The following is a 47,302-nucleotide window of genomic DNA, read 5'->3' on the forward strand; positions in this document are numbered from 1 at the left end:
AACCAGTATATTAGGTTTCACAAGAAGGAACCCCTATAACCGGTTACACTGATCGAGGAGGCGAATCGTGCAGATGCGGCACATCAATCCGGAGGGACTTCAGCGCAGCCCGGCGTTCAGCCAGGCCGTCGTGGTCGAAGAACCGACGAAGACGATCTACATCGGCGGGCAGAACGGCGTCGACGCCGACGGCAAGGTCGTCGGTCCCACGGTCGGGGAGCAGAGTAGGCAGGCGTTCCGCAACCTCGCGACGATCCTCGAAAGCGAGGGAGCGAGCCTGGCGAATATCGTGCACTGGAGAATTGCCACGGTCGAGGGCGAGTCGTTCGACGAGGGCGTGGCCGCCTTCCAGGAGGTGTGGAATCGGGCCGACCCACCGCCGGCGATCACGGTCCACGTCGTCTCGGCCCTGGCTCCCGGAGCCCTGGTCGAGATCGACGCGGTGGCCGTGGTCTGAGCACGCGGAGGTCAGAACGGCAGGAAATCGTCCGGCAAGACATGCCACCGCTCGGCTGCAGAGTCGGTCGCCTTGGGGCCGTACGGGAGGTCGCCTTAGCCGGCGGCGTTGATCAGGGCGGCGAAGTCGTCGGCGGAGAGGTCGAAGACGGGGGAAGCTGAGTCCAGCTTCGAGTCGCGCAGGTGGAAGCCGTCGTCGGAGCACGGGGCGACCTCGACGCAGTTGGTGTCGTTCCCGCCGCCGCTGCGGGTGCTCTTGCGCCAGGCCCGACGGATCTCGACGCAGCTCGTGTCGTTGCCACCCCCGCTGCGGGTGCTCTTGCGCCACGCGGTCACGTCAGTAGTCATTGCGGTACTCCTCATATCGGATCGCTCTGGGCCACCTCTTCTGGCGGAACTCATCGTACTTCGCGATCCTGGAGGGGTTCGGAATGAGCCAACTCGAATCGTGGATCTCGGTGTAGACGAACGGCGGACCTGCGGAGCTGCTGGAGCCCTCCCCGTAGATCTCAAAGTTCCCCTGCCTGCTTGCCCAGGGATCGGTCAGCACCTTGATCTCCCAGCCGGGTCGACGGTCGCAGACGTCGAGGAAGTCCAGTTGCTCGTGCTGGATCTCCTCGGGCTCCCTCTTGAGAAGCTGGAAGGCCGCCTCTCCGATGAGGAACTGGATCTTCAGTTGGTCCTGCCGGTCCTCCAGCACTCGACGCCGCTCTGTTTTGAAGCGCCACCCGCCTTCGAAGTAGTCATCCGAGGAGATGAGCTCGGACTTGCGGACGACCGAGAAGTGGAAGCCCTGCGTCTGGAGCGGACCGGGGATCAGGACCGAGTCCCACTTGAAGATGTCGCCGTAGTGCGCCTCTCCCAGCGAGAGGTACATGGCGTTGAACCGCATGTCGGCCTCGATCGGGATCGGCTCGCCCTTGTGCCGCGCCCTGGCGACCTTCTTCATGTAGCCCCTGAGTTCGGAGCTCATGCCGGTCGCCTCGGCGAGGGCGTCGATGCAGGAGTGCGGGACGTCGGTCTTGCCCAGCTCCCAGCCGCGGATGGTGTCGTCGGAGCGTCCGATGGCGTCGCCCAAGTCCCTCTGGGAGAGTCCGGCGCTATTCCGAGCCTTCCTCAGCATCCTCCGGAGAAAGAACCGACCCATGTCCGGTCTCCGCATGATCGCCTCCCGCATCGTTGCGCGTTGGATTTCGGTCTCTCACTATGACACAGTCCAATTGCCTGGTAATCAACTGGAAAGTCGGTGGGGGAGAAAGCGACCGTGAATATTTCGAGGTGGAATCCTCCTGGTTCGAAGTTGGGGTAGCGGCCTTGCGTTTCCATTTCTCTTGTTGCCGTGCAACGGAAGATGCGTCTATGTTGAAGTCAGTCGCGAGCACGCCAGAGGTTCGCGACCGGTGGGGATGCGCCCGGGAGCCAGCGACCTCCCGATCCACAAGCGGCTCCCGGGCGCTCTGACGATCGGATATCAGACATTCCGAAATGGATTCACGAATGTGCGGTCTGAGTGCGTCGACTCCCCCCATCGGAAGGGATGAACACTCGGGCGCGGCGGTCGGTCGTTGCTAGCCGTCCCCTGGCCTCACAATGGCCGCCGCGCCCGACCACCGGGTGAGGAATCGGCGGGGTCGATCGGTCCACGGGACCGACCGGCCCCGCCGACTCGGATCAGGAAATCGGTGCGGCGGCGGAGGACTGGGCCGAATGGACGGCCCCGGCGACGTCGGTGGCGAGGCTGTCGCGCCCGGCGGGGCCGAACAGGTCGTCTTCCAGGAAGACGACCTCGCTCAGGCGGCCGTTCCGGTCGACGCCGACTCGGCAGGCACCCGAGTCGGACTTGACCTGGATCTCGGTGCGCTCCAGCACCGCCGGCGCTTGCGGATCGGTGATGCCGAAGCGCCGGTTGGTCGCCTCGCGGCCCGCGGCCCGCTCCCGCTCGGCCACGTTCCAGGCGCACATGATCGCCTCAGCCACGCCACGGCCGTCCTTCCGCTCGATTCCCGCGTGGAGCTCGAGGCCCCGCAGATCGCCTGCGAAGTCGAGCGCGACCGACGCATGGCGGTCGGGGTCGGAGCCGGTGAACTCGCTTTCGGCGATCTCGGAGCGCATCTCGAGGTACCGGCGGTCCAGCTCCGCCAGTTCGTCGCTGAGGACCTCTTCACCGGTGGCGGCCTCGCCTTCGAACTCGGGGATGGTCTCCGGTTCCGGCTCGGCCTCGGGTTCGGGTTCGGCTGGGGCGCTTGGGCGCTGCGGAGCCTCGGGCCGGGGCGGCTCGATGAGGCCGATGATCGTGGCCGACTCCGCCACGATCTGCTCCGCATTGGCCTTGGCCTGCGGGTACAGCTTGGCGAGTTCGCGGATCACCAGGTGCTGCGCCGTCCGGAGCTGCTGCTGGTTCATCCCCGACCGCCGGTCCGCGTTCTCCAGGACCGTCCGCAGGACCCGCTTGACCCCGCCGCCGTAATCCGGATGGCGGGCGGCGATGCGCCTGATGAGCCGGTCGACGTCGTCCTTGATGAACTCGCCGCCGAAATGATGGGAGACCATCACCGAGAACACCGTGTTCACCAGCCCGTAGTAGGCGGCATGCTGCTCGGCCGGAAGATCCCGGTAGGCGGTGCGGTCGGCTCGGCTGCCGGTCCGGATGTACGAGGCGAGCGAGCTGGCACCGGGAACTGCGTCGGTCATGTGCATCCACCTGGTCTCGACTTCTGTGCGGCACGGTCAACCCGGAGGCGGGTCCGGCCATGCTACTCAGCGGCGTCCACCGGGAGCGCCGATGACCTCGGCCGCGACCGGCTCGCCTCGACACCCCCAGCGCCCCGTCCGGGATCGGTCACCCCCGGTGAAGGACCGGGCGACTCCGTCCACCGCCACCGCGCCGTCTCCGATAGGCTTCGCCGGAGGCGGGATCGGGCGGCAGGCCATCCGCCCGGCCTCAGACCTCGGAAGGAGCGCCATGTTCACCGCCACCGTCGTGCTCACCGTGATCCTCGCGCTGCTGATGGGCAACTCCGGCATCGGCAAGTTCCGCCGGCAGGCCCTGATGATGGACACCCTCGAAGAGGTCGGCGCCGCCCGGATAGCCGACCCGCTCGGGATACTCGAGATCGCGGGCGCGATCGGCCTGCTCGCGGGCCTGTTCTGGTGGCCGATCGGCGTAGCCGCCGCCATCGGCAGCGCGCTCTACTTCATCGGGGCGGTCATTGCCCACCTGCGAGTCGGCCACCGCCAGGGCACCCCGCTGCCGACGCTCCTGGCGCTGGCCGCGATCGCGATCCTCGTGCTGCGGCTCCTCACCGCCTGAGTTAAATGCTGTTCATGTACTGCTCGGCGGTGGTGTTGCCGGCCTGGAACGTCGTCATCGCCTCGGTGAGCCGCTCGATGGCCTCCTGCCACTGGCCGACCGCCTCCCCGGGCATGGAGCTGGACGTGTCCTGAGTCGTCGAACTCATCGACTCGATGGCGCTCTCGCCCTGGGTCTGCGCGTTCGTCACCGAGGCGATCGCCTCGTTCGCCTGCTCCATCGCCGCCTGAATCTGGGCCTTGATCTCCGCTGTAGTCGCCATCGCCACCGGTCTCCTTCTCGCTCGCGGGTTCGTGTTCACCACCGGCACGGGCCGCCGCAGAATCGTGCCGCCTCATACGCCGACTCTCACGGTACCGGACCACGGCGATTCGCAGCGTCCGCGACCCGGACGAATTCCCTTGCCCGGCAGCAAGATCAACCCCATAGAGAAGCAGGGGCGCCGGGCTCGGAACCAGTGGGAAATCCCGAGCCCGGCGCGTCTATGAGGCGATACGCCGAATGTCCGCGACGATGCCCGGCAGCACGTCCAGGAAGCGTTCGACCTCGTCCTCGGTGGTCTCGCGGTGCAGGGAGATCCGCACGTTGCCGTGGCTGAGCACGCCCATCGCCTGCAGCACGTGCGAGGGCCGCAGCCTGGTGGAGGCGCACGCCGAACCCGAGGAGACCGCGAAACCGGCCTTGTTCAGCTCGCCGAGCAGGACCTCGCCGTCGACGCCCAGGCAGGAGAAGGTGACGATGTGGGGGAGCCGGTCGTCCGGGTCGCCGGGCAGCTCGACCTCGGGGATCGAGGCGGCGATCTCCCGCCGCAGGTGGTCGGTCAGGTCCCGCATCCGCTTGGACAGCTCGTCGCGCTCGGCCGCCACCGCCCGCAGCGCCGCCGCCGCCGCGACCGCGGCCGGCACGTCGACCTCCCCGATCGCCTCCTGCAGCGAGGAGTCCTCACCGGGGAACGGGTTCCGCCAGCGCGTGCCCTTCCGGACCACCAGGACCCCGCAGCCCGACAGCCCGCCCCACTTCTTGGCGCTGGCGGCCAGGACCGACCATCCGGCCGGGGCCGGTTCCCACGGCAGGCTCGCGGCCGCGTCGCACACCAGCGGCACGCCCTCGGCGTTCGCGGCGATCTCGGTGATCGGCTGTCGGGTTCCGACCTCGTGGTTGGCGCTCTGCACGGCCAGCACGGCCGCGTCCTCGACGCCGGCGAGCGGGTCGGGATCGACCCGTCCGAGCCGGTCCACCGGGAGCTCGACCGAGGTGCCGCCGGAGCGTTCATGCCATTGGGCCGCGTGCAGGACCGACGAGTGCTCGACGGCGCCGTGGGCCAGTGCGCCCGGTTCGCTCCGGGCGGTGATCACGCCGAGTATCCCCGCGTGCACGGCCTGCGTCCCACTGGATGTGAAAGTGACCTCATCCGGCGCCGCGCCGAGGGCGTCGGCGACCGACCGGCGGGCGGCCTCCAGGAGCATATGCGAGCGTCGGCCCAATGTGTACAGTCGTCCCGGTCCGGCCCATCCCTCCGACAAAGCCGCAGCATAGGCGTCCTGGGCGGCGGGGTGCGGCGGCTGAGCGGTCGCACCGTCGAAGTACGTCTGCGTCACCTGTCAAATGTAGAAGACGCCGGGCACCGGTCCCAACCCCTTGCGACCGGCAATCCGGGCCGGGCAGTAGGCTCTGAGCCGTTAGATCTGCGTGCCGCCGCCTGCCCAGGCGGCGACTCGGCAGCCAAGCAGTGAGAAAGGCATGAGACAGGTGGTCGGAAAACCGTCCCGGGAATCTCGCGGCCGAACCCGCCGCGCCATAGGTCTCACCGGCATCGCCGCGCTGCTCCCCGTGGTACTCGCAGGGTGCAGTTATGAGGACGCCTTCTACTTCGGGTGGCCTCGTCTGCGGCCCACCGACCAGTCCGAACTGATGTTCGACCTCTGGATCGGCGCCACGATCGCCGCGCTCGCGGTCGGCGTCATCGTCTGGGGCCTCACTTTCTGGTGCGTCGCCGCCTACAAGAAGCGCGACCAGAAGCTGCCCGAGCAGGAGCGCATGGAGGAGGAAGACCTCCCGCGCCAGACGAAGTACAACCTGCCCGCCGAGCTCACCTTCACCGGCCTCCCGGTCATCATGGTCCTCGTCCTCTTCTACTTCACGGTGATCGTGCAGGACGAGGTCACGGCGATGAGCGACGAGCCGACCTCCTGCACCAACGTGACCGCCTTCAAGTGGAACTGGCAGTTCACCTACGCCGACGAGGAGTGCGAGCCGATCACCGACGCCTCCGGCGAGCCGGTGACCGAGACCGGCAGCTCCGACTACGTCCCGATCGTCGTCGTGCCGAACCAGGAGGACGTCCGGTTCGAGGCCACCTCCGAGGACGTCATCCACTCCTTCTGGGTCCCGGACCTGCTGTTCAAGCGGGACGTGATCCCCGGCAGCGAGGCACAGACGCAGCGGTTCGAGGTCGACTTCAACTCCGAGGGGACCTTCGTCGGCCGCTGCGCCGAGCTGTGCGGCGCCTACCACGCGTTCATGAACTTCGAGATGCGCGTGGTCTCCCCGGACGACTACGAGACGTTCATCGACGCCCGCGCGGGCGGCTCGACCACCCCCGAGGCGCTCGAGGCGATCGGCCAGGACGGGTACGCGCAGACGACCGAGGTCTTCGACACCGACCCCAACTCGGGCGAAGCGAGCTAAGGAGAGCGCAGCATGAAGACCGAGAACCGCCTCTTCCTGATCGTCATGGTGGCGATGTTCGCCTTCGCCGCCGGCTACGGCTACTGGACCTACATCGACGAGAACCCGGCGCACGGCCACGTCGGGCAGATCGAATGGGTCGGCACCATCGCGCTGCTGATGTCCGGGCTGCTGACCGGGATGATCTGGGCGTTCTTCTGGATGATCTCGCGGCGCATCGACCCGCGGCCCGAGGACCGCCCGAACGGGGAGATCGCCGACGTCTCCGGTGAGGTCGGCTTCTTCAGCCCCGGCTCCTACTGGCCGCTGGGACTGGCCGCCACCGCGGTGCTCGCGGGCATCGGCGTGGTGTTCTGGCTGCCGTGGCTGATGGTCGCCGGCGGGATCACGGTGCTGCTGGCCACCGGCGGGCTGACCTTCGAGTACTACACCGGCACCCGCAAACTCGGGCCGGAGTAGCGGCAAGCTTGAGCGAAGGCCCGGCGCTCCTGCGCCGGGCCTTTCGTCATTCGGCCAGTGGTCCCATGCCGTAGTTGGACAGGAGCCGGGCGGTCGCGCGGGTCGTCTCGGGCAGCTCGGCGGCCGGATGCCAGGCGGCGTCCCACACCTCGTGGCCGTCGACGCTGATCTGCGTGGTCTGCGGGTCGCGGACCAGGTGGAAGACGTTGTCGACCCACCGGCCCTTGGTGTGCACCACCGCGCAGGGGTCGGCCGGGGCCAGCTCCTCGAGGTCGGCCTCGATGCCGGTCTCTTCGGCCAGTTCGCGCCGCGCTCCTTCGATAGGCTGCTCGCGCCGGTTCAGCAGTCCGGCCGGGAGCGTCCAGCGCCTTCCGGGCGGCTGGCGCAGCATCAGCAGGTGCTCCCGGGCCTGGTCCATGACCAGGACTACCGAGCCGAGGGTGTAGGTGGGGGTGACGATGCGGACGATGCGCCGCCGCATCGGGTGGGGGAGGCTGTAGAAGACCAGCCCGGCCGCTCTGCGGATCAGTGGGGCCCGGCGTCGCTGCACAGAGGGAGTCACCGGCACACCCTATCGGTCCACCGGGCCGCGTTTCCGGTCGTCCTCGACCGGTGCGTCGCCGGTGCTGCGGGTCCCAGATCGCGGCCTGCGGAAGCTGAGGGCGGTGAAGACCCCCGCCAGTTCTCGCAGGATCGCGGGGCGCTCGCTGGGCTCGCTGCCGCGGAGCGCAAGGACGGCGACGAGCGCCGCGACGACGGCCGGTATCGCCGTCGCCGCGAGGATCCAGAACCCGAGACTCAACGCGGCCATACTTCAGGGTAAAGCTCCGGCGCGTCGTGCAAGCTACCGTGCTAATGCACGTGCATATGCACGGATTGATTCACGGGCGCTCGGCCGGTAAGATGTTTCGCCGCCCATTCGCCTGCGCCGGAACGACTGTGGCTCCGGGGCCAGGGGTTCCGGCAGTGAAGCAAGCGTCCAAGGCGCCACTGCATTCGGTGAAGTCCCAGCGCGACCCTCACGGCCGCGTCCAAACGTCGCGACGACGTGTCGGATATCCGACGCTCTGGGTCCGCGCCCGAGGGCGGCAGTGCGCTGGTCGCATCCCACAGCGGTGCCGTCGAACCCGCGCCGGTGAGCTGGAGGAACCGCGGCCGTTGCCGGCAGGGCTCGTTCAGGTTCCCGATCGGTCGAGGTCGGGGCGTTCTGCGGTCATGAGCACATAGCCGGTCTCCGGCTGCGCACCGAACGCTTCGACGGTGTCGGCGGCGGCCGCCAGGCGGTCGGTCGCCTCCGCCGGGAAACCCTCGACGTTTCGCAGCGCTGCGGCGAGAACGTCGTAGGTGGGCCGAACGCCGCGGCCGATGTCGTCGCTCCCGATCACGCTCATGCCCGCGTCCTCTAGGTATCCGCGGAAGCACTGCATGTCGGGCACGCGCGAGAGCCCGAACGTCCGCTCAAGTGCCGTCGCCGTTGCGAGGACCCGGTCATGAAGTGGTCCACGCATGCAGATATCGGCGATGACGAGTCGGCCCCCCGGCCGCAGGACTCTGGCGATCTCGGCGACGGTCCCGGCGCGGTCGGCTTCGTAGAGGAGTGTGTCGACGGCGTATGCCCCGTCGAAGGTCCCATCGGGGAAGCAGAGCTGATCGACCGGACCGTGATGGAAGGTGACCTGTCCCTCCCGAGCGGCCGGCGTCCGGGCCGCCGTGAATTGGGCGAGGCTGGCCGTGACTCCGGCGACGCGGGCGCCGCCGGCCGCGGAGATGCGCCTCGCCGGTCTGCCGCTGCCGCACCCGATGTCGACTATCCGCGCTCCCCGAGTGGCGGCCAGGCGCCCGGCGACGAGGTCGGTCAGGCGGTCCGTGGCCGCACCTATGGGCTCGGAGCCGGCCGGTTCGATCCAGTAACCGAAGTGGGTGTTGCCTCCCAGCGCGCGCGTGACCAGCTCGGTGATCGGATCCCACAGGTCGCCCAGCTCGCTTCGGCGCGTCATGTCCGAGCCACCTCGGCCGACGGCGGTAGCACCGAACGGGCCTTGTTCAGAATGCCGTGGCAGAAGTCGCGGCCGGGGCAGTGCCGGGGAAGCGAGTCCACGAACCGCTCTCCCAGCGATAGCTGCCGCTGAGCGTACCGGCGCATGTCGGCTTCGGTCCACCCGTCCGGCCACAGATCCACGCCTCGCGCGAGGTCCTCCTCCCGGTCGCCGTAGACATTGAGCGCTTGGAGCGCACGGGCGTAACCGATACCGAGACTGCGATCCACCGGCGTGCCGTCGAACCACGTCCACAGATCGCACAGCAGCAGTACCACCGTCCCGATGACGGCGTAGGCATAGCGTTCGAAGTCGGCCTGGGTTCGGACCGGCCATCCGTCCGCCGCCCACGAGGCCATCCGCTCGGCCATCGTCGCGGCCGTCTCCTGGATCCGCGGCGCGATGTCCACCGGCGACAGCTCCATCCAGTCGCCGATCCTCAGACTGACATCAGGCAGTCGCCCCTCGCAACCGTGCAGGGGAACGGAAAAGTCGGGCTCTCGCCGCTGCTCCTGCAGTACCCCGCTGATGCCCCGCAGCAGTCGTACCCGCGTTTCGACGGACAGCCGCGGATGGTCTTCGACCTCGTCGATCGCTCGGAGCAGCAGGTAGGTCGAGGACACCGCGCGGTCTAGCCCCGGAGGCAACTGCAGGATCGATTCGTACCAGGTGCTGCTGAACCGACCGATGACCTCGTACGCGTCGGCCAGCTCGGGCGGTGAGTCGCGAGTGGTCATGTGACCGGCGCCGACGCTGAGACGGCGCTTCGGGCGCCGAATCCGAGCTCGAGCCGTGGAGTCGGATGGACGCCTTCCATCGAGTGCCGCAACTCGACCACCGCCTGCCATGAACACCAAAGATTGAATATCTGACATATACATCATAACGCAAATTCGCCGCATATCAGACCATCGATTCGATCGCGAAGCGGAGCACGTCCGGGGATGTGCGGAGGCTCGGCTCGCTCCTTCTTCGATTCGCGGCCCATGCTGGTGATGCGGAGCCCCGGGCACTGCGATACCATCGGTGACCTGTCGATCACGGGAGGATTCGTGGGCGATGCGGCCGAAGCGGTCGTGCTGCTCGGCGACGACGGCACGCCGATCGGTCGCGAGCGCAAGGACCGTGTGCACGGGCCGGAGACGCCGCTGCATCTCGCGTTCTCCTGCTACGGATTCGACGCCGAGGGACGTCTCCTGGTCACCCGGCGGTCGTCCGCCAAGCGAGCCTTCCCCGGAGTCTGGACGAACACCTGCTGCGGGCACCCCGGCCCCGGCGAGTTCATGGAATCGGCCATCGCACGGCGCCTGCGCTCGGAACTGGACGTCGAGGCCCGGACGCTGGTGTGCGCGCTGCCCACATTCCGGTACCGGGCGGAGTCGAACGGAGTGGTCGAGAACGAGATCTGCCCGGTCTACCTGTGCCGCATCGACGGCGACCCCGCACCGGCCCCCGAGGAGGTCTCCCGGTTCGCCTGGATCGACTGGTCCGAGTACGTCGCCCGTGCGAGGCGCGCCGACTCGGACCTGTCGCCGTGGACCCGGCTCCAGGTCGAGCAGCTTCGACGCTGGGGTCTGGCCGAGCGCTACCTGACCGGTTGACGCAGGGCTTGCTCAAGTTCCTTGACCGCGCGAAGGGCCGGGGCGCCTGACGAAGTAGGCAGCAGGGGCCGCCCGGATCATCGTGGTGCTGAAGCCGGACCATCGAGAAGGCATCCCGCGCCCGCCCGATCGGACCCTCTTGTTCGGACCGGCAGGACGCCCAGGCGGTCGAGCAACGGAGGGCCGAACCCGTTCCCCCGATCGCAAGCGGTCCCCGCTCGGTGCGCTGCGCCGGCTCCAGAACCTCCCCGCGACGGTCGAACGCTTCCTCGGCCACCCCGAACTCGCTTACATCCGTGCGGCTCAGCCAGAATGGAACCCGGACACCCGACCTGGGCGTTCCGGACCAACGGCGCCCCGGCGCGCCCCGAAAGGCAAGCTCATATCCGAATCGGAGGAATGCTGCCGGTGTGTGCGGGCAACCGCCCCTGCGGCGTTCGAACATGGGGGACGAGTCGGCCGGTACGCCGGATAGGTTCGCGGAACTTCTCCGACTCCAGCTCATCGAGGGCGGATGGCAGTTGACCTGGTAATTCGAACAGTCGTTGTCAGTCGTTGTTGGTCAGCATAAGTCGCTCTGGAGCGCCCCCAGCGCGCCCCTGCGCCCCGAACGCGCCCCCATGGGGTGTGCTGGTGCCAGGCGGGGCTGTCTCAGAAAGTGCTGCCAAGACAGCCCGCGCACAATGCCAAGGTGAGAACTCTACTCTTGCTTGGGAACGACCGTTATGAAGGTATTCTCTCCGTTATGCCCCACATACCGGATATCCACCAGTCCAGGGACCTCGATTCGCACGCAGTCCTCCTTAGCGTGCATTCGCTGGTCCTTGGGATGGTTAATCCGGGGGTCGTCCTTCATCTCCGCGATAATCTGGCGTGCCTTGGCAACCTGATCTGATCTCTCCACAAGGGTCTCCTCTCGATCGGTTTGGCCATTGTCGCGCACCGCTCGTCAGGGGGATCCATGTAGGGGGGGTCCTCCAGAGCCTCGATATGGGTGAAGTCAACGGCGGTGTCACCTTGTCTGAGTCCGACGACGGAGTCGGCGGCGGTTACCTGGATCCGCTCGGGCGCTGGTGAAGGTGCCCGCCGGTCTGCTGGCTCACCGGGGTCCCGGACGCCGTTCGTGTCGGTCTCGGGCTCGACGCTGCCCGGAGTCCCCCGCCGGCCTCCACGTCGCCGGACGGATCGACGTGTGCCGGCCGCTGCGGTCTCCTCGTTGTCGCTGCCTTGGCGCCCCTGCGCCCACCTGTAGTGGTGTCGGTCGTCGTGCTCGGCTTCGGTTCAGCGCGCACTGCTCCCGCTGGCGCCGCCGCCGGACGGGACCGGCGCCAGCCGCACGCCCGGCCGAGCGGCGCGCGCCAGGCGCGCGAAGCGCGCCCTTGATGATGTATAGAAAGTTTGAACACGAGCTATGCCGAAGCCGGACGGCTGCAAGGGGATACGGGCTATGGGTTGGTACTGAGACGGGTCCTGAGTCTTGCAGGCGGGGCGATGGGATTCAGACTGTGACGAGTTTGAGGCTGGCGTCAATGAGGTATCACGGCTAGAATCACAGGTATGAGTACAGGAAACGTCACAGTCTCGCTGGAATCAGCGATAATCGATATGGCGAAGCAACAGGCGGCTGCCGCGGGTATGAGCATGTCAGCCTGGGTTGCTCGCACGATCCGGAGTGCCACCTTCGAGGAGGCGGCCCGGCGGTATGCCGAGTTTGATGCAGATGATTCGGACATGTCGGCTTGGGATGCCGAGCATGTGTCTTCGGATCGTCTGGCTGGTGCTGAGTGGTAAGGCAGGGCGAGTTCTACGACCATGAGCTGAGGGGACACCGGTACCGGGTGCTTGTAGTGAGCTCGGATGCTCATAACGCGGTGGGAATGCCGTGGGTGGTTCCACTGCGGCGTAAGACTATGGACGCTCCGCCGTACCTGGTGGCCCTATCTGAGGCTGATCCGCTCGGTGGTACGGCTGATATAGGACGACTGGCACAGGTCAATGTGAGTGGCGATCCTATCGGGTTGGTCGCGGGTGCGACTATGGATCGCGTGCGTAACGCAATTAATGACATCTTCGCCGGATAGTGTATTAACCTTTCCCCAAGGATGTATCGAAGGTCTGTCATGTGGCCGATCACAGATGAAGCCCCAGCCGCTGTCAGAGCCTTTCGCTTACCTGGCCTATTTGCATATCCGATGGTCCTGATGTTCGCTGCTTTTCCAGCACTCACGTCTGACGGGGAATCACCCACGAATAGAGCGGCTGTTGCCTTGATTCCAAGGCTTTCTAGCGCTGTATTGACGACTTGTGGATTCGGCTTCATAAGATCGGGACGGCGATAAGGACGGCCAACAGTTGTGGAAACGAACTGGGATATTCCTTGAATTTCTAGATAGTATTCGATCGCCTCGGCCGAATTGTTGCTCGCGATCGCGATACGTGTACCACTCTGAGTGAGATCAGCAAGTAGGCTATTGGTTCCTGGCGTGGAAGTCGCGGTAGAGATCGCCTTTAGCTCTGCTTGGCAGAGTTGGTCTTCGATTGTCTGTGAGGTGTCCTCTGGAAGCCTGGAGTAGGCCACACGCAGCACTTCCATCGGGTCGGTCAGATCGCCAATCTCTTGCGATACAGCGACGTCGCTAAGGCGAATCGTCGCTGTGAGTTCACGTGCCACGAGGTCGGCGTTATAGCCAGAGAAGACACTGCAGACCGGTCCATCGAAGTCGAGAATGACGGCTGATAGGTCCGTATAGATCATAAGTCGATTCTACGTTCCGTTGCAATGGTTGTCCATGCGGAGTCAAACCAAGCTCTGGCCGAATCAAGAAACTGAATGCCTTGTTGAGTCGAACTGTCTCGGCTTGAGAAGTGCGAAAGATGCGCATCTTTGCCCATAGGGTCAAAAATCTCAGCAGATTCGCCATTGATTTTAACTGAATGTTGAACGATCGGATAGAACCCAAAGAACACTTCTGTTTCGTTCAGTACGAACATCTTAAAAGTGGGTGCAATTCCGAGCATTCGAGCCTCAAGAGTTCCAGACTTGATGAAGTCCATTTCTTGAAGTTCGTGGACCTCGTTGGCTATCTGGTCTAGAGCCTGGTCGGTGATTCGGGTCATTCTACGGCGAACAGTTTCGGAATCGGTTTCATCATTGATCGGTCTTGGAAGGGCAAGGGGCTTTGTCATGTCCGACACGATTGCACGAATTGTGATGGTCTCTGGCGAGAGTTCTCCGAGACGGATACGGTCGAACGCTTCCGCTGTCGCGCCTTGGAGCGTTTCGCCAGAGAACCCCGCAAAATCAATGCTGACGTTGACCTCTTCGAAGGCGGCGGAAACGTGGGGGCGAAGCTCGATCGCTCGGTGAACCTTGGAGCGAACCCGCGGCTTCTTTCCCTGCTGCGTTACTAGGAGGCCGTCTTGCGAGAGCTTCGTGACCGCTCGCTTGACGGTCTCGCGAACTACTCCGTAGTGATCTTGAAGTTGCTGGTTGGACGGTAGCTCCTGGCCAGGAGTGAGCTTCCCTGTCTTGATGGCTGCGCGAATGTGATTCGCGATCTGTACGGATGCGCTGTAGCTGCTCTCAGCGTTGAGTTTGGGCAGGTAGTCGAGGCTGTTCATGCCCCTACTCTACTACATGGCTAGCCAGGACAGAAAATCTCTGCCAGGGCCTTGCATGGCTAGCCAGGTGTGTGTACCATCGAGATATCGAGCATGGCTAGCCAGGCAAGCCAGCTTGCTTCACCAGGAAGGTCTTGGTGGGGGACTCGGAAAGAGGTGTTCTCGATGCTGCAGAAGCTGCCGATCGATCTGAGCGGCTACACGCTGATGATCTCTGAGGCTCCGGAGCTGAAGTCGTTCACCGACAAGAACGGTCAGACCCAGGTGGCGACCGAGTACGGCACGGATAAGCCGGTGTACGTGGTGAGCGTGTTCGCGAAGTCGCGGCAGACGTTCGCCAACGGCAAGCGGCCCAAAGGCGAGGAGATCAAGGTGGAGTTCACTCGCGAGCCTGCCGAGCAGGAGTTCGACGAGGGTATGTACATCCAGCTCGATCGCCCGACCGTGTCGGTTTCGGACTTCACGAACCCCGAGGGCAACCGGTTCATCAATCAGAAGTTTCACGCTGAGGGGCTGGTGCCGGCGCCGAAGGGCTAGCGGCTGGCGCTGCTGGGTGGCCCTGCTTCCGGTGTTTGACGGGACGGCCGGTTTGAGTCCGGCCGGGGTGCTGGGCCGGTGATTCGGCACGGGTGGATTGCATAAGTCTGCGCGTTGCGTTCGCTGGTGTGTTGTTCGACGAATTGCACAGGGTGTTTGAGATTGCCTTTTTCCGGGCTGACCTGCCGACCATAAGCGACACTGGCTGTCGTGGTCGATGGGTTCATTCCTCTACGGGCACAACAGGAAGGAGCTGGACTCCCCGTGGGGGTTTGTGCGCATCGAGAGTCGATGTGCGGGTCACCGGAAAGAGAGAAGAGTTGCGCGAGGACTACAACGCCAAGATTGCTGATGAGCTGGAGGCGCGGAAGCTGCGGGAGTTCGTGGACGACCTGAGTCGTCTGTACATGGACGCGGGCGACCTCGAGAAGCTCGTGAACCGCGTCCGGCGCGAGGCGAAGGACCTGGGATTCCGACTCATCGAGTCGACGGATGCCGGCCAGTAGCGGTGCCGTCGTGGGTCGGTCGGGGAGTGTGATCTCTCCGGCCGGCCCTGACCGGCTTAGTGGTCAGGCAGTTTGCGTTGCATCTCGGCGATGTCGTCGCGAAGGTGACCGATCGCCTCGTGCAGTTGCTGGATGTCGCTTCTGGCTCGTGCGAGTTCGTCGGCGTGGGCAGCAAGTGCGCTAGCGAGTTCGTCGCTGCGGTCGTCTACTTGGTCGGTCGGATGTTGCGTTTCGTCTGTCATGTGTTGGGAGCCTAAGCGATCGGGCGTCGCTGTGGTGTCGCTCGCCTGACAGTTCCGGTTCCCTTGTGCCGCTCGATGGGTTCATTTCTGCGCTGCTGCGTTGCTGTGGCGGTGGGGGTTTGTGCGCATCGAGGTCCGGTGCGTGGGTCTCCGGAAAGGAAAGTGCATGGACTATTCGAAGTCGCTGACATTGTCAGAGTATTTGGCAGGATCGATCAGCGCTGAGGAGCTGCCTGGGCGGATCGCCGCTGGGTTGGCTGTGCGGCTGCCTGACGGGGTCACTGTCGACGAGGTTTGGGAGCGGCGCCCCGGGTTCTGGATGGCCGACTGCGAGGGCATCGCGACGGTTTTGGACCTGATCGATGTCGCTGCGGCGCTCGATTGCGGGGTGATGCTCTCGGCTGAGGGTGACCGGCAAGTCGGAGTCGTGAAGTGCTGGCTGCCGGATGGCTGGGTCGAGATCGTTGAGTCGTTCCCGTTCACCGCGACCGAGGAGGCCGAGCATGGCTAGGTCTCGAACCCGGTTCTGTCCCAAGGGCAGCGAGTGCGGCGCCTGTGGCCGCCGGCGGCATCTGGTGGTCGTTGAGGTCGGCACGGACTTCGGGACCGCCTGCGAAACGGTCTGCGGCGGTTGCGCCGAGCGTGGGGACCTCCCACCGATCGGGGTGTTCGCTGCTGCGGCGTGTGTCAACGCGCATCGGACGCACCTTGGGCAGGTGGCGTGATGATCGATCACGGGATCGACCGGTGCCCGGGCGAAGAGGAATGCGAGTCCTGCGAGGACGACGGGTATCTCCTGATCGTCGAATTCGAGTCACCGGTGGGGCTGTTGTGCCTGACGCTGTGTGAATCGTGCCGCGAACTGGGGGAGCTGCCGTCGCTCGGCTGGGGCACGGCGGTGCGGAAAGTCATGGCGCACTGCGAGCATCGCGGCGTCGACGGTGACTTCGATCTGCGGCAACGCGAGGCCGAAGCATCGTGATCACCGCCGAACAGGTCGCAGCAGTCGCCGCCGATGGCGACATCGATGCGGTGGACGGGTTGTTCCGGCAGGCGCTGACACCGGTAGTGCCTGCCGGGCTGGTCCAGCCTCGCTGGGTCGCTGGGAGCCGGTTGCGGGGCGTGTTCGAGGGCTATGGGGCGGTGCGGGCCTTCGCCGAGTGGTGCGAGGTCTTCGAGGTCGAGGCCGAGGTGGAGTTCGCCCGGCCGCCGGAGGTGGTCCTGTTCTGCGAGGTCGCTCTTGCCGGCTACCGCGTGGGGCTCTCGTGCTGGGCCGATGAGCACGAGGCCGGGGCGTTCTTCTGCCTCAACCCTGGTTGGGGCGTTGATTGATCGAAAGGAGGTGTAGCGGTGGGCGCCACCGTGACCGATACCGGCACCGCGGCGGTGAGTCTGGAGGCGCGGCTTGCCGGGCTGATCGAGCGGGAGTCTGACCGGCCCGACCGGGACGGCCCGTTCGCTACCTACCAGTTGAACGCGTTCTTCGCCGAGGCGTGCCCCGGCTTGGAACTGCCGTGGGAGTGGCGTTGGCACTACGGGTGCCCGCGAGGCCGGTTGACCTCGATGGTCCGGCCGGGGGTGACCGGGTGGGCCGATGCCTGCGGCGATGGGTCGGTGGAGGCCGAGGCGGTTGGCGGCTCGGAGGTGATGGTGCAGGCCGACTGCTGGGCCTTCGGCCAGCGGTTCACCGTCTGGGGCTACCTCGACCGGTCCGAGGCCGACGACATACCCAATCTGGCCTGGGGCCGCTCGATGTGATCGCCCTGGGAGACAAGGAAGGAGGTGTACCGGATGGGGGACTACTGGTGGGTGTGGCTGGTGCTGGGCTGCTCGCTGCTGCTGAACCTGGCGCTGATCCGTCGTGAGTGCCGGCGGCTGTTCCGGTACTGGAATCTCTAGCAATGCCTGATTGCTTCTTGCCCTTGCCGCGTGACGGGGATCGGTAGGGGTGAGTGGTCACCAGGCATGGCGGCCACGTCGAACATACCGAATCAAGAAGGGAGCATTGTGGACAAGATCGATTGGTTCAAGGCCAATGAGCGGTCGCGGCGGAAGTATGAGCACTTCATGAGCTCGCTCGACGGCCTGGGTCTCGCGATCGAGGAGGCCGAGGTGGTCGTGGGCATGTACACCGCCGCGGCCTCGACCCGGCCGGTCGGGCGGGGCTTCATGCACGTCGAGCCCGAGGAGCTCAAGGGCGCCTTGAACGATCTGTATGAGTCGCTGAATGCGCTGGTCGCGAAGGCGCGGAGGAACGAAGCGAAGCTCAAGTCCTGGGAGTGGCAGGTTTAGCCGCTCCCCGACAGGAAGGAGATATTCCGTGGCGATGCCCACTGCTCGCCTGGTTGATGACGTGATCGACTCGGTCAACATCGCGATGAAGGAAGTGCGCAAGGCGATGAAGGGGATCCCGGACCGGGAGTTCGGGTTCAATCGGGCGCACAATGCCGCCGCTCAGGAGGTGGCGCACCTGACGGTGCTGCTCGAAGAGGTCAAGTACCAACTGTGAGGCCGGTCCGGCTGGTCTGATCCTCCTCAAACCCGTTGCCGGGGTTGGGGAGCGGTCATGTCTGCCGGGAAGCAGGCACATCTTACTGATCATCATCTATTCGTATCCGTCAATGACGGGAGGTATTCGTCATGCCCGAAAACCAGGGCCATTCGAAACGGAAAGTCGGTCTGGAATGGAAGGCGGCCGGTTGGGCGGCGCGGCATCCGGGCCTGTCGCTGGGGACTCCGGCCGTTGGGGTTGCGGCGGCCTCGGCGCCCGAAGTCGCCGCGGTCGTGGCCGGTGGCGGTATCGCCGGGGCTCTGGCGTGGGCGCGGGCGCACCCCAACAGCTTCGACCGGTACGTGCTGCCGCCGCTGCGGACGGTGCGCCGCCGCTGGTCGTGGACCTATGCGGGCCTGGGTTGGCGTCGGAACATGCGCGAGGTCGGGCTGGCTCGCCAGCATCCGGATACCGGTGAGCTGCTGGTGCCGCGGGTGCTGCGGGTGCGGGCCCACAACCGGCATGTGGAAACGGTGTGGGTCAAGCTCCTCAAGGGCCAGACCCACCGGCAGTGGAGCGACACGTTGGAGGCTCTGGCGGTGGCGTTCAATGCCGAGCGGGTCTCCATTGAGAAGGTCAAGCCGCGGGTGGTGGCGCTGATCGTGCAGCGCACCGAGCCGTTCACCGATCCGATCCCGGCCCCGGAGCTGGTCGATGACCTGGAGTCGGTGGACTTGGCCTCGGTGTATCTGGGGAGGGACGAGTTCGGGCGCCAGTGGCGCGAATCGGTCCTCGACAACCACTTCTTGGTTGCCGGGGCCTCCCGGTCGGGCAAGAACTCGGTCACCTGGGCGCTGCTGGGGTCGCTGGCTCCGGCGATCCGGGCCGGTCTGGTCCGGGTGTGGCTGCTGGATCCCAAGCAGACCGAGCTGTCGGTCGGGCGGGGGCTGGCTCACCGGTACGGGGCGGGGCTGGCCGAATGCGCCGACGTCTGCCGCGAGTTCCTCAACGACCAGCAACGCGTGCAGGCGCTCTTGCAGGACCAGGGGTTGCGGAAGTTCACTCCGAGCGTCCAGACGCCGCTGAACCTGCTGATCGCTGACGAGCTGGGGGCGCTGCTGGCCTACGGGTCCGGTAGCGACGACGACCGCAAGCACATCCGGACCGTCCGGACCACGCTCGATCTGATCGGCTCCCAGGGGCTGGCGACCGGGCACGCGATGCACGGGTATGTGCAGGAGCCGACCAAGGATGTCGTCTCCTGCCGTGAGCTGTTCACCCTGCGGGTCTGCCTGCGGGTCACCAGTGCCGCTCACCCCGAAATGGTGCTGGGCGACGGGATGCGCACCCGTGGCGCGATTGCTGATGAAATCCCGGCTGTCCCCGAGTCGGCCGGTATCGGGTTCAAGGTCGTCGAACGCACCCGCGTTCCAGTCCGCGTCCGCGCTGCTTACTCCTCGGACGCCGACATCAAGCGCCTGGTCGACTTCGTCAACACCGGCCCCGGTCCCGACTCTGAGCAGTCGCCGGGCCTGCGCCTGGTCGCCTGACCATCAACGAATCGAAAGGAGGTGATCGCCGTGGGCGCCAACACTGAAGCTGAGGAGAAGGGCGGTGGTCGGGAGGCGCGGAAGGTGGTCAAGCTCCGGCGGAAGGTCGGGCAGGCGCGCCAGGTCCAGGCCATCGCCGATGACCCGTATCTGAAGGTCGTGGAGCTGGACCGGATGCGCGGCTCGATCACGCGGGCGATGTGGCTGCTGCTGGCGGTCGGGCTGGCGTTCACGACCACCGGCGTCCATGACTACATCGCCGCCGGGCTGACCGTGGCTGATCCGATGTGGTGGGGCGGCTGGGCCGTGGAGCCGACCTTCGCCGGGCTGCTGATCACGCTGCTGCGGTGGGAGACGATCATGGCCACCCGCGGGGTAGCGGTCGGGTCGGGCTGGGTGCGGGCCACTAAGTACCTGCTGCTCGGCTCCACGCTGGTGATGAACCTCCTTGCCGGGCTCGCCAAGGGCGGGGTGTTCGTCGCGCTGCACCTGATCATCCCGGCCCTGGTGTTCTGCCTGGCCGAAGTCATGCCGGTCATTCAGGAGCGGTTCACCACCGCCCGTGACCGGCTCCTAGCCGAGATCAAGCAGGCAGACGCCACACCGGACCGGCCGGAGTCGTCGGTGCCCGACACGGTGGCGGGCTTGGCAACCGAGCCGGGCCAGGAAGCGGGACCGGCGCCGGTCTCACCGACCCTGCCGCCGGTCGCCTCCGAAGCGACTGCCAGCGAGCCGACTCCGCCGGCCGACGTCCGGCCGCCGAAACTCCCGCCGCAACTGATGCGGTCGATCGAGACCAAGGCCGCCGAAGTCGCCGAGACCGGTCGGGCTATCACCGCCGGCGAAATCCAGCAGGTGGTCAAGCTGCCGACCGGCATGGCCGAACAAGCCGCTCGCTACTTCGCCGCCGCTCACGCTCGCGCCTGACCGGCCCCAGCACACACCACATACCGCGCACTACTGGCCCGGATCGGACACGAACCGTTCGATCCGGGCCTCTTGTCTCTACCGAACCATCAAGCGAGGGGAAACCAATGCGCCACAAGATGTACGGGCTCATGACCGGTCTCAACTGGTACCTGTTCATGGACCGCGTCGAACAAGCCACCGGCGACGCCGTCGACTGGACCACCGTCAAGGGCAACACCGGCGACCCGTGGCCGCCCGATCTGTGGATCGAGGGCAACAACGGCCGCGGCTCGATGCGGCTGAACTACAAAGGCCACCGCACCGAGTTCACCTACAGCGACTACATCTCCGGCGAGGAGTTCGACTCCGAACAGTTCATGTCCGATGTCGGGGACTGGCTTGACCGCCAGATGCGCGACGACCCCTACCCGTGGGCCGAAGGGAGCCGGACATGATCCCCATCTACATGACCGGGGACTCCCTGTTCGTCCGCATCGTCGGCGACTGGCTCCAAATCAAAGGCGCCCGACTGATCCTCGACGACGAATGCGCCGAGAACTGGGAGGAAGACGGCACACGGTTCACCAAGGTGCACTTCGACCACGGCCGAGCGGTCATGGTCACCCTGATGCCCGAACGCGATGAGGTCGCTATCGACCTCCCGCTCAACGACCTCGGCCAGCCTGAATGGCCGTTGGACTGGCCGACCGTTGCCGATCAGATCATCGCTGTCAACGACAACCGCGGCTGCTAACGAGCGGCGCCGACGATCACCGATCGATTCGGCCGCCTTGATCCTGAAAGGACTTCCGCTCGGACCGGCTTCATCGCTGGCCCGAGCGCTTGTCGTCGCCACATGCTGGAAGGAATCATCATGCCGTACATCGTCTTGCAAGGCGAGATGTACAACCTGCTCGCCGACGCCGTCGAAGCCAACGGCGGCAAAGCCTACAGGCACATCGAATGCATTGAGGAAGCCGGATCGGACGCGCCCATCACCTCCGTCACCATCCGGTTTGCACACCTGATCCTGAACTACGAGCACCCTGACCCCGCTCGGAACCGAACGATCCGAGTCCCTTACCCGGCCGGTCCCGACGCCGTCGACCAGGCCGCGTCCCTGATCGTGGAGATCGCTGAGCACCCCGGCTAAACCGACACGACACAACCGAATCACGACTGTCTGCGCCCGGACCGGCTGTATCTGCTGGTCCGGGCTTGCTGTGTCTCCACCACGAAAGGAAGGTGACCGATGCCGACTACTGCCGATCTCGACCGGGCGTTGAGCGAGTTCGCCTCCAGACCCGGCTTCGCTCTCTGGCGGGAAAAGGTCAAGTCCACGCACGGCTGTGCGGCGCCGGTCAAGCTGCGCGGCTCCTCGACCATCCGCCGCAAGCACACCGGCGAGGTCCTGCGGGCCACCGGCGGCTCGGTCTGGGTCCCCTGCGGAACCCGTCGCGAACAACTCTGCGCCTCCTGTTCGGCCTGGTATGCCGATGATGCCTTCCACCTCATCCGCGCCGGTCTCTCCGGCGACGACACCAAGGACGTTGACGCCGCCGTCGCCGACCGGCCGCGGTGGTTCGTCACCCTCACCCCGCCGAGCTTCGGCCCGGTCCACTCCCGCATCGTCGGCCCCACTGGGCGGCTGCGGCGGCCGTGCGCCTGCGGGTCCTGGCACTCCGAGCACGACTCCCGGCTCGGGCAGGCGGTCGAGCCCGACGCCTACGACTATGAGGCGGCGGTGCTGTGGCAGGCTCACGCCGGGGAACTATGGCACCGGTTCACCATCGCCTTGCGCCGCGAGCTGGCGCGGCTGGGCGGGGTGAAGGTCGCCGAGCTGAACCGGGCGGTTCGGCTGTCGTATGCCAAGGTCGCCGAGTACCAGCGGCGCGGTCTGGTCCACTTCCACGCCGCGATCCGCCTCGACGGCGCCGACGGCCCGGCCACCGCTCCGCCGGGGTGGGCCAGCAAGGACACGCTTGCGGCTGCTATCCGGGCCGCCGCCGATGCGGTCACCGTCGCTACCGTCCGCCCGGACGGGTCGGTTCTCGAGCTCGGGTTCGGGGCGCAACTCGATGTGCGCGATATCGCCGGTCGAGCCGACCAGGCCGACCAGGAGCACGAGTCGGAACGGGTCGCCTCCGACCGGGTGGCCTCCTACGTCGCCAAGTACGCCACCAAGTCCACCGGCGCCCATGACGGTCCCGACCGCCGCGTCTGCTCGCTCGAGCAGATCGACCTGCTACCGGTGTCGGACCATCACCGGGCGATGATGCGCACCGCCTGGCACCTGGGCGGCCTGGACCGATACGAGGGCCTGAACCTCCGCCGGTGGGCGCACATGCTCGGCTTCCGCGGCCACTTCCTCACCAAATCCCGCCGCTGGTCGACCACTCTCGGCGAGCTGCGCTCGATCCGCGCCCGCTACCGCCTGGCCGAAATCCTCGCCGAGCTCGAAGTCGCCGAGTCCGACGTGGTCGTGGTCAACGACTGGGAAGCGGTCGGCTTCGGGCACGCCTCCGCCGCCGAACGTGAGCTCGCGGCCGGTATCGCCGAAACCATGCTTCAACAAAAACTGACCAAAAAGGATACAAAGAAGGGGATGCACCATGCGCGCACGCAATCCTGACCGTCCGGCCGTGCAGATCCGACTCACCGGCACTAGGGCCGACGTCGTCGACGCCCTCGCAGCACTCGACGAAGCCGCCCTCGAGTCCTGGCGCCTCGAAGTCCAGGCCACCAAACACCGGGACACCGGGCAGGTACAGGCATACGGCCGCCTCCTGCGACGGGTGGAGGTGCGCTGATGGAACGACTCTGGACCATCGAAGAGACCGCCGCATACCTCGGTTTTCCAGTGGAGACCCTCCGAACCTGGCGAAAGCGCAAGGTCGGGCCGAAGGCGGCGAAGATGGGACGTCACCTCCGCTACCACCCGGGACACGTCAAACGGTGGGTTGAGCAATGCGGGGGAGAGGTCGCCTGATGCGTGCCTATATCGAGGATCGCTGGTGGAAGGTCGTCTACGAGGACGGGAAGCGGAAGCGGATCAAGACCCGACGCTACGGCGCGGGGAATCGGTACCGAGCTCGTTGGACCGACCCGACCGGGAAGTGGCGCTCAGCGTCGTTCGAAAAGAAGGGCGACGCCGTCGACAAGATCGACCAGGTCAAGCAGGACCTGAAAACCGGCAGCTACATCGACCCGGACGCCGGCAAGACTGATGTCGGCGCCTTCGCCGAGCAGTGGCTTGTGGGGCTCGGCGGTGACCCCTCCACCAAGGAGAAGGTCAAGCAGTCGATGAATAAGCACGTGATCCCGTACTTCACCGGTCGGCCCGTGGAGACGGTCGCGCCGAGCACGATCCGCACATGGCTCGGTGAGTTGGGATTGGGTGAGGCGGCCAAGTCGGTGCTCTTCGTCTATGTGAACTCGATGTTCGAGGCGGCCGTGGACGATCGGCTGATCCGCACCAACCCGTGTCAGGCGAAAAGTCTTCAAAAGCCGCGGCCGGTACAGCGCAGGATCAAGCCGTGGACGCGAGCTCAACTCGACTCCGTCCATGCCAACCTTGCGCCCCGCTATCGGGCGATGGTTCCGGTCGGAGCCGGGTGCGGGCACCGGATCGGCGAAGTCTTCGGCATCGGCGTCGATGACATCGACTGGGCTAACGAAGAGATCGACATTCGACGCCAGGTGAAGCTGGTCGGCAGTAAGCGGGTATTCGCACCACCGAAACGCAACTCGGTACGGACGGTACCGCTTCCCAGGTTCACCGCCAGGGCCCTTCGCGACCACATGGAGCGGTTCCCGCCCGTGTCGGTGACGCTGCCGTGGCTGGAACCGGACGGGGAACCGGTCTCGGTGAAGCTGGTCTTCACCAACATACGTCGAAACCCGATCCACCGAAGCACGTTCATGAGCGAACCGGGCGGGTGGAAGCGAGGGATCTCGAATACGGCCTTCGAGCCGGAGCAGGACACCGGTACGCACTCGTGGCGGCACTACTTCGCAGCCGCGTATCTGGAGCACAGCGGGAACGTCCGCGCCCTGGCCGACTTCCTTGGGCACAAGGACCCGGGTTTCACACTGCGCGTCTACGGCCATTTGATGCCCAACAGTCGGCCCCGTGCCCGTCAGATTCTCGATGAGGCTTGGGAGGCTTAGCGCCCCAGGCGCGCCCCGAGAGGCAAGTTCAAGACCAATAAGGAGGGTGTCTAGCAGCATTTATGCAGCTAGGCGCCCTTCTCTGCGTTGAGAGTGTGGGACGAGTCGGCCGGTACGCCGGATTCTGTCTCGGGCGGCCATCCATCTAGGCGCGCCGTCGCCGACGCGCTCGAGCGGTCTACCCGCGAAGGATTCGGGCGGGCAGCCCTCGGACCCTCGCGCAGGACCTCGCGGCCCCTCTTGACCTTGCTCCGGGTGGGGTTTACCGAGCCGCCGCCGTCACCGGCGGCGCTGGTGGTCTCTTACACCACCGTTTCACCCTTACCGACCGGGGTCGGCGGTCTGCTTTCTGTGGCACTTTCCCGCGGGTCGCCCCGGGTTGCCGTTGGCAACCACCCTGCCCTGTGGAGTCCGGACGTTCCTCGGCAGCGACGAACCCGTCACTGACGCGGCCGCCTGGCCGACTCGTCCCAACGCTCAAGCGTACGCTGTCGGCGCCATGACTGTCCTCGAGGTCCTCCTGCTGCTGCTGGCGGGCGTCGGCGCGGGCGCGCTCAACGCCGTCGCGGGCGGCGGCTCGCTGCTGACCTACCCCGCCCTGCTCGCGGTCGGCGTCGTGCCGCTCCACGCCAACGCCACGAACGCCATCGCCGTCGCCCCGGCCTACACCGCCGCCGCGATCGGCTCCCGCCAGGGCCTGCGCGGCCAGCGACGGCGCGTCCTCGGCCTCGTCCCCACCGCCTTCACCGCCGGGCTGGCCGGAACGATCCTGCTGCTCAACACCCCGCACCACCTCTTCGAAGACCTGGTGCCGCTCCTCGTGTTCGTCGCCACCGCCCTGGTCGCGGTCGGCCCGTGGATCAACCGCCGCGTCATGGCCCTCAACGGCGGCCGCGCGCTCCACCCGATCGCCCTGCACCTCGGAGTCGGATTCGGCTGCCTCTACGGCGCCTACTTCAACGCCGCGCTCGGCCTGGTCCTCATCGCCTTCATCTCCATGTGCCTGCCCGAGGCGCTGAGCCGGGTCGGGGCGCTCAAGAACGCCATGACCTTCATCGTCGGCGTGGTCACCACCGTCGTCTACGGCATCTTCGCCGACATCGCCTGGTGGGCGATCGCCGTGCTGGTCCCGGCCACCTTCTTCGGCGGCTACGTCGGCGCCCGCCTGTTCGTGCGGATCCCCGACCGGCCCCTGCGTATCGGCATAGTCCTCTACGGCTTCGTCCTGAGCGTCATCCTCCTGCTCAGATGACGCGAGCCGGTCCCACAGGGAACAATGGGTACATGCCGACACTCCGTATCGCACTCGCCCAGGACAACCCGGTCGTAGGCGACCTCGACGCCAACGCCTCGCTCATCCGGGAGGCCGCCTCCGCCGCTTCGGCCGCCGGAGCTCACCTGCTGGCCACCGGCGAGCAGGCCCTCACCGGCTACCCGGTGGAGGATCTCGCGCTGCGTCACTCCTTCATCGAGGCCAGCCGCGAGCGTCTCGAGCGGCTCGCCGCCGAGCTCGAGGCCGACGGCAACGGCGGCCTGCCGGTCGCGGTCGGCTACCTCGACGCCGACGGGCCCGTCCACAACCGGCACGGGCACGGCATCCGAAATGCGCTGGCGCTGATCCAGGATGGCAAGGTCCTGTTCCGCTACTACAAACACCACCTTCCGAACTACGGAGTATTCGATGAGGACCGGTACTTCGTCTCCGGCCACGAACTGCACCTCGCCCGCATCGCCGGAGTGGACGTGGCCTTCACCATCTGCGAAGACCTCTGGCAGGCGGGCGTCCCGTTCCGCGCCGCCGGCGAGGCCGGCGCCGGACTCGTGGTCAACATCAACGCCTCCCCCTACGAGCAGGGCAAACACGAGCAGCGCCTGGAGCTGCTGCTGCGCCGCGCCGCCGACAATGACGTCCCGATCGCCTACCTCAACACCGTCGGCGGACAGGACGAACTGGTATTCGACGGCGGCTCGACGATCGTCGGCACCGACCGCGAGGTCATCGCCTCGGCCCGCCGGTTCGCGCCCGAGCTGTTCATCGCCGACCTGGACCTGACTCCCGGGCACGGCGACCGCGACCTGGCCAACCAGACCACCACCGACATGAGCGTGAGCCACCACCTCCTGTCCGAGCAGCAGCCGGCGCCCCGGCCGGCGGTCGAGCGCTCGGCGGCCCGCCCGCTCGACCGCCTCGAGGAGGCCTGGCAGGCCCTCACCCTGGGCCTGGGCGACTACGTGCGCAAGAACGGCTTCAAATCGGTCGTCTTCGGGCTCTCGGGCGGGATCGACTCGGCCCTGACCGCCGCGCTCGCGGCCGACGCGATCGGCCCGGAGAACGTCCACGCCGTCTCGATGCCCAGCCAGTTCTCCTCGCAGCACTCGCTCGACGACGCCGCCGAGCTGGCCCGCCGCTGCGGCCTGAACTACTCGGTCGAGCCGATCCAGCACATCGTCGACAGCTACCTGACCGACCTGTCGATCTCCGGGCTGGCGCTGGAGAACCTCCAGGCGCGGGTGCGGGGCGCGGTCGTGATGGCCCTGTCCAACCAGCACGGCCACCTGGTGCTGGCCCCGGGCAACAAGAGCGAGTACGCCGTGGGCTACTCCACGATCTACGGCGACTCGGTCGGCGGCTTCGCCCCGATCAAGGACGTGCCCAAGACCCTCGTCTACGAGCTGGTGAATTGGCGCAACGAGTTGGCCCGGCGGCAGGGCGAGCCCGCGCCGGTACCCGAGAACATCGTGGTCAAGGCCCCCAGCGCCGAGCTGCGGCCCGACCAGCGCGATTCGGACTCCCTGCCCGACTACGCGGTCCTGGACGCGATCCTGGCCGCCTACGTCGACGGCGACGCCGGACGCGAGGACCTGATCGGCGCCGGCTACCCCGAGGACGTCGTCGAGCGGGTGACGAACCTGGTCGACGGGGCCGAGTACAAGCGCCGCCAGACCGCTCCGGGCACCAAGATCTCGGTCAAGTCCTTCGGGCGCGACCGCCGCCTGCCGATCACGAACAAGTTCCGGGGGAGATGAGAAGGGAGTTCGTCACACTCGGTTCGCGTCCAGACTCTGGGACATCGACGAGCGCTAGCCTCGTTCGGGTAAGCCCGGGGACCGGGGAGATCCGGCCCCGAGGAACCACAAGGAGCACGAAGATGTCTCAAGCCACTTCCTCAGACGAGATCCCGAGCTTGTACGGGCCGGGCAAGACCGTCAAGCGAGTCCGGGCCCGCCACCTCGTCGACGCCAAGGAGCGCGGCGAGAAGTGGGCGATGCTCACTTCCTACGACACCTACACCGCGTCGCTGTTCGACGAGGCCGGCATCCCGGCCCTGCTGGTCGGCGACTCCGCCGCCAACAACGTCTACGGCTACGAGACCACCATCCCGGTCACCGTCGACGAGATGGTCCCGCTGGTGGCGGCCGTCGCCCGTTCCACCCGCCGGTCGCTGGTGATCGCCGACATGCCGTTCGGGTCCTATGAGGCCGGACCGGCGCAGGCGCTGGAGACCGCCGTCCGGTTCATGAAGGTCGGCGCCCATGCGGTCAAGCTCGAAGGCGGGCGCCGCATGGCCGACCAGATCAAGGCCCTCGTCGACGCCGGCATCCCGGTGATGGGCCACGTGGGGTTCACCCCCCAGAGCGAGCACGCCGTCGGCGGCTACCGGGTCCAGGGCCGCGACGCCCAGGCCGCCGAGGTCGAGGCCGACGCGCACGCCGTCGCCGAGGCCGGCGCCTTCGCGGTGGTCCTGGAGATGGTGACCGCGGCCGTCGCCGCCGAGATCACCAAGCAGTTGCCGATCCCCACCGTCGGCATCGGGGCCGGAGGCGGCACCGACGCCCAGGTCCTGGTCTGGCAGGACATGGCCGGGCTGCGGCGCGGCAGGTCGCCCCGGTTCGTCAAGCGCTTCGCCGACGTCGCCTCCGTCCTGGAGGACGCGGCCAAGTCCTACGCCGACGAGGTCCGCGCCGGTACGTTCCCGGCCGAGGAGCACGGTTTCAAGTGAATGTCGTCCCCTTCCCCTAGGCAGCGGCCCCGACGCCTGTAGCGTGTCCGCACGTGAACCACAATGCGACCTTGCTCTTCGACTACGACGGCACCGTGCGACTCGGTTGGGAGCACGCCGGACATTACGCCCGCCTGGTCGCCTCCGAACTCCCGGAGGACGACCGGCGGGCGTTCCTCGCCGCGCACGAGGCCTTCTGCAAGGGCAAGCCCACCACCGCCTCCACCTTCGACGCCTACGATCCGGACAACGCGGTGCGCCGCCTGTCGGTTGAGTACGGCGTCCCCGACCCGGTCCGGCAGGCCGCCTACGAGGCCACCCGCGCCAGGATGGCCGAGGGCGAGTTCCAGATCTGGGCCCCCTCCGGGCTGCGCGAACTGATCTGGGCCCTGCCGCGGGACGTGGAGGTCGTCCTGGTCACCAACGCACCCGCCGCCAGCCTGGAGCCCGCGCTCGAACGCCTGGGCCTGGCCGGATTGTTCGACGAAGTCGTCGGCGACGCGGCCAAGCCCGACGGACTCGGCGAGGTCATCGACCGGCTGCTGAAGGACCGCGACCCGTCGACGCTGCTGAGCATCGGCGACATCCCCCGCAACGACCTGGCCCCGGCCGCCGAGCGCGGATGCGCGACCGCCTACATCGACCACTTCGGGCGCGCCTGGCCGCAGGCCGACGTCTCGGTGGCCCACCCGGAGGACCTGTGGCCGTACATTCACCGATGGGTCAACGAGCGCGCCGCCTTGAATGCCTTATGCGCCAAAGCGATACCGGTTCGCGCCGAAAACTGTACCGAATCTGTCGCCGGGCCGAATTAAGCTGAAGGTGCGCCCTGAGCCGACCGATCCCCGGCTCAGGGCGTCGGACGTCTACCAGCAGGTAACCGGGTCGCCCAAGCGCACGGGCGCTTCCCGAGAGGTCTTGAGGTAGAGGCCGAACAGGTTGCGGTGCCCGCCGACGATGAGCCGGTGCAGCTCCCGGTCCCGCTCGCGTCCATAAGGGTCCCAGCTCGGCAGCACGCACCGCTCGCACGGCTCCTGCACGCCCAGCTCGGCCTCCCCGAGGCGCACCGCCGTTCCCGGTTCCAGCTCCAGCTCGGCGAAGGGGTCGGCGTCGGTCTCGACCATGACGTTGGGGCGGAACCGCTCGGGCTCGACCGCGCGGCCCAGCTCCTCTTCGAGGCGCTTGAGGCTGGCCTCGAAGATCACCAGGATGCGGTCGACGTTCCGGTTCGGGCGCAGCTCCACGCCCCGTTCGAGAGCCAGATCGGACGCGAGCCGCTCCGGTAGGCCCGGGTCGTCGGCCGCCCAGGGCGCCCCGCCCGGTTCGTACAGCACCGGCGCGTCGCCGGTGCCGTCGGCGCTGCCGCACTGGGCCGGCCACGCCGCCTCCCAGCCCATCATCCGGGGCAGGCCGCCGCCCCACAATCGCTCTCCGGTCCCGGACTCGAGCACGCGCAGTACCCGGTCCCCGGCCATGCCGGCGGGGCCGACGGTGGCCGATCGCACCGTCTCGCCGCGGAGGCCCTTGACCGGCCAGCGCCACATTCGGGTCACCGTACCTGCGAACACGCCCACGAATGTACCGCCTTCGCGTTCGTGCCCGCGACCCCGCAGAGTAACGTCCGGGAAATAAGCCAGTGAGACAATGGCCGCCCCAGGACCGAGAGGAAACGCGCAATGGAACGGCAGAAAGAGTTCGTGCTCCGCACGCTCGAAGAGCGTGACATCCGGTTCGTGCGGTTGTGGTTCACCGACGTGCTCGGAACGCTCAAATCGGTGAGCGTGGCACCCGCCGAACTCGAATCCGCCTTCGAAGAGGGCATCGGCTTCGACGGCTCCGCGATCGAGGGCTTCGCCCGCGTCTACGAGTCCGACATGGTCGCCATGCCCGACCCCACCACCTTCCAGGTCTTCCCGTTCGAGGGCCGGGGGATCGGGGAGTCGGCGCGGATGTTCTGCGACATCCTCACCCCCGAGGGCGCTCCGTCCTGGGCCGACCCGCGCCACGTGCTGCGCCGGTCGCTGTCGAAGGCCGCCGACCGCGGCTTCACCTTCTACGTCCACCCCGAGATCGAGTTCTTCCTGCTCAAGGACGGCGGCGACGACCCCAGGCCGGTCGACGACGGCGGCTACTTCGACCACACCACGCACTCGACCGCGCGCGACTTCCGCCGCCAGGCCATCCTCGGGCTCGAGCGGGTCGGCATCTCGGTCGAGTTCAGCCACCACGAGGTCGCCCCCGGCCAGCAGGAGATCGACCTGCGCTACGCTGACGCGCTGACCACCGCCGACAACATCATGACCTTCAGGCACATCGTCAAGGAGGTGGCCCTGTCCTCGGGCGTCACCGCCTCGTTCATGCCCAAGCCGTTCGCCGACCAGCCCGGCTCGGGCATGCACAGCCACCTGTCGCTGTTCGAAGGCGAGGACAACGCCTTCCACGACCCGGGCGACGAGCAGCGCCTGTCCAAGACCGGCAAGGCCTTCGTCGCCGGCATGCTCAAGCACGCCCCGGAGTTCACCGCGATCACCTGCCAGTGGGTCAACTCCTACAAACGCCTCTACTCCAGTCCGCTGCCCGGCCAGATCTCCGAGGCGCCCTCGTACGTGTGCTGGGGCAAGGCCAACCGGTCGGCGCTGGTGCGCGTGCCCGCCTACGGCAAGCCGAACTCGGCCCGCGTCGAGATCCGCTCCCTGGACGCGGCGGCCAACCCGTATCTGACCTACGCGGTCCTGCTCGGCGCCGGCCTCAAGGGCATCGAGGAGGGCTACGAGCTCCCTCCGGGCACCGAGGACGACGTCAGCGCCCTCACCGGCGCCGAGCGCGTCGCCGCCGGCTACCAGCCGCTGCCCTCGTCGCTGAACGAGGCCCTCGACGCCATGGAGGCCTCCGACCTGGTCCCCGAGGTCCTCGGCGAGCACGTCTTCGACTACTTCCTGAAGAACAAGCGCAAGGAATGGGACGACTACCGCACGCAGGTCACCGCCTTCGAGCGCCAGAGGTACATCAATCTCTGACCGCTTACGATGGGACGGTGACCACTGCACTCGTGATCGAGAACGACCCCGGACAGGGGCTCGGACGCGCGGGGGACTGGCTCGCCGAGGCGGGCATGGGGTTCGACGTCGTCCGGCCCCACGCCGGGGACCCCGTCCCGAAAAGCGCCGGCGGCCACGAGGGCCTCATCGCCCTCGGCGGCGGCCGCGGCGAGGACTGGGACGAGGAACTGACCGGCCTGCTCGAATGCGCCGTCGCCGACTCGACCCCCGTCTTCGCCCTCGGCGCCTCCGCCCGCATGCTCGCCGCCGCCTTCGGCGGCGCCTCCGAGCCCACCGACCGGGCCAACGGCCCCCGGATGCTCGCCAAACGCGACGCGGCCGGTTTCGACCTGCTGTTCGGGCCCGCCCCCATGACCCTCGACGTCATCCGCCGCGGCGAGCGGGAGCTCACCGCCCTCCCCGAGACCGCCACGCTGCTGGCGGCCTCCCCGTACGGCTCGCTGGAGGCCTTCCGCATCGGCGAGGCGGCCTGGGGCGTCCAGTCCCACTTCGAACTCGCCCCCGACCAGCTCGCCGCCTTCGGCGACTTCGACGACGAAGCGCTCGACCAGGCCCGCGGGGTCGACCCGCACATCGTCGAGACCTGGCGGCCGATCATGCAGCGCTTCGCGCGCATCGCCGCCGGCGAGCGCCGCGAGCTGCCGGTGCTCGATGCCTGAGCCCGACCACGCCCGCCTGGCGGTGACCGAGGCCAGCAACGCCCTCGGCGACTTCATGCGCGCCCACCCCGAGGTCGAATCCGCCCTCACCGAGACCGAGGAGGCCGGGCTCGGCCGCATCCGCGCCGCCGACGCCGCCGGCCTCGGCTTCGCCTGGAAAGCCAACCTGCTGCGCATCAGCGCCGCCGACCTCACCGGCGAGACCGACCTGACCGCCACCTCCGACGCCATCTCCCGCCTGGCCGACGCCGTCCTCGCCCGCGGCCTCGAACTGGCCCGCGAGGAGATCCCCGGTTCGACCCGGCTGGCGGTGATCGCGATGGGCAAGACCGGCGCCGAGGAGCTCAACTACGTCTCCGACGTCGACGTCGTCTTCGTCGCCGAAGACGACCTCGACCTCGCCACCCGGCAGGCGGCCCGCATGATCCAGATCGTCGGCCCCGCCACCTGGCCGGTCGACGCCGGGCTGCGCCCCGAGGGCCGCCACGGCGCACTGGTGCGCACCGTCGACTCCTACCTGGCCTACCTGCGCGACTGGGCCCGTACCTGGGAGTTCCAGGCCCTGCTCAAGGCCAGGCCCGCCGCCGGCGACCTCCAGCTCGGGCTCGACTGGCTCGCCGCCGTCCAGCCGTTCATCTGGGACGCCGCCAACCGCCCCGGCGTCGTCGCCGAGATCCGCGACATGCGCCGCAAGGTCGCCGAATCGGTGCCCCGCGCCGAACGCAGATGGGAGCTCAAGCTCGGCCCCGGGGGCCTGCGTGACATCGAGTTCGCCGTGCAACTGCTCCAACTCGTCCACGGCCGCGGCGACCCCGGCCTGCGGGTGCGGTCCACGCTCGAAGCACTCGAAGTGCTCGTCGACGCCGGCTACCTCGCCCGCCGCGACGGCGAGGACCTCACCGACACCTACGCCTTCCTGCGCAGCGTCGAGCACCGCCTCCAGCTCCAGCGGCTGCTGCGCACCCACCGCGTCCCCGACGGCGGCGAACCGCTCCACCGGCTCGCCCGCGGCATGGGCTACCACTCCGACGAGGACTTCCTCACCGCCTGGCGCGCCCACGCCTCGACCGCGAGGCGCCTGCACGAGAAACTGCTGTACAAGCCCCTGCTCGACGCGGTCGCCCGGGTGCCGACCGACGAGCTGCGCATGCCCGAGACCGAGGCCGCCTCGCGCCTGGCCGTGCTCGGCTTCGCCGACCCCGCCGGCGCCCTCACCCACATCCGCCGGCTCACCGCCGGCGTCTCCCGCACCGCCACCGTCCAGCGGGCGCTGCTGCCGGTCGTGCTCCACGAACTGGCCGACTCGCCCGAACCGAACCGCGGCCTGCTCGCCTACCGCCAGGTCTCCGACAAGCTCGGCTCCACCCCCTGGTACCTGCGGCTGCTGCGCGACGGCGGCCCGGCCGCGGTACGCCTGGCCCGACTGCTGGGCACCTCCCGCTATTTCGCCGGCCTGCTGCTGCGCGACCCCCAGTCGCTGCGGTACCTCTCCGACAACGCCGACCTCGAACCCCGCGGCCGCGATCACCTCGCCGAAGGGATGCGGCAGGCCGCCGCCCGGCACGCCGACGCGACCGCCGCCGTCGCCGCCGTCCGCGCCATCCGCCGCCGCGAACTCATCCGCATCGCCGCCGCCGACCTCCTCGGCCTCCTCGACGACCAGGAGGTCGGCCTGGCCCTGTCCGACCTCACCGATGCCGTCGTCGACGCCACACTCGCCGTCGCCGCCCGCGACGTGCCCGACCCCCCGCCGCTGGCCGTGGTCGGCATGGGACGCTTCGGCGGCCGCGAGACCGGCTACGGCTCCGACGCCGACGTCGTGTTCGTCCACAACGGCGAGGGCGACGCCGCCCGCAAGGCCGCCGGCCGCATCGTCGAATCGGTCCGCACGCTCCTGTCGGCGCCCACCGACGACCCCCCGGTCGAGATCGACCTCGGCCTGCGCCCCGAAGGCAAAGGCGGCCCGCTCGTGCCGAGCCTGGCCGCCTACGAGCGCTACTACGCCGACCGGGCCCGGCTGTGGGAGCGGCAGGCGCTGCTGCGGGCCCGCCCCGTCGCCGGAGACCAGGACCTGCTCGACCGGTGGAGCGAACTGGCCGACTCGATCCGCTACCGGCCCGGCGGACTGAGCGAGGCCGAACGGCTCGAGTTCCGCCGCGTCAAGGCCCGCGTCGACTCCGAGCGCCTCCCGCTCGGGGCCGACCCCAACGCCCACACCAAGCTCGGGCGCGGCGGCCTGGTCGACATCGAATGGGCCGCCCAGTTGCTCCAACTCGAGCACGGCGACGACGCCGACTTCCGCACCACCCGCACCGTCCCGGTCCTGGAAGCCGCCGCCGCGGCCGGCTACATCGACCGGACCGATCTGGACGACCTGCGGTCGGCCTGGGAGTTCGTCACCCGGGTCCGCAACGACATGACCCTGGCGCGCGGGGTGCCGCGCGACGAGCTGCCGCGTTCGGGGCCCGAGCTGACCGCGCTGGCGCAGACGCTCGACTTCGGCGAGGACACGCAGGAGTTCCTCAATCACTACCGGCGGCTGACCAGGCGCGCGCACGAAGCCTCGCACCGGATCGTCTACGGAGGCTGAACCGGGCCCGGACCGGCATGCCGCGGGCCTGGAAATTTTTTCGCGCCGAGCCTTGACTTCGAAGGATCCACCCGTAAAGATAAAGATACTTATCAATTAAGTCTCTTTACTTTTGGGAGGAAGCATTGAGCCGCCTCAGATCCCGGCGCATGCTCATCGCGATGACCGCGGCCCTGGCCGTGGCCCTCAGCGGTGCCATCTACGCCGTAGCGAATCCCTTCACCGCCACCGCCCAGCAGACCTGTTCGGCGGCCTGGGACTCCGCGGCCGTCTACAACGGCGGTGACCAGGCCAGCCACAACGGCAACGAATGGCGCGCCCAGTGGTGGACGCAGGGCGAGGAGCCCGGCACGACCGGCGAGTGGGGAGTCTGGGAGGACCTGGGCCCCTGCGGTGACGGCGGGGGCGACCCCACCGACGACCCGACCGGCGACCCCGGCGGCTGCCCGGCCGACTGGGACGCCTCCGGCGTCTACGTCGGCGGCGACGAAGTCGGCCACAACGGCACCAAATACCGCGCCCAGTGGTGGACCCAGGGCGATGAACCCGGCACCGCCGACGTCTGGGAGGACCTCGGACCCTGCTCGGGCGACGGCGAGCCCACCGACGACCCGACCTCCGACGACCCGACCGACGACCCCACCGACGACCCGAGCGATCCGGTCGACCCGCCCACCGAGCAGTACAACGTCGCCTACTTCACCGAGTGGGGCGTCTACGGCCGCGACTACCACGTCAAGGACATCGCGACCTCCGGCTCGGCAGAGGAGCTGACCCACATCGTGTACGCCTTCGGCAACGTCCAGGACGGCGAATGCCGACTCGACGACTCGTACGCGGCGACCGACAAGGCCTACACCGCCGCCGAATCGGTCGACGGCGTCGCCGACGACTGGGACCAGGACCTGCGAGGGAACTTCAACCAGTTGCTCAAGCTCAAGGAGATGTACCCGCACATCAAGGTCCTGTGGTCGTTCGGCGGCTGGACCTACTCCGGCGGCTTCGGAGAGGCGGCGCAGAACCCGTCGGCCTTCGCCGACTCCTGCTACGACCTGCTCCACGACCCGCGCTGGGACGGCCTGTTCGACGGCATCGACATCGACTGGGAGTACCCCAACGCGTGCGGACTGTCCTGCGACGACAGCGGGACCCAGGCCTACCCGGACCTGATGCAGGCGCTGCGCGGCGAGTTCGGCGGTGAGCTGGTGACCGCCGCGATCACCGCCGACGCCTCGTCGGGCGGCAAGATCGACGCCGGCGGGTACGACGCCGCCGCTCAGTACGTCGACTTCTACATGGTCATGACGTACGACTTCTTCGGAGCCTGGGACGCCCAGGGGCCGACCGCGCCGCACTCGCCGCTGCACTCCTACGACGGCATCCCGAACGCCGACTTCTACGGGGCCAACGCGATCTCGAAGCTGAAGTCGATCGGAGTGCCCGCCGACAAGATGCTGCTCGGCTTCGGCTTCTACGGCCGCGGCTGGACCGGCGTCGACCAGTCGGCACCGGGAGGCTCGGCGACCGGCGCCGCCTCGGGCACCTACGAGTCGGGGATCGAGGACTACAAGGTCCTGGTCGACTCCTGCCCGTCCACCGGCACCGTCGCCGGCACCGCCTACGCCCACTGCGGCGACGACTGGTGGAGCTACGACACCCCGGCGACGATCGGCCAGAAGGTCGACTGGCTCAACGGACAGGGCCTGCTCGGCGCCTTCTCCTGGGAGCTGTCCGGCGACACCGGCGACGGCGAACTGGTCTCCGCCATCCACAACGGACTGAACTAGTCCGGCGCGGCGGGCGGACCGGCGCTGCCCGCCCGCCGCGGACGCCGTCGGTCGCCGACCCCGCGGGGTCGGCGACCGACGGCCTCGTCCGGCCATTCCTCATCGGAACGGGTATCCCGGATAGATGTACCCCGACCCCCAGTGGGGCACGACCCCGTAGTGCCCGTAGACGTCCTCCAGGTAGCCCCGCTCCGGCTCGGGGGCCAGCTCGGGATCGTAGCCCGGTCCGGCCGCGACGTGGGCGCGTTCCCGGTTGATGTAGACGTTGTCGTCGTCGACCCCGGTGACGGCGTCGACCGGGATGAGCACCTGCCGCTTACCCATGCCGAGGAAGCCCCCGGAACCGACCTCGAGGAACCGCACCCTGCGCTCCCCGCGGTCGATCAGCAGGCTGTCGACCTTGCCGACCTCGTTGCCCCGCGGGTCGAAGACCTTCAGCCCCCGGACATCGTCGGCTTCGTTGGCGACGGTCAGGTCGGTGTCGCCGAGCCTGACCAGTGTCGAAGTCTCATCGGCCATGATGTCCCTCCCTTGCGATCAGCAAGCGGAGGATACCCGGCAAAACCGGCATGAAACGGTCCCGGCCACGGCCGTGCTCAAAGGGCCGAGACCGCGACCGCCAGACACACCAGCGACGCGGTGCTCAGCAGCACCCGGACGGTGTTCCAGCGCCGCCACACGTCCTCGGAGAACCGCTCGCGGACCACGGCCGGGTCGATGCCGTCGGGCTCGCCGGCGGCCTTGATCTCGTCGTTGCGCGGCACGTGCACCCGCCCGGTGATCGCCACGGCCGCGAAGTAGAGCGCGAACGCCACGATGGCCCAGGTCGCCACCCGGGCACGGCCGTCGACGAGGTACAGCACGGCCGCGGCGGCGGTGGCGAGGAGCGCGCCGACGAAGACCGACAGGAACACCGGGTTGAGGATGGCCCGATCGACGGCCTGGAACGCTCCGACGAAGGTGCGGTCGTCGGTCCGTCCGAGCCCGGGCATCACCGACACCGAATACGCGAAGAACACCCCGGCCATCAGGCCGACCAGCACCAAGGCCGCCACCAGCACCGCAATCCGCACCGCATCCACCGCAGACTCCTTCCGACCCACCCATGATGCACCGCCGCCGCCGCGGCCGCCCACCCGGCGCGCACCGAGGGTCCACCTTGGTCGACGACCTGGCGCTTGTTAACACATAGGACGTAGACTGCAGCGCGGTGGGCGGCGCCGCGCGCGCCGATTCACCCGTGCCGGCGCAGCCGCGCCCCGTCCCAGAAAGGTGCCCCCAGAGCGTGGACGAGCCACCGGCCGAAACACCCCGAACCCCCGCCGACCGGCCGGGACCGGAGATTCCACGCCGGATCAAACTCGTCATCGGGCTCCTCCTCGCCGCCTCGTTCGTCATGATCCTCAACGAGACGGTGATGAGCGTGGCGATCCCCAAGCTCATGACCGAACTGTCGGTCACCGCCGCGACCGCGCAGTGGCTGACCACCGCCTTCATGCTGACCATGGCCGTGGTCATCCCCACCACCGGGCTGATCCTGCAGCGATTCACCACCCGCGCGGTCTTCATCGGCGCCATGTCGCTGTTCTCCGGCGGCACCCTGCTCGCGGCCATCGCCCCGGTCTTCGGATTCCTCGTGGCCGCCCGCGTGATCCAGGCCGGCGGCACCGCCGTCATGCTGCCGCTGCTGATCACCACCGTGCTCACCTTCGTCCCCGCCGACCGCCGCGGACGCACCATGGGGCTGATCACCATCGTCATCTCCGTGGCCCCGGCCGTCGGCCCGACCTTCTCGGGGTTCATCCTCTCGGTCCTGGGATGGCGGTGGATGTTCCTGTCGGTGCTGCCGATCGCCATGCTGAGCCTGGCGCTGGGCGCGGGACTGGTCAAGAACATCACCGAACCCAAATCGGTCAAGTTCGACCTGCCGTCGGTCCTGCTCTCGGCCGTGACCTTCGGCTGCCTGATCTACGGACTCAGCAGCATCGGCGAGGCCGCGGAGTCCGACGCAACCGTCCCCCCAGGGCTGCCGATCGCGATCGGGGCCGCGGCGCTGGTGCTGTTCGTGCGGCGGCAGATCGTCCTCCAACGCGGCGACGCGGCCCTGATGGACCTGCGCCCCTTCCGCGACCGCGCCTTCGTGGTGGGGACGGTGATGCTGGTCATCTCCATGGGGGCACTGTTCGGCACCCTCATCCTGCTGCCGATCTACCTCCAGAACGTGCTCGGCCTGACCACCCTCGAGACCGGCCTGGTACTCCTTCCCGGCGGCCTGGCGATGGGCCTGATAGCGCCGCTCATCGGGTGGCTGTTCGACCGATTCGGCCCCCGGCCGCTGGTCATCCCCGGCTCCATGGTCGCCGCCGGCGCGCTCGGACTCATGAACCTGCTCGACCAGACCAGCGCCACCGAGTTCGCGCTCGGGGCCAACCTCATGCTCATGATCGGGCTCGGGCTCCTGATGACCCCGCTGATGACCTCGGCGCTCGGGTCGCTGCGGCCCGAGCTGTACGCCCACGGCAGCGCGATCGTGAACACCCTCCAGCAGCTCGCGGGCGCCGCCGGGACCGCGCTGTTCATCACCGTCATGACCACCGGGACCGCCGCGAACCTCGAGGCCGGGATGGAACCGGCCGCCGCGCAGTCGGGCGGCATCCACGTCGCCTTCCGGTGCGGCACCGCGCTGGCTCTGGTGGCCGTGGCGGCGTCGTTCCTGGTCAAGCGTCCGCCGGAGTCGGCGGCCGAGGCGATGTCGGCACCCTGAGCGCCGGTTTCCCGGCGGGCGGCCGTTCCGGCCGTTGACATGAGATCGATCACATGTTAACGTCAACCTCAGTCTCATCGAGATATCAAAATATCGGCATGAGGACGTCGGGCCCACCCTCCGCCCGTTCACGGATCCGTTCCCTCCGATACCCGAGCCGACGGTGATGATGTGATCGATCACATCAGCGCCGCCGCGACCTACATGAGGAGTATCCATGACAATGGTCAGCAGACAATGGACGGCACGCGTGATGCTGCGGCTCGCCGTCGTCCTCGCGCTCGTGCTGTCGCTGCAGGTGGCGCTCGGCGCCGACCGGGCCGAGGCGGAGCCGGGTCCTTCGTTCACCAACCCGGCGGTCGGCCCGCCCAACAGCGCCGACCCGACCCTGGTCCAGCACGAGGGCTTCTACTACTACGTCGCGACGACCTGGTCGTCGCAGGTGGTCATGCGCAAGTCGTCGACCATCGCGGGGCTGGACGGCGCCGCCGAGCAGGTGGTGGTGGAGACCGGCGGCGACACCATGTGGGCGCCGCACCTGGAGATGATCGACGGCCGCTGGTACCTGTACTACTCGGTCGAGCAGGGGGACCTGCCCCGCCGCACCCACGTGGCGCAGAGCGCCGGGTCCGACCCGATGGGGCCCTACACGGTCCTGGGCATCCTGGACCTGATGCCCGACAACGAGTGGGCGATCGACGCGGCCCCGATGCACCTGGACGGGCAGTTGTACATGACCTTCTCGGCCTTCCATCCGGGAGACGGCCTGCAGTCGAACTACATCGCGCCGATGTCGAACCCGTGGACGGCCGCCGGGCACGGCAGCCGGATCTCGGCGCCGACGCTGTCGTGGGAGACCCAGGACGGCGAGGTCAACGAGGGGACCTTCCCCATCCACCGCAACGGCCGGACGTTCCTGACCTATTCGGCCAGCGCGTGCTGGGGTCCGAACTACAAGATCGGGATGCTCGAGTACACCGGCGGCGATCCGCTGCAGCAGAGCTCCTGGTACAAGCACCCGGACCCGATCTTCGAGCGTAACGACGCCGCCGGGGTCTACGGCCCGGCGCATCACTCGTTCTTCACCTCCCCGGACGGCACGGAGACCTGGATCGCCTACCACGCCAACGATTCGGAATCCGACGGCTGCGGCACGACCCGGACCACCCGGGTGCAGAAGATCGACTTCGAGTCCGACGGCACGCCGGACCTGGGCGTCCCGGTCTCGACCTCCACGGTGCTGGACGGTCCGTCGGGGGAGCCGACTCCGGTGCAGATCCGGAACGAGCACAGCGACCTGTGCCTGGACGATTACGAGTGGGGCACCGAGGACGGCGCCGAGGTCCGCCAGTGGTCCTGCAACGGCGCGGCCGTCCAGGACTGGTACCTGGAGGATCTGGGCAACGGCTACCACGCCATCCGCAACGCCTACTCCGGCCTGTGCCTGGACGATTACGAGTGGGGGACCGAGGACGGTGCCGAGGTCCGCCAGTGGTCCTGCAACGGCAACGAGGTCCAGCAGTGGGAGATCGTCGACGCCGGCGGCGGCTACTCCAACATCGTCAACCGCTACAGCGGCCTCTGCCTGGACAACACCGACTGGGGCACCGAGGACGGTGCGGCCGTCCAGCAGTGGACCTGCAACGACCAGGCGGTCCAGCACTGGGCGGTCGGTTAGCCCGCGCAGTCACCGCCGGCGGGGCCGGGGCGGCCGCGGAGCCGCTCCGGCCCCGCCGCTGCGTTCCCGGACGTTATCAATCTGTGACCGAAAAGGATTGACGCGAAGGACTGTGACCGATAACATACTATACTTGTGACGTTGTTCCGACGGCGCTGATCAAGGATCGGTCAAGCCTTTGCAAGGATCCGTCAGATACCGGATGCTTGTTGACGACACAAACGTGGATCGCAGCTCCCCGGTCGTCGTTCGGAACATTCAGAGCTGCCGCATAGGAGGTGACCGCCCGCAATGGCCGCAGCCAAGAAAGCCGCGAGCATCTGGGACGTGGCGAGGCTCGCCGGGGTCTCGCACCAGACCGTCTCGCGGGTCGTCAACGGCTCGCCCCGGGTAGCTCCGGGCACGCGCGACCGCGTGATGGACGCCATCGCCGAGCTAGGATACCGGCCCAACCGGCTGGCCCGCACCCTCGCGGGAGGCGCCGTCCAGTCGGTCACCGTCCTCACCGCCGACACCTCCCTCTACGGCTCCGAGGCCTCCCTGCGGGGCATCGAGAAGGCCGCCCGGGCCGCCGGCTGGAGCGTCTCGATCTCCGTGCTCGACCCCGCCGAGACCCACTCGGACGCCAGCATCACCATGCGGCTGCCCCGGGCCGGGGAACCGGTCATCGTCGTCGCCCACGACGATCCCGGCATGCGCGCCCGCCGGACGCTGCTGGCCTCGCAGCCCGAGGCGATGGTCGCCATCGGCGAGTACACCGGCAAGGAGCCCGACGAGCCGTGGCTGATCGGCCTCGACGACGGCGCCGCCGCGGTCGAGGCCACCAGGCACCTGCTCGACCTGGGGCACTCGACCGTCCACCACCTCGCGATCCCCACCGCCAAGGGCACCGAGGCCGTCCTGAAGTCGCACCGCGCCGAGGGCTGGATCGAGGCGCTCCGGCAGGCCGGCCGGCACGTGCCGCCGGTGGTCTACTCTGGATGGTCGATCCCCGAGGCGTTCGAGGCGGTGCAGCCGTTGGTGCGCGACGAGACGGTCACCGCGATCCTGTGCGGCAACGACGACCTGGCCCTGGCCGCGATCCGCGCGGCGCACCTGATCGGCCGGGACGTGCCCGGGGACCTCAGCATCGTCGGGTTCGACAACACCCCGTTCGCCGCCTACATGACACCGGCGCTCACCACCGTCAACCAGGACTTCGAGGCGGTCGGCAGGGGCGCGTTCGAGCTGCTGCGCCACCGCCTGGACGGCTCGGTGCCCAAGCCCAAGCCGTGCTGGCCCTCGCCCGAACTGATCGTTCGGGACTCCTCGGGTCCGCCCAAGCGCCGGTGACCGCGAAGTTTTAGGGCCGCCGACCGTGTCGGTCGGCGGCCCCGCCGGGGGGACGTGAGGGGCCCTAAGTCTTCCGCTTCTCGCCCGAGCGGCCCAGGAACCGCTGGAGCAGGATGAACGCCAGCAGCAGCACCCCGACCGCGATCCGGGCCCACCACGAGTTCAGGTTGCCCTGGAAGGCGATGATCGTGGAGATCATGCCCATCACCATCACGCCCGCGACCGTCCCGAGGACGAAGCCGCTCCCACCGGTCAGGAGCGTGCCGCCGATGACCACGGCGGCGATCGCGTCCAGCTCCAGTCCGACCCCGGCCAGCGGGTTGGCCGACCGGGTGGCGTAGGCGGCGACGACCCCGCCGAGCGCGGCGCAGAAGCCCGAGACGGCGTAGACGCCGACCTTGGTGCGAGCGGTCGGCAGCCCCATCAGCAGCGCCGACTGCTCGGAGCCGCCGACGGCGTAGACGCTGCGGCCGAAGCGCGTGTAGTGCAGCACGATGAACGCGATGATGACCACCGCGAAGGCGATGAAGGAGATGTGCGGCAGGCTGAACCCGCCCTCGCGGACGTTTCCGAACTCGACGCGGTCCATGCCCCAGGAGAAGAACTCGATCTCCCGGATCGACACGTCCCGGTCCGAGATCTGCAGCGTCAGGCCCCGGTACAGGAACAGCCCGGCCAGGGTCGCGATGAACGGCTGCACTTTGAAGTAGTGGATGACCGCGCCGGTGAACATCCCCGAGCCGGTCCCGAAGACCAGCACGACCGGCACCGCGATCTCGGCCGGGAGGCCCAGTTCGACCGTCATCCACGCCAGGGCCATGGTCGAGAACGCCATCATCGAACCCACCGAGAGGTCGATGCCCCCCGAGAGGATCACGAACGTCATGCCCACGGCGATGATGAGCAGGGCGGCGTTGCCGATGAACAGGTCCGCGATCAGTTGCGGATTGTCGAAGTTGCTGTAGTTGGCCAGTCCGCCCGCGTACATGGCGATCAGCAGTCCGATGGTGGCCGCGATCGGGATGTAGCGGCCGAGGCCGTCGAAGAGCGTGGAGCGGTCGGAGCGCTCGGTCAACGTGGTGGTGCTCATTTGGCCACCGCCTTCTCCTCGGGTTTCGGCTCGGGCGCGGTCGGCTCGGCGGCGGACCCGCTGCGGAACGGTTTGAGCAGCCAGGCGCGGAACTCCGGGCTCTGGAGGATCGCCACGATGAAGACCACGATCGCCTTGGCGGTGAACTGCCACTGGCTCGACAGCCCGACGTTGATGATCGTGTCCTCGAGGGTGCCGATGATGGCCACGCCGATGGCGGTGCCCAGCAGGAAGAACCGGCCTCCGAGGAGGGCGGTGCCGCCGATGACGACGGCGAGGATGGCGTCCAGTTCGATCCACAGTCCGCCGTTGTTGGCGTCGGCGCTGCCGAGGTTCGCCGAGCCGATGATCCCGGCGAGCCCGGCGCAGGCGCCGCAGATGAGGTAGGCGAGGATCGTGATCCCCTTGGAGCGGATGCCGGCCAGGCGGGAGGCCTCGGGGTTGCCGCCGACGGACTCGAGCAGCATCCCCAGGGCGGTGGTGCGCGTCAGCAGCACCAGGCCGAAGAACACGACCAGGCCGATGACGATCGGGACCGGGACGGTGGCGATCGCGCCGCGGCCGAGTTCGACGAAGGGCGTGTCGTCGGAGACCGACGGGATCTGGCCGCCGGTGATGAGCTGGGCGATGCCGCGGCCGGCGATCATGAGGATCAGGGTGGCGACGATGGGCTGCACCCCGAAGTAGGCGACCATGGTCCCGTTCCAGGCGCCGATCACCGCGGCCACCACCAGGGCGAGGACGACGGCGGTGAACACCGTGTCGAGCGCGGACTGGTCGCGGTCGAGGATCCACTGGCAGGCGATCGCCGCGCCGATCGCGTAGACCGCACCGACCGAGAGGTCGATGCCCTTGGTGGCGATGACGATCGTCATGCCCAGGGAGATCAGCAGCAGCGGCACGGCCCCGCGCAGGATGTTGACGAACGCGCCGCCGAGCCGTCCGTCGTGGACGCTCGGGACGATGAAGTCGAAGCCGGTCACCGCGATGTTGACGATCAGGAGGGCGACCAGCACCGCCAGGGGCCAGAAGAGGCGCTTCAGATACGAGTTCACTGCTCACCGCCCTTCGCGACGATCGTGTCGACGATGCGTTCGGTGGTCATTTCGGACTCCGCTCCGAGGATGTCGATCATTTCGCGGTCGCGCAGGACGGCGATCCGGTCGGACAGGCGCGTGACCTCGTCGAGCTCGGCGGAGATGAACATGACCGCCATGCCGTCGTCGGAGAGCTCGTTGACCAGGCGTTGGATGTCGGCCTTCGCACCGACGTCGATGCCGCGGGTGGGTTCGTCGAGGATCAGCAGCCGCGGCTGGAGGAGCATCCATCGGGCCAGCAGGACCTTCTGCTGGTTGCCGCCGGAGAGGTTCTTGACCGGCAGGTGGGGGTCGGCCGGGCGGATGTCGAGCTTGGCGATGAACTCGGCGACCAGCTTGTCGCGGCGGGCCGGCGGGATGGTGCGGGCCCATCCGCGGGCGGCCTGCATCGCCAGGACGATGTTCTCGGCCACCGACAGGTCCGGCACCAGCCCCTCGGTCTTGCGGTTCTCGGGGCAGAAGCCGATGCCGCGGGCGGCGGCGGTGCGCGGGTTGTGGCCGCGCAGCTTGGAACCGTCCAAGGACAGCGAGCCCGAGTCGTGGCGGTCGGCGCCGGCGATGAGGCGGGCGGTCTCGGTGCGGCCCGAGCCGAGCAGCCCGGCCAGGCCGACCACCTCGCCTTCGCGGACGTCGAGGTCGAACGGGGCGATCGAGCCCCGGCGGCCCAGGCCCTCGGCCGACACCAGGGGAGCGGCGTCGCCGGGCGGCCAGCGGTCCGGCCGGTGCTCGATGGCCTCGAGCGTTTCGACCTCGCGGCCGAGCATGTGGCCGATCAGCTCGTTCTCCGGCAGCGCATCGGTGTCCCAATCGCCGACGAGCTTGCCGTTGCGCAGCACGGTCATGCGGTCGCAGACCTCGTAGACCTGGTCGAGGAAGTGGGAGATGAACACCATCGCCACCCCGTCCCCGGCGAGCTTGCGCATCACGCGCATGAGGACCTCGACCTCGTCGCGGTCGAGCGAGGAGGTCGGCTCGTCGAGGATGAGGACCTTGGCCTCGAAGTCGACGGCGCGGGCGATGGCGACCAGTTGCTGCATCGCGATCGAATAGGACGACAGCGGCGCGGCGACGTTGAGGTCGATGCCGATCTGGTCGAGCAGGGCGCTCGCCTTGCGGCGCATGGCGCGGAAGTTGATGAACGGGCCGAGGCGGGGCTCGCGGCCGGCGAAGAGGTTCTCGGCCACCGACAGGTTGTCGGTGAGGTTGACCTCCTGGTAGACGGTCGAGATGCCGGCGGCCTGGGCCTGCCCGGGGCTGTGGAAGCGGACCGGCTCGCCGTCCAGGAGGATGCGGCCGGCGTCGGGGGCGTGGACCCCGGTCAAGACTTTGATCAGTGTGGACTTGCCGGCGCCGTTCTCGCCCATGATGGCGTGGATTTCGCCGGGCCGGAGCGTGAAGTCGACGCTTTCGAGAGCGCGGACGCCGGTGAAGTCCTTCGTGATGCCGGCCATTTGGACGATCGGCTCGTCGGACATGGGTTCATTCTTTCGGTTCGAGGAGCGGACGGGGCTGGGTGGATCGTGTCCGGGCGGTGCTCCACCGCCCGGACACGATCATTTCATTCGAGCACCAGCCGAAGCTAGAACTGCCGGTTGGGGAGTTCGTCTTCGAAGTCGTCGGGACCGAACACGCCTTCCTCGACCGGGGTGAACTTCTCGAGCTCTTCACCGGCCTCGACCTGGACGACCACGTCCATCAACTGGTCGCCGAAGACCGGGTTGCACTCCACGATGTAGTTGACCTTGCCGTCCACGCCGGCCTCGAACCCGGCCTTGGAACCGTCGACGATGATGATCTGCACATCGGTGCCCGGCTCGAACCCGGCCTCCTCGATCGCCTGGATCGCGCCCAGCCCCATCTCGTCGTTGTGGGCGTACAGCAGGTCGACCTCCTCCAGCCCGTGGGTGGAGATGAAGGTCTCCATCACCGACTTGCCGCCCTCGGCGGTGAAGTCGCCCGACTGCGAATCGACCAGCTCATAGTCCAGCCCCTCGCCGTCCAGGACCTCGTAGAAGCCGGTCTTGCGGTCGTTGGCCGGGGCCGACCCCACCGTGCCCTCCAGCTCCAGGATGCGGGTGGTCTCCCCGCCGCCGAAGGTCTCGACCGTCCAGGACCCGGCCTTGCGGCCCTCCTCGACGAAGTCCGACCCCAGCCGGGTGACGTACAGGTCCTCATCGGCCGCCTCGATGCCGCGGTCGGCCAGGACCACCGGGATCCCGGCGGTCTCGGCCTCGCCGAGCACGTCGGTCCAGCCGGTCTCCACCACCGGGGCCAGGACGATCACATCGACCTGCTGGGTGATGAAGTTGCGGATCGCCTCGATCTGCTTTTCCTGCTCCTGCTGGGCGTCGACGAACTTCAGCTCGTCGATCCGGTCGTCGGCCTCGGCGGCCGCCTGCACCGAGTCGGAGTTGGCCGTCCGCCACGCCGACTCGGCGCCCACCTGAGCGAACCCGACGACCAGGCCCTCGCCCGAGTCGCCGCCCGAGCCGTCCCCGTCGTCGGCCCCGCACGCGGCCGAGCCGAACAAGAGCGCGCCGGCCCCCAGGCCGACAATAGCTTTCCTGAGCATGATCATTGCCCTTCATGCTGGTGAGATTTGAGGAGTTCAATCCATCCCAGAGGATGTTATCGCTCAAATCCTTACTCATGTTATCGATCACGTCAAG

At 67.9% G+C, this 47,302-nt stretch carries 54 protein-coding genes, 1 other RNA gene and 1 pseudogene; 35 read left to right on the forward strand and 21 right to left on the reverse strand.

Features of this window, described 5'->3' with window-relative positions; all coding sequences use genetic code 11:
* The first annotated feature begins 67 nt into the window (after positions 1-67).
* The gene (locus tag CUT39_RS12430; RefSeq protein ID WP_100446978.1) at positions 68-457 is read left to right on the forward strand and encodes a RidA family protein; all 390 of its coding nucleotides are present in this window, start codon (positions 68-70) and stop codon (positions 455-457) included.
* 95 nt (positions 458-552) lie between these two features.
* Here CUT39_RS12430 and CUT39_RS12435 read toward each other — a convergent pair whose 3' ends face one another.
* The 3 genes from CUT39_RS12435 to CUT39_RS20355 all read right to left on the reverse strand — a co-directional run bounded on the left by CUT39_RS12435 (position 553) and on the right by CUT39_RS20355 (position 3,147).
* Positions 553-804: a DUF397 domain-containing protein gene (locus CUT39_RS12435; protein ID WP_100446980.1), complete on the reverse strand. Its 252-nt coding sequence runs from the start codon at positions 802-804 to the stop codon at positions 553-555.
* Positions 794-1,633 carry a Scr1 family TA system antitoxin-like transcriptional regulator gene (locus CUT39_RS12440; protein WP_100446982.1) on the reverse strand — a complete coding sequence of 280 codons (840 nt, stop codon included), beginning with the start codon at positions 1,631-1,633 and terminating at the stop codon, positions 794-796. The genes CUT39_RS12435 and CUT39_RS12440 overlap by 11 nt, the downstream gene beginning before the upstream one ends.
* A gap of 494 nt (positions 1,634-2,127) precedes the next feature.
* A complete protein-coding gene (locus CUT39_RS20355; protein ID WP_157930652.1) occupies positions 2,128-3,147 on the reverse strand; it encodes a hypothetical protein in 1,020 nt (339 codons plus the stop codon).
* A gap of 271 nt (positions 3,148-3,418) precedes the next feature.
* Here CUT39_RS20355 and CUT39_RS12450 point away from each other — a divergent pair, with 271 nt between their 5' ends.
* The gene (locus tag CUT39_RS12450) at positions 3,419-3,766 is read left to right on the forward strand and encodes a DoxX family protein (protein WP_100446986.1); all 348 of its coding nucleotides are present in this window, start codon (positions 3,419-3,421) and stop codon (positions 3,764-3,766) included.
* A gap of 1 nt (position 3,767) precedes the next feature.
* Here the strand turns inward: CUT39_RS12450 and CUT39_RS12455 are convergent, their stop codons facing one another.
* On the reverse strand, positions 3,768-4,028 hold the full coding sequence (locus CUT39_RS12455; protein ID WP_157930653.1) for a hypothetical protein: 261 nt from the start codon (positions 4,026-4,028) through the stop codon (positions 3,768-3,770).
* Between the two features lie 220 nt (positions 4,029-4,248).
* Positions 4,249-5,364 (reverse strand): cysteine desulfurase family protein, encoded by a 1,116-nt coding sequence (locus tag CUT39_RS12460; protein WP_100446990.1) that lies wholly within the window; start codon positions 5,362-5,364, stop codon positions 4,249-4,251.
* A gap of 142 nt (positions 5,365-5,506) precedes the next feature.
* Here CUT39_RS12460 and ctaC point away from each other — a divergent pair, with 142 nt between their 5' ends.
* Together ctaC and CUT39_RS12470 are read left to right on the forward strand one after the other, a co-directional pair.
* Positions 5,507-6,454, forward strand: a complete 948-nt coding sequence (ctaC, locus tag CUT39_RS12465) for an aa3-type cytochrome oxidase subunit II (protein ID WP_100446992.1) — start codon at positions 5,507-5,509, stop codon at positions 6,452-6,454.
* A 12-nt stretch (positions 6,455-6,466) separates the two neighbouring features.
* Positions 6,467-6,913: a cytochrome c oxidase subunit 4 gene (locus CUT39_RS12470; RefSeq protein ID WP_100446994.1), complete on the forward strand. Its 447-nt coding sequence runs from the start codon at positions 6,467-6,469 to the stop codon at positions 6,911-6,913.
* A 46-nt stretch (positions 6,914-6,959) separates the two neighbouring features.
* Here the strand turns inward: CUT39_RS12470 and CUT39_RS12475 are convergent, their stop codons facing one another.
* The 4 genes from CUT39_RS12475 to CUT39_RS12490 all read right to left on the reverse strand — a co-directional run bounded on the left by CUT39_RS12475 (position 6,960) and on the right by CUT39_RS12490 (position 9,797).
* Positions 6,960-7,394, reverse strand: a complete 435-nt coding sequence (locus CUT39_RS12475) for an NUDIX hydrolase (protein WP_100447126.1) — start codon at positions 7,392-7,394, stop codon at positions 6,960-6,962.
* 90 nt (positions 7,395-7,484) lie between these two features.
* The gene (locus CUT39_RS12480; protein ID WP_100446996.1) at positions 7,485-7,724 is read right to left on the reverse strand and encodes a hypothetical protein; all 240 of its coding nucleotides are present in this window, start codon (positions 7,722-7,724) and stop codon (positions 7,485-7,487) included.
* Between the two features lie 364 nt (positions 7,725-8,088).
* Positions 8,089-8,910 (reverse strand): class I SAM-dependent methyltransferase, encoded by an 822-nt coding sequence (locus CUT39_RS12485; protein ID WP_100446998.1) that lies wholly within the window; start codon positions 8,908-8,910, stop codon positions 8,089-8,091.
* Positions 8,907-9,797: a squalene/phytoene synthase family protein gene (locus CUT39_RS12490; RefSeq protein WP_232805738.1), complete on the reverse strand. Its 891-nt coding sequence runs from the start codon at positions 9,795-9,797 to the stop codon at positions 8,907-8,909. The genes CUT39_RS12485 and CUT39_RS12490 overlap by 4 nt, the downstream gene beginning before the upstream one ends.
* Positions 9,798-9,935: 138 nt before the next feature.
* Here CUT39_RS12490 and idi point away from each other — a divergent pair, with 138 nt between their 5' ends.
* Entirely contained in the window at positions 9,936-10,550 is a 615-nt protein-coding gene (gene idi / locus CUT39_RS12495) for an isopentenyl-diphosphate Delta-isomerase (RefSeq protein ID WP_198587083.1), read from the forward strand.
* 700 nt (positions 10,551-11,250) lie between these two features.
* Here the strand turns inward: idi and CUT39_RS12500 are convergent.
* Positions 11,251-11,454 (reverse strand): hypothetical protein, encoded by a 204-nt coding sequence (locus CUT39_RS12500; RefSeq protein WP_157930655.1) that lies wholly within the window; start codon positions 11,452-11,454, stop codon positions 11,251-11,253.
* A gap of 653 nt (positions 11,455-12,107) precedes the next feature.
* Between CUT39_RS12500 and CUT39_RS12505 the strand changes: the two genes are divergently transcribed.
* Both CUT39_RS12505 and CUT39_RS21815 read left to right on the forward strand, forming a co-directional pair.
* A complete protein-coding gene (locus tag CUT39_RS12505; protein WP_157930656.1) occupies positions 12,108-12,341 on the forward strand; it encodes a hypothetical protein in 234 nt (77 codons plus the stop codon).
* 56 nt (positions 12,342-12,397) lie between these two features.
* Positions 12,398-12,631 carry a hypothetical protein gene (locus CUT39_RS21815; RefSeq protein WP_408611142.1) on the forward strand — a complete coding sequence of 78 codons (234 nt, stop codon included), beginning with the start codon at positions 12,398-12,400 and terminating at the stop codon, positions 12,629-12,631.
* A 110-nt stretch (positions 12,632-12,741) separates the two neighbouring features.
* Here the strand turns inward: CUT39_RS21815 and CUT39_RS21820 are convergent.
* Together CUT39_RS21820 and CUT39_RS12515 are read right to left on the reverse strand one after the other, a co-directional pair.
* Positions 12,742-13,305 (reverse strand): annotated as a pseudogene (locus CUT39_RS21820) (HAD family hydrolase); the annotation flags it as partial.
* On the reverse strand, positions 13,302-14,171 hold the full coding sequence (locus CUT39_RS12515; protein WP_100447006.1) for a winged helix-turn-helix domain-containing protein: 870 nt from the start codon (positions 14,169-14,171) through the stop codon (positions 13,302-13,304). The pseudogene CUT39_RS21820 and the gene CUT39_RS12515, both read right to left, overlap by 4 nt.
* A 165-nt stretch (positions 14,172-14,336) precedes the next feature.
* Here CUT39_RS12515 and CUT39_RS12520 point away from each other — a divergent pair, with 165 nt between their 5' ends.
* Together CUT39_RS12520 and CUT39_RS12525 are read left to right on the forward strand one after the other, a co-directional pair.
* Positions 14,337-14,708, forward strand: coding sequence for a hypothetical protein (locus CUT39_RS12520; RefSeq protein ID WP_157930657.1), 372 nt, complete (start codon positions 14,337-14,339; stop codon positions 14,706-14,708).
* Between the two features lie 320 nt (positions 14,709-15,028).
* On the forward strand, positions 15,029-15,214 hold the full coding sequence (locus CUT39_RS12525) for a hypothetical protein (RefSeq protein ID WP_157930658.1): 186 nt from the start codon (positions 15,029-15,031) through the stop codon (positions 15,212-15,214).
* Between the two features lie 56 nt (positions 15,215-15,270).
* On the opposite strand, the gene CUT39_RS20365 is transcribed toward CUT39_RS12525, so the two are convergent.
* A complete protein-coding gene (locus CUT39_RS20365) occupies positions 15,271-15,456 on the reverse strand; it encodes a hypothetical protein (RefSeq protein ID WP_157930659.1) in 186 nt (61 codons plus the stop codon).
* Positions 15,457-15,622: 166 nt separating this feature from the next.
* On the opposite strand from CUT39_RS20365, the gene CUT39_RS12535 reads away from it, so the two are divergent.
* The 15 genes from CUT39_RS12535 to CUT39_RS12600 all read left to right on the forward strand — a co-directional run bounded on the left by CUT39_RS12535 (position 15,623) and on the right by CUT39_RS12600 (position 24,576).
* Positions 15,623-15,967 carry a hypothetical protein gene (locus CUT39_RS12535; RefSeq protein ID WP_100447014.1) on the forward strand — a complete coding sequence of 115 codons (345 nt, stop codon included), beginning with the start codon at positions 15,623-15,625 and terminating at the stop codon, positions 15,965-15,967.
* 213 nt (positions 15,968-16,180) lie between these two features.
* Entirely contained in the window at positions 16,181-16,438 is a 258-nt protein-coding gene (locus CUT39_RS12540; protein WP_100447016.1) for a hypothetical protein, read from the forward strand.
* Positions 16,435-16,788 (forward strand): hypothetical protein, encoded by a 354-nt coding sequence (locus CUT39_RS12545; RefSeq protein ID WP_100447018.1) that lies wholly within the window; start codon positions 16,435-16,437, stop codon positions 16,786-16,788. The genes CUT39_RS12540 and CUT39_RS12545 overlap by 4 nt, the downstream gene beginning before the upstream one ends.
* Before the next feature lie 18 nt (positions 16,789-16,806).
* Complete coding sequence (locus tag CUT39_RS12550; protein WP_100447020.1) at positions 16,807-17,214, forward strand: acylphosphatase; 408 nt, start codon at positions 16,807-16,809, stop codon at positions 17,212-17,214.
* A gap of 249 nt (positions 17,215-17,463) precedes the next feature.
* Positions 17,464-17,748 carry a hypothetical protein gene (locus CUT39_RS12555; RefSeq protein ID WP_100447022.1) on the forward strand — a complete coding sequence of 95 codons (285 nt, stop codon included), beginning with the start codon at positions 17,464-17,466 and terminating at the stop codon, positions 17,746-17,748.
* A 28-nt stretch (positions 17,749-17,776) separates the two neighbouring features.
* On the forward strand, positions 17,777-17,965 hold the full coding sequence (locus CUT39_RS20370; protein ID WP_157930660.1) for a hypothetical protein: 189 nt from the start codon (positions 17,777-17,779) through the stop codon (positions 17,963-17,965).
* A 131-nt stretch (positions 17,966-18,096) separates the two neighbouring features.
* The gene (locus CUT39_RS12560; RefSeq protein ID WP_100447024.1) at positions 18,097-19,497 is read left to right on the forward strand and encodes an FtsK/SpoIIIE domain-containing protein; all 1,401 of its coding nucleotides are present in this window, start codon (positions 18,097-18,099) and stop codon (positions 19,495-19,497) included.
* 30 nt (positions 19,498-19,527) lie between these two features.
* Complete coding sequence (locus tag CUT39_RS12565) at positions 19,528-20,424, forward strand: hypothetical protein (protein ID WP_100447132.1); 897 nt, start codon at positions 19,528-19,530, stop codon at positions 20,422-20,424.
* 107 nt (positions 20,425-20,531) lie between these two features.
* Positions 20,532-20,861, forward strand: coding sequence for a hypothetical protein (locus CUT39_RS12570; protein WP_100447026.1), 330 nt, complete (start codon positions 20,532-20,534; stop codon positions 20,859-20,861).
* Positions 20,858-21,160 (forward strand): hypothetical protein, encoded by a 303-nt coding sequence (locus CUT39_RS12575; RefSeq protein ID WP_100447028.1) that lies wholly within the window; start codon positions 20,858-20,860, stop codon positions 21,158-21,160. Before CUT39_RS12570 ends, CUT39_RS12575 begins: the two co-directional genes overlap by 4 nt.
* 120 nt (positions 21,161-21,280) lie before the next feature.
* Entirely contained in the window at positions 21,281-21,559 is a 279-nt protein-coding gene (locus CUT39_RS12580) for a hypothetical protein (protein ID WP_157930661.1), read from the forward strand.
* A gap of 99 nt (positions 21,560-21,658) precedes the next feature.
* Positions 21,659-23,038 carry a replication initiator gene (locus tag CUT39_RS12585; RefSeq protein ID WP_198587084.1) on the forward strand — a complete coding sequence of 460 codons (1,380 nt, stop codon included), beginning with the start codon at positions 21,659-21,661 and terminating at the stop codon, positions 23,036-23,038.
* 10 nt (positions 23,039-23,048) lie between these two features.
* Complete coding sequence (locus CUT39_RS12590) at positions 23,049-23,216, forward strand: hypothetical protein (protein ID WP_157930662.1); 168 nt, start codon at positions 23,049-23,051, stop codon at positions 23,214-23,216.
* Complete coding sequence (locus tag CUT39_RS21825; RefSeq protein ID WP_100447035.1) at positions 23,216-23,395, forward strand: helix-turn-helix domain-containing protein; 180 nt, start codon at positions 23,216-23,218, stop codon at positions 23,393-23,395. The genes CUT39_RS12590 and CUT39_RS21825 overlap by 1 nt, the downstream gene beginning before the upstream one ends.
* Positions 23,395-24,576: a site-specific integrase gene (locus CUT39_RS12600; protein ID WP_157930663.1), complete on the forward strand. Its 1,182-nt coding sequence runs from the start codon at positions 23,395-23,397 to the stop codon at positions 24,574-24,576. Before CUT39_RS21825 ends, CUT39_RS12600 begins: the two co-directional genes overlap by 1 nt.
* A gap of 97 nt (positions 24,577-24,673) precedes the next feature.
* Here the strand turns inward: CUT39_RS12600 and rnpB are convergent.
* Positions 24,674-25,044: RNase P RNA component class A (gene rnpB, locus CUT39_RS12605), an RNA gene on the reverse strand.
* Positions 25,045-25,075: 31 nt separating this feature from the next.
* On the opposite strand from rnpB, the gene CUT39_RS12610 reads away from it, so the two are divergent.
* The 4 genes from CUT39_RS12610 to CUT39_RS12625 all read left to right on the forward strand — a co-directional run bounded on the left by CUT39_RS12610 (position 25,076) and on the right by CUT39_RS12625 (position 29,392).
* A complete protein-coding gene (locus CUT39_RS12610; protein WP_100447039.1) occupies positions 25,076-25,828 on the forward strand; it encodes a sulfite exporter TauE/SafE family protein in 753 nt (250 codons plus the stop codon).
* A gap of 32 nt (positions 25,829-25,860) precedes the next feature.
* Entirely contained in the window at positions 25,861-27,603 is a 1,743-nt protein-coding gene (locus tag CUT39_RS12615) for an NAD+ synthase (protein WP_100447041.1), read from the forward strand.
* A 122-nt stretch (positions 27,604-27,725) separates the two neighbouring features.
* A complete protein-coding gene (gene panB / locus CUT39_RS12620) occupies positions 27,726-28,577 on the forward strand; it encodes a 3-methyl-2-oxobutanoate hydroxymethyltransferase (RefSeq protein WP_100447043.1) in 852 nt (283 codons plus the stop codon).
* Positions 28,578-28,648: 71 nt separating this feature from the next.
* Complete coding sequence (locus CUT39_RS12625; RefSeq protein ID WP_198587085.1) at positions 28,649-29,392, forward strand: HAD family hydrolase; 744 nt, start codon at positions 28,649-28,651, stop codon at positions 29,390-29,392.
* Positions 29,393-29,443: 51 nt separating this feature from the next.
* Here the strand turns inward: CUT39_RS12625 and CUT39_RS12630 are convergent, their stop codons facing one another.
* A complete protein-coding gene (locus CUT39_RS12630) occupies positions 29,444-30,145 on the reverse strand; it encodes an MOSC domain-containing protein (RefSeq protein ID WP_157930664.1) in 702 nt (233 codons plus the stop codon).
* Between the two features lie 108 nt (positions 30,146-30,253).
* On the opposite strand from CUT39_RS12630, the gene CUT39_RS12635 reads away from it, so the two are divergent.
* The 4 genes from CUT39_RS12635 (at position 30,254) to CUT39_RS12645 (ending at position 36,672) form a co-directional block, all read left to right on the forward strand.
* A complete protein-coding gene (locus CUT39_RS12635; protein ID WP_100447049.1) occupies positions 30,254-31,594 on the forward strand; it encodes a glutamine synthetase family protein in 1,341 nt (446 codons plus the stop codon).
* 17 nt (positions 31,595-31,611) lie between these two features.
* Positions 31,612-32,295: a type 1 glutamine amidotransferase gene (locus CUT39_RS20805; RefSeq protein ID WP_198587086.1), complete on the forward strand. Its 684-nt coding sequence runs from the start codon at positions 31,612-31,614 to the stop codon at positions 32,293-32,295.
* The gene (locus CUT39_RS12640; RefSeq protein ID WP_198587087.1) at positions 32,288-34,885 is read left to right on the forward strand and encodes a bifunctional [glutamine synthetase] adenylyltransferase/[glutamine synthetase]-adenylyl-L-tyrosine phosphorylase; all 2,598 of its coding nucleotides are present in this window, start codon (positions 32,288-32,290) and stop codon (positions 34,883-34,885) included. Before CUT39_RS20805 ends, CUT39_RS12640 begins: the two co-directional genes overlap by 8 nt.
* Before the next feature lie 161 nt (positions 34,886-35,046).
* On the forward strand, positions 35,047-36,672 hold the full coding sequence (locus CUT39_RS12645) for a glycosyl hydrolase family 18 protein (protein ID WP_408611143.1): 1,626 nt from the start codon (positions 35,047-35,049) through the stop codon (positions 36,670-36,672).
* 99 nt (positions 36,673-36,771) lie between these two features.
* Here CUT39_RS12645 and CUT39_RS12650 read toward each other — a convergent pair whose 3' ends face one another.
* Entirely contained in the window at positions 36,772-37,191 is a 420-nt protein-coding gene (locus CUT39_RS12650) for a PRC-barrel domain-containing protein (RefSeq protein WP_100447052.1), read from the reverse strand.
* 77 nt (positions 37,192-37,268) lie between these two features.
* On the reverse strand, positions 37,269-37,754 hold the full coding sequence (locus tag CUT39_RS12655; protein ID WP_198587089.1) for an anthrone oxygenase family protein: 486 nt from the start codon (positions 37,752-37,754) through the stop codon (positions 37,269-37,271).
* 203 nt (positions 37,755-37,957) lie between these two features.
* On the opposite strand from CUT39_RS12655, the gene CUT39_RS12660 reads away from it, so the two are divergent.
* From CUT39_RS12660 to CUT39_RS12670, 3 genes are all read left to right on the forward strand, one after another.
* A complete protein-coding gene (locus tag CUT39_RS12660; protein WP_232805731.1) occupies positions 37,958-39,436 on the forward strand; it encodes an MDR family MFS transporter in 1,479 nt (492 codons plus the stop codon).
* Between the two features lie 217 nt (positions 39,437-39,653).
* Complete coding sequence (locus tag CUT39_RS12665) at positions 39,654-41,114, forward strand: family 43 glycosylhydrolase (RefSeq protein ID WP_100447054.1); 1,461 nt, start codon at positions 39,654-39,656, stop codon at positions 41,112-41,114.
* A gap of 291 nt (positions 41,115-41,405) precedes the next feature.
* A complete protein-coding gene (locus tag CUT39_RS12670) occupies positions 41,406-42,446 on the forward strand; it encodes a LacI family DNA-binding transcriptional regulator (RefSeq protein ID WP_100447056.1) in 1,041 nt (346 codons plus the stop codon).
* A 64-nt stretch (positions 42,447-42,510) separates the two neighbouring features.
* On the opposite strand, the gene CUT39_RS12675 is transcribed toward CUT39_RS12670, so the two are convergent.
* The 4 genes from CUT39_RS12675 to CUT39_RS12690 all read right to left on the reverse strand — a co-directional run bounded on the left by CUT39_RS12675 (position 42,511) and on the right by CUT39_RS12690 (position 47,211).
* The gene (locus CUT39_RS12675) at positions 42,511-43,536 is read right to left on the reverse strand and encodes an ABC transporter permease subunit (protein ID WP_100447058.1); all 1,026 of its coding nucleotides are present in this window, start codon (positions 43,534-43,536) and stop codon (positions 42,511-42,513) included.
* A complete protein-coding gene (locus tag CUT39_RS12680; RefSeq protein WP_100447060.1) occupies positions 43,533-44,591 on the reverse strand; it encodes an ABC transporter permease in 1,059 nt (352 codons plus the stop codon). The genes CUT39_RS12675 and CUT39_RS12680 overlap by 4 nt, the downstream gene beginning before the upstream one ends.
* On the reverse strand, positions 44,588-46,108 hold the full coding sequence (locus CUT39_RS12685; RefSeq protein ID WP_100447062.1) for a sugar ABC transporter ATP-binding protein: 1,521 nt from the start codon (positions 46,106-46,108) through the stop codon (positions 44,588-44,590). The genes CUT39_RS12680 and CUT39_RS12685 overlap by 4 nt, the downstream gene beginning before the upstream one ends.
* 104 nt (positions 46,109-46,212) lie before the next feature.
* Positions 46,213-47,211, reverse strand: a complete 999-nt coding sequence (locus CUT39_RS12690; protein ID WP_198587090.1) for an ABC transporter substrate-binding protein — start codon at positions 47,209-47,211, stop codon at positions 46,213-46,215.
* Positions 47,212-47,302: the final 91 nt, after the last annotated feature.

It is taken from the genome of Glycomyces xiaoerkulensis, assembly GCF_002798405.1.
In the GTDB taxonomy this organism is placed as follows: Bacteria; Actinomycetota; Actinomycetes; order Mycobacteriales; family Micromonosporaceae; genus Glycomyces; species Glycomyces xiaoerkulensis.

Coding starts and splice junctions, on each gene's coding strand:
- CUT39_RS12435 (WP_100446980.1), bottom strand. CDS start 804: ATGACTACTGACGTGACCGCGTGGCGCAAGAGCACCCGCAGCGGGGGT.
- CUT39_RS12440 (WP_100446982.1), bottom strand. CDS start 1,633: ATGCGGGAGGCGATCATGCGGAGACCGGACATGGGTCGGTTCTTTCTC.
- CUT39_RS20355 (WP_157930652.1), bottom strand. CDS start 3,147: ATGACCGACGCAGTTCCCGGTGCCAGCTCGCTCGCCTCGTACATCCGG.
- CUT39_RS12450 (WP_100446986.1), top strand. CDS start 3,419: ATGTTCACCGCCACCGTCGTGCTCACCGTGATCCTCGCGCTGCTGATG.
- CUT39_RS12455 (WP_157930653.1), bottom strand. CDS start 4,028: ATGGCGACTACAGCGGAGATCAAGGCCCAGATTCAGGCGGCGATGGAG.
- ctaC (WP_100446992.1), top strand. CDS start 5,507: ATGAGACAGGTGGTCGGAAAACCGTCCCGGGAATCTCGCGGCCGAACC.
- CUT39_RS12470 (WP_100446994.1), top strand. CDS start 6,467: ATGAAGACCGAGAACCGCCTCTTCCTGATCGTCATGGTGGCGATGTTC.
- CUT39_RS12475 (WP_100447126.1), bottom strand. CDS start 7,394: ATGCGGCGGCGCATCGTCCGCATCGTCACCCCCACCTACACCCTCGGC.
- CUT39_RS12480 (WP_100446996.1), bottom strand. CDS start 7,724: ATGGCCGCGTTGAGTCTCGGGTTCTGGATCCTCGCGGCGACGGCGATA.
- CUT39_RS12485 (WP_100446998.1), bottom strand. CDS start 8,910: ATGACGCGCCGAAGCGAGCTGGGCGACCTGTGGGATCCGATCACCGAG.
- CUT39_RS12490 (WP_232805738.1), bottom strand. CDS start 9,797: ATGGCAGGCGGTGGTCGAGTTGCGGCACTCGATGGAAGGCGTCCATCC.
- idi (WP_198587083.1), top strand. CDS start 9,936: ATGCTGGTGATGCGGAGCCCCGGGCACTGCGATACCATCGGTGACCTG.
- CUT39_RS12505 (WP_157930656.1), top strand. CDS start 12,108: ATGAGTACAGGAAACGTCACAGTCTCGCTGGAATCAGCGATAATCGAT.
- CUT39_RS12515 (WP_100447006.1), bottom strand. CDS start 14,171: ATGAACAGCCTCGACTACCTGCCCAAACTCAACGCTGAGAGCAGCTAC.
- CUT39_RS12520 (WP_157930657.1), top strand. CDS start 14,337: ATGCTGCAGAAGCTGCCGATCGATCTGAGCGGCTACACGCTGATGATC.
- CUT39_RS20365 (WP_157930659.1), bottom strand. CDS start 15,456: ATGACAGACGAAACGCAACATCCGACCGACCAAGTAGACGACCGCAGC.
- CUT39_RS12535 (WP_100447014.1), top strand. CDS start 15,623: ATGGACTATTCGAAGTCGCTGACATTGTCAGAGTATTTGGCAGGATCG.
- CUT39_RS12540 (WP_100447016.1), top strand. CDS start 16,181: ATGATCGATCACGGGATCGACCGGTGCCCGGGCGAAGAGGAATGCGAG.
- CUT39_RS12560 (WP_100447024.1), top strand. CDS start 18,097: ATGCCCGAAAACCAGGGCCATTCGAAACGGAAAGTCGGTCTGGAATGG.
- CUT39_RS12570 (WP_100447026.1), top strand. CDS start 20,532: ATGCGCCACAAGATGTACGGGCTCATGACCGGTCTCAACTGGTACCTG.
- CUT39_RS12575 (WP_100447028.1), top strand. CDS start 20,858: ATGATCCCCATCTACATGACCGGGGACTCCCTGTTCGTCCGCATCGTC.
- CUT39_RS12580 (WP_157930661.1), top strand. CDS start 21,281: ATGCCGTACATCGTCTTGCAAGGCGAGATGTACAACCTGCTCGCCGAC.
- CUT39_RS12585 (WP_198587084.1), top strand. CDS start 21,659: ATGCCGACTACTGCCGATCTCGACCGGGCGTTGAGCGAGTTCGCCTCC.
- CUT39_RS21825 (WP_100447035.1), top strand. CDS start 23,216: ATGGAACGACTCTGGACCATCGAAGAGACCGCCGCATACCTCGGTTTT.
- CUT39_RS12600 (WP_157930663.1), top strand. CDS start 23,395: ATGCGTGCCTATATCGAGGATCGCTGGTGGAAGGTCGTCTACGAGGAC.
- CUT39_RS12610 (WP_100447039.1), top strand. CDS start 25,076: ATGACTGTCCTCGAGGTCCTCCTGCTGCTGCTGGCGGGCGTCGGCGCG.
- CUT39_RS12615 (WP_100447041.1), top strand. CDS start 25,861: ATGCCGACACTCCGTATCGCACTCGCCCAGGACAACCCGGTCGTAGGC.
- panB (WP_100447043.1), top strand. CDS start 27,726: ATGTCTCAAGCCACTTCCTCAGACGAGATCCCGAGCTTGTACGGGCCG.
- CUT39_RS12635 (WP_100447049.1), top strand. CDS start 30,254: ATGGAACGGCAGAAAGAGTTCGTGCTCCGCACGCTCGAAGAGCGTGAC.
- CUT39_RS12640 (WP_198587087.1), top strand. CDS start 32,288: ATGCCTGAGCCCGACCACGCCCGCCTGGCGGTGACCGAGGCCAGCAAC.
- CUT39_RS12645 (WP_408611143.1), top strand. CDS start 35,047: ATGACCGCGGCCCTGGCCGTGGCCCTCAGCGGTGCCATCTACGCCGTA.
- CUT39_RS12650 (WP_100447052.1), bottom strand. CDS start 37,191: ATGGCCGATGAGACTTCGACACTGGTCAGGCTCGGCGACACCGACCTG.
- CUT39_RS12665 (WP_100447054.1), top strand. CDS start 39,654: ATGACAATGGTCAGCAGACAATGGACGGCACGCGTGATGCTGCGGCTC.
- CUT39_RS12670 (WP_100447056.1), top strand. CDS start 41,406: ATGGCCGCAGCCAAGAAAGCCGCGAGCATCTGGGACGTGGCGAGGCTC.
- CUT39_RS12675 (WP_100447058.1), bottom strand. CDS start 43,536: ATGAGCACCACCACGTTGACCGAGCGCTCCGACCGCTCCACGCTCTTC.
- CUT39_RS12685 (WP_100447062.1), bottom strand. CDS start 46,108: ATGTCCGACGAGCCGATCGTCCAAATGGCCGGCATCACGAAGGACTTC.
- CUT39_RS12690 (WP_198587090.1), bottom strand. CDS start 47,211: ATGATCATGCTCAGGAAAGCTATTGTCGGCCTGGGGGCCGGCGCGCTC.